At 62.6% G+C, this 57303-nt stretch carries 51 protein-coding genes (2 of these 51 running past the window's edge); 25 read left to right on the forward strand and 26 right to left on the reverse strand.

Annotation, left to right across the window (positions count from 1 at the left end):
- Positions 1 to 521, reverse strand: partial view of an acetolactate synthase large subunit gene (locus H0Z09_RS12565; protein WP_186690901.1) — the beginning only. The gene continues 1021 nt to the left of window position 1, outside the view; the window shows 521 of its 1542 coding nt (coding positions 1–521); its start codon is at positions 519 to 521; the stop codon falls past the left edge of the window.
- 305 nt (positions 522 to 826) lie between these two features.
- Here H0Z09_RS12565 and H0Z09_RS12570 point away from each other — a divergent pair, with 305 nt between their 5' ends.
- Positions 827 to 1585, forward strand: coding sequence for an IclR family transcriptional regulator C-terminal domain-containing protein (locus H0Z09_RS12570; RefSeq protein WP_186690902.1), 759 nt, complete (start codon positions 827 to 829; stop codon positions 1583 to 1585).
- A gap of 26 nt (positions 1586 to 1611) precedes the next feature.
- Here H0Z09_RS12570 and H0Z09_RS12575 read toward each other — a convergent pair whose 3' ends face one another.
- The 3 genes from H0Z09_RS12575 to H0Z09_RS12585 form a co-directional block, all read right to left on the reverse strand.
- A complete protein-coding gene (locus H0Z09_RS12575) occupies positions 1612 to 2934 on the reverse strand; it encodes a hypothetical protein (protein WP_186690903.1) in 1323 nt (440 codons plus the stop codon).
- Between the two features lie 88 nt (positions 2935 to 3022).
- The gene (locus H0Z09_RS12580) at positions 3023 to 4444 is read right to left on the reverse strand and encodes an aldehyde dehydrogenase family protein (protein WP_186690904.1); all 1422 of its coding nucleotides are present in this window, start codon (positions 4442 to 4444) and stop codon (positions 3023 to 3025) included.
- Between the two features lie 90 nt (positions 4445 to 4534).
- Complete coding sequence (locus tag H0Z09_RS12585) at positions 4535 to 5983, reverse strand: APC family permease (protein WP_186690905.1); 1449 nt, start codon at positions 5981 to 5983, stop codon at positions 4535 to 4537.
- A 411-nt stretch (positions 5984 to 6394) separates the two neighbouring features.
- Between H0Z09_RS12585 and H0Z09_RS12590 the strand changes: the two genes are divergently transcribed.
- Positions 6395 to 8533 (forward strand): methyl-accepting chemotaxis protein, encoded by a 2139-nt coding sequence (locus tag H0Z09_RS12590; RefSeq protein ID WP_186690906.1) that lies wholly within the window; start codon positions 6395 to 6397, stop codon positions 8531 to 8533.
- A 66-nt stretch (positions 8534 to 8599) separates the two neighbouring features.
- Here the strand turns inward: H0Z09_RS12590 and H0Z09_RS12595 are convergent, their stop codons facing one another.
- Complete coding sequence (locus tag H0Z09_RS12595) at positions 8600 to 9562, reverse strand: helix-turn-helix domain-containing protein (protein WP_186690907.1); 963 nt, start codon at positions 9560 to 9562, stop codon at positions 8600 to 8602.
- Positions 9563 to 9775: 213 nt separating this feature from the next.
- On the opposite strand from H0Z09_RS12595, the gene H0Z09_RS12600 reads away from it, so the two are divergent.
- The 3 genes from H0Z09_RS12600 to H0Z09_RS12610 all read left to right on the forward strand — a co-directional run bounded on the left by H0Z09_RS12600 (position 9776) and on the right by H0Z09_RS12610 (position 13306).
- The gene (locus H0Z09_RS12600; RefSeq protein WP_186690908.1) at positions 9776 to 11152 is read left to right on the forward strand and encodes an aspartate aminotransferase family protein; all 1377 of its coding nucleotides are present in this window, start codon (positions 9776 to 9778) and stop codon (positions 11150 to 11152) included.
- Positions 11153 to 11190: 38 nt separating this feature from the next.
- Positions 11191 to 12645: an aldehyde dehydrogenase family protein gene (locus H0Z09_RS12605; protein ID WP_186690909.1), complete on the forward strand. Its 1455-nt coding sequence runs from the start codon at positions 11191 to 11193 to the stop codon at positions 12643 to 12645.
- Positions 12646 to 12742: 97 nt separating this feature from the next.
- Positions 12743 to 13306 carry a cytochrome b gene (locus H0Z09_RS12610; RefSeq protein WP_186690978.1) on the forward strand — a complete coding sequence of 188 codons (564 nt, stop codon included), beginning with the start codon at positions 12743 to 12745 and terminating at the stop codon, positions 13304 to 13306.
- A gap of 109 nt (positions 13307 to 13415) precedes the next feature.
- On the opposite strand, the gene H0Z09_RS12615 is transcribed toward H0Z09_RS12610, so the two are convergent.
- The 6 genes from H0Z09_RS12615 to hpaA form a co-directional block, all read right to left on the reverse strand.
- A complete protein-coding gene (locus H0Z09_RS12615; protein ID WP_186690910.1) occupies positions 13416 to 14870 on the reverse strand; it encodes an amidase family protein in 1455 nt (484 codons plus the stop codon).
- 10 nt (positions 14871 to 14880) lie between these two features.
- The gene (locus H0Z09_RS12620; RefSeq protein WP_186690911.1) at positions 14881 to 16113 is read right to left on the reverse strand and encodes an MFS transporter; all 1233 of its coding nucleotides are present in this window, start codon (positions 16111 to 16113) and stop codon (positions 14881 to 14883) included.
- Positions 16114 to 16123: 10 nt separating this feature from the next.
- On the reverse strand, positions 16124 to 17056 hold the full coding sequence (locus H0Z09_RS12625) for a transporter (protein ID WP_076954021.1): 933 nt from the start codon (positions 17054 to 17056) through the stop codon (positions 16124 to 16126).
- 68 nt (positions 17057 to 17124) lie between these two features.
- Positions 17125 to 18117, reverse strand: coding sequence for a helix-turn-helix domain-containing protein (locus tag H0Z09_RS12630; RefSeq protein WP_186690912.1), 993 nt, complete (start codon positions 18115 to 18117; stop codon positions 17125 to 17127).
- Between the two features lie 163 nt (positions 18118 to 18280).
- Positions 18281 to 18703 (reverse strand): homoprotocatechuate degradation operon regulator HpaR, encoded by a 423-nt coding sequence (gene hpaR, locus H0Z09_RS12635; protein ID WP_057722527.1) that lies wholly within the window; start codon positions 18701 to 18703, stop codon positions 18281 to 18283.
- A gap of 163 nt (positions 18704 to 18866) precedes the next feature.
- A complete protein-coding gene (gene hpaA, locus H0Z09_RS12640; protein ID WP_186690913.1) occupies positions 18867 to 19772 on the reverse strand; it encodes a 4-hydroxyphenylacetate catabolism regulatory protein HpaA in 906 nt (301 codons plus the stop codon).
- Positions 19773 to 19945: 173 nt separating this feature from the next.
- On the opposite strand from hpaA, the gene H0Z09_RS12645 reads away from it, so the two are divergent.
- From H0Z09_RS12645 to hpaI, 8 genes are all read left to right on the forward strand, one after another.
- The gene (locus H0Z09_RS12645) at positions 19946 to 20620 is read left to right on the forward strand and encodes a fumarylacetoacetate hydrolase family protein (RefSeq protein WP_186690914.1); all 675 of its coding nucleotides are present in this window, start codon (positions 19946 to 19948) and stop codon (positions 20618 to 20620) included.
- Entirely contained in the window at positions 20617 to 21387 is a 771-nt protein-coding gene (locus H0Z09_RS12650) for a fumarylacetoacetate hydrolase family protein (protein WP_186690915.1), read from the forward strand. Before H0Z09_RS12645 ends, H0Z09_RS12650 begins: the two co-directional genes overlap by 4 nt.
- A 5-nt stretch (positions 21388 to 21392) precedes the next feature.
- On the forward strand, positions 21393 to 22853 hold the full coding sequence (gene hpaE / locus H0Z09_RS12655) for a 5-carboxymethyl-2-hydroxymuconate semialdehyde dehydrogenase (protein ID WP_186690916.1): 1461 nt from the start codon (positions 21393 to 21395) through the stop codon (positions 22851 to 22853).
- Positions 22854 to 22925: 72 nt separating this feature from the next.
- Positions 22926 to 23783, forward strand: a complete 858-nt coding sequence (gene hpaD, locus H0Z09_RS12660) for a 3,4-dihydroxyphenylacetate 2,3-dioxygenase (RefSeq protein ID WP_186690917.1) — start codon at positions 22926 to 22928, stop codon at positions 23781 to 23783.
- A gap of 45 nt (positions 23784 to 23828) precedes the next feature.
- Positions 23829 to 24221 carry a 5-carboxymethyl-2-hydroxymuconate Delta-isomerase gene (locus H0Z09_RS12665; protein WP_186690918.1) on the forward strand — a complete coding sequence of 131 codons (393 nt, stop codon included), beginning with the start codon at positions 23829 to 23831 and terminating at the stop codon, positions 24219 to 24221.
- A 51-nt stretch (positions 24222 to 24272) separates the two neighbouring features.
- Positions 24273 to 25577: an MFS transporter gene (locus H0Z09_RS12670; RefSeq protein WP_186690919.1), complete on the forward strand. Its 1305-nt coding sequence runs from the start codon at positions 24273 to 24275 to the stop codon at positions 25575 to 25577.
- 12 nt (positions 25578 to 25589) lie between these two features.
- The gene (hpaH, locus tag H0Z09_RS12675) at positions 25590 to 26393 is read left to right on the forward strand and encodes a 2-oxo-hept-4-ene-1,7-dioate hydratase (RefSeq protein ID WP_186690920.1); all 804 of its coding nucleotides are present in this window, start codon (positions 25590 to 25592) and stop codon (positions 26391 to 26393) included.
- 15 nt (positions 26394 to 26408) lie between these two features.
- Positions 26409 to 27212 carry a 4-hydroxy-2-oxoheptanedioate aldolase gene (gene hpaI, locus H0Z09_RS12680; RefSeq protein WP_186690921.1) on the forward strand — a complete coding sequence of 268 codons (804 nt, stop codon included), beginning with the start codon at positions 26409 to 26411 and terminating at the stop codon, positions 27210 to 27212.
- Positions 27213 to 27424: 212 nt separating this feature from the next.
- Here the strand turns inward: hpaI and hpaR (H0Z09_RS12685) are convergent, their stop codons facing one another.
- The gene (hpaR, locus tag H0Z09_RS12685; protein WP_186690922.1) at positions 27425 to 27847 is read right to left on the reverse strand and encodes a homoprotocatechuate degradation operon regulator HpaR; all 423 of its coding nucleotides are present in this window, start codon (positions 27845 to 27847) and stop codon (positions 27425 to 27427) included.
- Positions 27848 to 28085: 238 nt separating this feature from the next.
- Between hpaR (H0Z09_RS12685) and H0Z09_RS12690 the strand changes: the two genes are divergently transcribed.
- The 6 genes from H0Z09_RS12690 (at position 28086) to H0Z09_RS12715 (ending at position 32962) form a co-directional block, all read left to right on the forward strand.
- Positions 28086 to 29384 carry an FAD-binding oxidoreductase gene (locus H0Z09_RS12690; RefSeq protein WP_186690923.1) on the forward strand — a complete coding sequence of 433 codons (1299 nt, stop codon included), beginning with the start codon at positions 28086 to 28088 and terminating at the stop codon, positions 29382 to 29384.
- Positions 29385 to 29415: 31 nt separating this feature from the next.
- Positions 29416 to 29781 (forward strand): cupin domain-containing protein, encoded by a 366-nt coding sequence (locus H0Z09_RS12695; RefSeq protein WP_186690924.1) that lies wholly within the window; start codon positions 29416 to 29418, stop codon positions 29779 to 29781.
- 59 nt (positions 29782 to 29840) lie between these two features.
- Entirely contained in the window at positions 29841 to 30500 is a 660-nt protein-coding gene (locus tag H0Z09_RS12700) for a LuxR C-terminal-related transcriptional regulator (protein ID WP_186690925.1), read from the forward strand.
- Positions 30501 to 30584: 84 nt separating this feature from the next.
- Complete coding sequence (locus H0Z09_RS12705) at positions 30585 to 31406, forward strand: molybdenum cofactor biosynthesis F family protein (RefSeq protein WP_186690926.1); 822 nt, start codon at positions 30585 to 30587, stop codon at positions 31404 to 31406.
- On the forward strand, positions 31399 to 32199 hold the full coding sequence (locus tag H0Z09_RS12710) for an SDR family oxidoreductase (protein ID WP_186690927.1): 801 nt from the start codon (positions 31399 to 31401) through the stop codon (positions 32197 to 32199). Before H0Z09_RS12705 ends, H0Z09_RS12710 begins: the two co-directional genes overlap by 8 nt.
- The gene (locus tag H0Z09_RS12715) at positions 32192 to 32962 is read left to right on the forward strand and encodes an SDR family oxidoreductase (RefSeq protein ID WP_186690928.1); all 771 of its coding nucleotides are present in this window, start codon (positions 32192 to 32194) and stop codon (positions 32960 to 32962) included. Before H0Z09_RS12710 ends, H0Z09_RS12715 begins: the two co-directional genes overlap by 8 nt.
- Before the next feature lie 353 nt (positions 32963 to 33315).
- On the opposite strand, the gene H0Z09_RS12720 is transcribed toward H0Z09_RS12715, so the two are convergent.
- The 4 genes from H0Z09_RS12720 to H0Z09_RS12735 all read right to left on the reverse strand — a co-directional run bounded on the left by H0Z09_RS12720 (position 33316) and on the right by H0Z09_RS12735 (position 37072).
- Positions 33316 to 33915: a TetR/AcrR family transcriptional regulator gene (locus tag H0Z09_RS12720; RefSeq protein WP_186690929.1), complete on the reverse strand. Its 600-nt coding sequence runs from the start codon at positions 33913 to 33915 to the stop codon at positions 33316 to 33318.
- 15 nt (positions 33916 to 33930) lie between these two features.
- The gene (gene feaR / locus H0Z09_RS12725; protein ID WP_186690930.1) at positions 33931 to 34893 is read right to left on the reverse strand and encodes a transcriptional regulator FeaR; all 963 of its coding nucleotides are present in this window, start codon (positions 34891 to 34893) and stop codon (positions 33931 to 33933) included.
- 111 nt (positions 34894 to 35004) lie between these two features.
- A complete protein-coding gene (locus H0Z09_RS12730) occupies positions 35005 to 35628 on the reverse strand; it encodes a DUF3156 family protein (protein ID WP_186690931.1) in 624 nt (207 codons plus the stop codon).
- The gene (locus H0Z09_RS12735; RefSeq protein WP_186690932.1) at positions 35570 to 37072 is read right to left on the reverse strand and encodes an APC family permease; all 1503 of its coding nucleotides are present in this window, start codon (positions 37070 to 37072) and stop codon (positions 35570 to 35572) included. Before H0Z09_RS12735 ends, H0Z09_RS12730 begins: the two co-directional genes overlap by 59 nt.
- Before the next feature lie 290 nt (positions 37073 to 37362).
- Between H0Z09_RS12735 and H0Z09_RS12740 the strand changes: the two genes are divergently transcribed.
- Entirely contained in the window at positions 37363 to 38691 is a 1329-nt protein-coding gene (locus H0Z09_RS12740) for a hypothetical protein (RefSeq protein WP_186690933.1), read from the forward strand.
- Positions 38692 to 38730: 39 nt separating this feature from the next.
- On the opposite strand, the gene H0Z09_RS27495 is transcribed toward H0Z09_RS12740, so the two are convergent.
- The 3 genes from H0Z09_RS27495 to H0Z09_RS12755 all read right to left on the reverse strand — a co-directional run bounded on the left by H0Z09_RS27495 (position 38731) and on the right by H0Z09_RS12755 (position 42136).
- Positions 38731 to 39702, reverse strand: coding sequence for a methyl-accepting chemotaxis protein (locus H0Z09_RS27495; RefSeq protein WP_186690934.1), 972 nt, complete (start codon positions 39700 to 39702; stop codon positions 38731 to 38733).
- Between the two features lie 275 nt (positions 39703 to 39977).
- Positions 39978 to 40910: a p-hydroxyphenylacetate 3-hydroxylase reductase component gene (locus tag H0Z09_RS12750; RefSeq protein ID WP_186690935.1), complete on the reverse strand. Its 933-nt coding sequence runs from the start codon at positions 40908 to 40910 to the stop codon at positions 39978 to 39980.
- A 56-nt stretch (positions 40911 to 40966) separates the two neighbouring features.
- Positions 40967 to 42136, reverse strand: a complete 1170-nt coding sequence (locus H0Z09_RS12755; protein ID WP_076953998.1) for a p-hydroxyphenylacetate 3-hydroxylase oxygenase component — start codon at positions 42134 to 42136, stop codon at positions 40967 to 40969.
- Positions 42137 to 42372: 236 nt separating this feature from the next.
- Between H0Z09_RS12755 and H0Z09_RS12760 the strand changes: the two genes are divergently transcribed.
- The 3 genes from H0Z09_RS12760 (at position 42373) to H0Z09_RS12770 (ending at position 46190) form a co-directional block, all read left to right on the forward strand.
- Complete coding sequence (locus H0Z09_RS12760; RefSeq protein ID WP_186690936.1) at positions 42373 to 43860, forward strand: aldehyde dehydrogenase family protein; 1488 nt, start codon at positions 42373 to 42375, stop codon at positions 43858 to 43860.
- Positions 43861 to 44202: 342 nt separating this feature from the next.
- Entirely contained in the window at positions 44203 to 45243 is a 1041-nt protein-coding gene (locus tag H0Z09_RS12765) for an aromatic ring-hydroxylating dioxygenase subunit alpha (RefSeq protein WP_186690937.1), read from the forward strand.
- Complete coding sequence (locus H0Z09_RS12770; protein ID WP_186690938.1) at positions 45240 to 46190, forward strand: PDR/VanB family oxidoreductase; 951 nt, start codon at positions 45240 to 45242, stop codon at positions 46188 to 46190. Before H0Z09_RS12765 ends, H0Z09_RS12770 begins: the two co-directional genes overlap by 4 nt.
- A gap of 6 nt (positions 46191 to 46196) precedes the next feature.
- Here the strand turns inward: H0Z09_RS12770 and H0Z09_RS12775 are convergent, their stop codons facing one another.
- From H0Z09_RS12775 to H0Z09_RS12805, 7 genes are all read right to left on the reverse strand, one after another.
- Positions 46197 to 46910, reverse strand: a complete 714-nt coding sequence (locus H0Z09_RS12775) for a GntR family transcriptional regulator (RefSeq protein WP_057722556.1) — start codon at positions 46908 to 46910, stop codon at positions 46197 to 46199.
- Positions 46911 to 46965: 55 nt separating this feature from the next.
- Positions 46966 to 48708 (reverse strand): acyl-CoA dehydrogenase, encoded by a 1743-nt coding sequence (locus tag H0Z09_RS12780; RefSeq protein WP_186690939.1) that lies wholly within the window; start codon positions 48706 to 48708, stop codon positions 46966 to 46968.
- Positions 48709 to 48740: 32 nt separating this feature from the next.
- Positions 48741 to 49982, reverse strand: coding sequence for an acetyl-CoA C-acyltransferase (locus tag H0Z09_RS12785; RefSeq protein ID WP_186690940.1), 1242 nt, complete (start codon positions 49980 to 49982; stop codon positions 48741 to 48743).
- Positions 49979 to 51862, reverse strand: a complete 1884-nt coding sequence (locus H0Z09_RS12790; protein WP_186690941.1) for an AMP-binding protein — start codon at positions 51860 to 51862, stop codon at positions 49979 to 49981. Before H0Z09_RS12790 ends, H0Z09_RS12785 begins: the two co-directional genes overlap by 4 nt.
- 62 nt (positions 51863 to 51924) lie before the next feature.
- Entirely contained in the window at positions 51925 to 53373 is a 1449-nt protein-coding gene (locus H0Z09_RS12795; RefSeq protein ID WP_186690942.1) for an aldehyde dehydrogenase, read from the reverse strand.
- Between the two features lie 77 nt (positions 53374 to 53450).
- On the reverse strand, positions 53451 to 54281 hold the full coding sequence (locus H0Z09_RS12800) for a p-hydroxycinnamoyl CoA hydratase/lyase (protein WP_017528275.1): 831 nt from the start codon (positions 54279 to 54281) through the stop codon (positions 53451 to 53453).
- A gap of 87 nt (positions 54282 to 54368) precedes the next feature.
- Entirely contained in the window at positions 54369 to 55301 is a 933-nt protein-coding gene (locus H0Z09_RS12805; protein ID WP_186690943.1) for a LysR family transcriptional regulator, read from the reverse strand.
- A 124-nt stretch (positions 55302 to 55425) separates the two neighbouring features.
- Between H0Z09_RS12805 and ilvD the strand changes: the two genes are divergently transcribed.
- The gene (gene ilvD, locus H0Z09_RS12810; protein WP_186690944.1) at positions 55426 to 57138 is read left to right on the forward strand and encodes a dihydroxy-acid dehydratase; all 1713 of its coding nucleotides are present in this window, start codon (positions 55426 to 55428) and stop codon (positions 57136 to 57138) included.
- Positions 57135 to 57303: the 5' portion of an aconitase X catalytic domain-containing protein gene (locus tag H0Z09_RS12815; RefSeq protein ID WP_186690945.1), read on the forward strand. Its footprint extends 1115 nt past the window's final position; the window shows 169 of its 1284 coding nt (coding positions 1–169); the start codon lies at positions 57135 to 57137; the stop codon falls past the right edge of the window. The genes ilvD and H0Z09_RS12815 overlap by 4 nt, the downstream gene beginning before the upstream one ends.

Below are 57303 nucleotides of genomic sequence, written 5' to 3' on the forward strand. Positions count from 1 at the left end.
CTGAACTGGCCATTGTGGGTCACCGTATTGGATTGCAAGTCCATGGGCAGGATCAAGCTGGCGATCTGGCCTTTGGCTTGCCAGGCGGCGCGCATGGCTTCCTGCAAGTCCTCGCCCACACCCGACGCGGTGCGCGAGGTGCGTACCCAACCGGAAACAGTCCCGGCCAGAGCCTGGATGTCGCTGGCCAAAGGCGGGTCGTAATTGACGTGCCATGACGCGTGGTCGCCGATCACATTGACGATGGGCGTGTTGGCGCGCCGTGCGTTGTGCAGGTTGGCGATGCCGTTGGCAAAACCTGGGCCCAGGTGCGTCAAGGTCATTGCCGGTTTGCCGGCGATGCGGCCGTAACCGTCCGCCGCACCGGTACACACCCCTTCGAACAACGACAACACCGGCTTGAGGGCAGGTGCACTGGCCATGGCGGCCACCAGTGGAATCTCGGTGGTTCCCGGGTTGGCGAAGCAGTATTCGATACCGCTTGCCGCAGCCGCATTCACTATCAGTTGTGCGCCATTCATTGTCAGCCCTCTCGCTTGAGCGTTTTCTTTGGTGAGATTTATCACACACAAAAACTAACCAGACAAGCATTTTTTACTATAAATCTCTTATTTTGAGATTTATGAATAATTAATGCTGACTTCAGATAGAGTTATGACCTGTGGGAGCGGGCTTGCTCGCGAAAGCGGTATTCCAATGACGAATGCGCTGACTGACCCACCGCTTTCGCGAGCAAGCCCGCTCCCACAATGGATCTGCCACAATGGATCTGGGGCGTTTTCGCCTATAGTGCTTACCCGCACGCCTCCCCTTCTCTAGGAACGAAATGAGCAGTCTGAGCAAGTTGTTGAGTGTCCTGGACCTGTTCGGTCCACAGACGTTGAAGATCGACCCGGACACCATCGCCGAGCGCATGAGCCTGTCGCGCGCCACGGCGTATCGCTACGTCAAGGATCTGTGTGACGCCGGTCTGCTGACGCGCGTGGACGCCGGCAACTATGGCCTGGGGCCCCGGGTGATCGAGCTGGACTGGATGATGCGCCAGTACGATCCCATTCTCCTCGCCGGGCGCGAACTGATGCATGAACTGTCGTCTCAGACCGGCCTTGCGGTGTTCGCCAGCGTTTTCTATGACGGGCGCATCATCAACACCTACATCGCCGAACCCACCGACACCTACCACTTTTCCTTCGGGCGCGGGCATCCATTGCCCTTTTTTCGCGGCGCGCAGTCCAAGGTGTTGATCGCCTTCCAGAAAGGTCGGCGCTTGCAACGCCTGTTCGAAGAACATATGGCCGGCGACCCGGAAAGTGCCTATGACTGGGCAAGCTTTGCCAAGGCCACGAAGAAGATTCGCAAGGACGGCTATTGCCTGACCCACGATGAACTCAACCTGGGCCTGACCGGCATCGCGGCGCCGATCATCCAGCCGGATATGGACGAGGTGGTGGGCAGCTTGTCCGCCGTCGGCAGTACCCAGAGCTTCAAGCTGCTGCGTCAGGAAACCGTGATCGAGATGGTGATGGACACCACGCGACGGATTGCCGAGAACATGCGCAATCAGCCGGGCGCCGCCGCGTCCTGAAGTTGAGGCGCGACAGCCAGGGTGGATCAGAACGGGATGGCGACGGTCACTTGGCTGTACAGGTTGGTGCCATTGCCGACAGCCTGGTTCCCGCCCGTGGTGGAATCCTGTTTCGGTTTGTAGAGACCGATCAGGGGCGTGATGATCAGGTGCGGGTTGACGGCCCACTCGGCGTATACGTCCAGCTCCCGCGCACTGAGGTTGAGCGCATTGCTTTTGCGCAGCGTGTCGAAGTCGAAGTACAACGCGCCCAGGGTCAGGTTTTCCAGCGGCATGGCTTTGAGGCCCATATGCTGGACACGGGTGTTGCTGTTGAACGGCCCGGCATAGTTGCCGGCGACTTCGCCTTGCAGCCAGGTGCCGTAGCCCGAGCTCAGACCTGTAAACAGCGAATCCCATTTTTGTGAATAACGGGTATAACGGTAGGTGACCTTCGGTGCCCAGGCCACATCGGCAAAGGTATAACCGGCTTCGCCGTACCAGGCTTTCTCCGGCCCGCTGTCTTTGTCCTGCCAGGCGTATTCAAATGCCAGGCTGACGTTCGGCAGGCCCGCATCGCCTTCGCCGCGCACGCTGTAGATATTCATGCCCTTGCGCTGGCGCTGAACATCACTCGCCCAACGATCATTCACATCAATGCCATGCACCCAGGTCAACCCCAGGGTGCCGGGTTTGGTGGTGTAGTCGAGCGTCCCGGCGGCCACTTCGGTTTCAGCCTGAGCGCGGTTGTCGGACTTGAGCCACAACAGGCTGCCATGCAGGCCATCCTTGCCGCCCAGACGCAGGAACGCGGTCTGATCAAACGCATGCCGCGCCGCAAGGTAGTAAGCACCGCCCCGGTTCAGCTTGCCATCGGCCGGGCCCTTGCCCAGGTTCGGCCCGTCGTCGTTGATCAGGAAGCCACTGCCGAGCTTGACCACTTGGCGCCCACCGGAAATATCCACACCATCCTGGCCCAACGCCGGGAACAGGTCGCCGGAGCGCCACCCCAGGTAAGCATCTTCGATTTTGGTGGTGCGTTCGGTGCCCAGGGTGTTGCCGGCCGGGTCGCCGTCGCCCCAGGTGGCTGAGCTGACCAGCGCGAATGCACCATAGGCGGTGCCGTTGCCCGCCAGGGACTGGTCGCCGCTCAAGCCGTATTTGATAAATCCCTCGCGCCAGGTTGAGCCACCCGAGGTACCGTCATAGTTCTTGCGGCTGTTGAACATACCGAATACGGCGGTCATGTCTGCGTTGAGATGGCGGCTCTCGTCGCTGTACAGCTCATAGGCCTGGGCCTGGCTGATGGCGCAGAGCGTCAGGGTGCAGGCCAATGTACCGCTGAGAAATGAAGTGGATGGGTAGCGCATGATCGAAGCTCCTTGAAGCGCGCCTCTAAAGGCTGTCTCAGATAGTGGCAACAGGGGCGCAGCGACGCTGCGCCAGGTTGGCCGAGCGTTATTCGCCCGCGCGCTTATTGACGAACAGCAATTGCTGTCCGGTGAACTCCAACAGTCCTTCGAGGCCGAACTCGACACCGAATCCGGACATCTTGCTACCGCCGAACGGCGTGTTCGGTTGGATTCGGGCATGACAGTTGACCCAGGCCACGCCGCTTTCCAAACGACTGGCCAACGCCTGGGCCTGTTCGACATCCGGCCCCCATACCGAGCCGCCCAGGCCCATGTCACCGGCGTTGGCACGCCGCAGCACATCCTCGACGTCGCTGTAAGCGATCAGCGGCAACACCGGTCCGAATTGTTCCTCGTCCACCAGACGCTGCCCATCGGTCACATCCGCGACCAACGTAGGCGGGTAAAAGAACCCAGGACGGTCCAGACGTGCGCCGCCGCACAACACTCGTGCGCCCTGCGCCCGTGCATCGGCGACCAAGGCTTCAACCAGTTGCAATTGATCCAGATTCTGCACCGGCCCGAAGTTGACGCCCGGCTCCAGGCCATCCCCCACCACCTGGCGTTCGGCAATCAGCGTCAGCGCATCGGCAAAGGCCTGGTACTGGGATTCGTGGATATACAAACGCTTGAGGGCAGCGCAGGTCTGGCCCATGTTGAGGAAAGCGGCCTGGAAAATCTCCTCGGCCACCTCCTCCACCGACGTGCCGGGCAATACGATCGCGGCATCATTGCCCCCCAGTTCAAGGGTCAGGCGCTTGAGATTGGTGGCCGCGCCGCGCATCACGCTCTGGCCGGTGGCGGTGGAACCGGTGAAGACAATCTTCTGGATCCCCGGGTGCGAGGTGATCGCGCTGCCGAAACCCTGCTCGCCGGTCACGCAGTTGATCACACCGTTGGGCACATGCCGCGCGATGATTTCCACCAGGCGCAGGGTACTCAGCGGCGTCAGGCTCGATGGCTTGCTGAGCACGCAGTTGCCGGCCCGCAGCGCCGGCATCATGTGCCACACGGCAATCATGAACGGCCAGTTCCATGGCGTAATGGAAGCCACCACGCCCAAAGGTTTGCGGTGCAGCTCAATGCGCTGGGTCGGGGTTTCTTCCACCAGCTCCACGCCAATCTGCTGTTCGGCGGCATAGCGGGTCCAGGCGGCGGCGCCCATGACTTCGGAAAATGCCAGTTCCAGCGGCTTACCTTGTTCCTGCACGATCAATCGGGCCAATTCATCGGCGCCCTGCTCGATATCCTCGGCTATCGCCAACAGACGCTCGCAACGCTGAGCGTGCGAGACGTGACGCCATTCCTTGAACGCCGCCTGGGCGGCGGCCACCGCATCGTCCAATTGAGCCAGCGAGCCGGCCGGGCATTGGGCGAATGCGGCGCCGGTGGCCGGATTGATCACCTCGAACTGCCCGTTTTCACCGGCAACCTGAACCCCATTGATAAGCATCTTGTAGTGGTGCATGTGTCATCTTCCTTTAACGCTGGCAAGCCTTGCCGGACACCGGCAAGCGAACAGTCTGTTGAGTGCAGTGGGGCGGTATCGCTCGATGTGTTAGAGCTTGTGGCTGCCCAGCGCCAGAAAGCGCTGCGGCGAAACCTTGCGCAGTCGCGCGGCGAGAAAAACGCCGCCCAGCAGCGCCGCTGGAATGACGGCACACAAGCCGTAGGACAAGAGCTGGCTGGCACCGGTGAGCACATCGAAATGCACGACCGCCAGCAGCAGCACCATCAGCAAGGCCAGGCAGGAGAAAATCGGCAGAATGCGCCCCCGCCAGAGGCCGACATTGAGTTCGGGATGCCGGTGGAAATACACACACACGGAGATCGAAGTCATCGCCATGAGCAAAATGACGCACAGCGTGGCGAGGTTGGAGAACCAGGCGAACAGCTGCAGGATCGGATCCGCATCCATGGCGGCGAAGATCAGCACCACAACCGCGGCGATCAGACTTTGCAACGCCGAGCCCATATGCGGGCTTTGATGCACACGGTGGGTGGTGCCCAACAAACTGTGCAGCAGACCGTCTCGCCCGATTGCGTAGAAATAGCGCGCCGCGGCGTTATGAAACGCCAGCAGCCCTGCGTAGATGCTGACCATGAACAGCACCCGGATGATTTGCGTCAGGTACGGGCCGACAAAGTGGTCCGACATGCCGTAGATGAAGGTGGTCGGGTCCTGCAAGGCCTGCAGCATCGGCACGATTTTATCCGCGCCTACCCCCACCACCATCGACCACACTGACAGCGCGTAGAACCCGCCGATCAGCAGCACGGAGCTGTAGGTGGCAATCGGAATGGTGCGGTGCGGGTTTTTCGCTTCTTCGCCGTAAATCGTGGTGGCCTCGAAGCCGATAAAGGCCGCGAAGCAGAACAGCAGGCCGATCGACGGGGTACCGCTGAGCACATGCTGGCTGTTGAACGAGTCGAGATTGACACCGCTGTCGCCGCCGCTCTTGAGAATCGCAATATCCAGGGTCAGGATCGCCAGGTATTCGGCAATCACCACCACCGACAATACGCGGGCCGACAGATCGATCTTGCGGTAGCCGAGGATCGCGATGCTGACCATCGCCATCAGCGAGTAGGACCACCACGGCAACACCAAGCCGTACACGCTCTCCATGGTGCCACTGACCACGCCGCCGAACATGCCGTAGAGGCCAACTTGCAGGATGTTATAGGCAAACATCGCCAACACGCCCGCCGCGCCTCCGGCCAGGCCGCCCAAACCACGCGAGGTAAAGGCGTAGAAACCACCGGCGTTGGTAACGTGGCGAGCCATGGTGGTGTAGCCGACCGAGAACGCTATCAGCACCAACAACGCCAGCAACAGCAACGCCGGGGTGCCGGCACCGTTGCCCAGCATGATGCCGATCGGGAAGCCACCGGCGATGACACTGAGTGGGCTCGCCGCCGAAATCACGAAGAAGATGATAAAGCCGACACCCAAGGCGCCACGCTTGAGCTCCGTGGAGCTGTTGACCGGGATAGATAGACTCATGTTCTTGACCTTATTGTATGAGGCAGTCGCTGGTGGGGTGGTCCGATCAAGGCGCTATCGGTACCAGGTAGCGCTTTTGTTTTTGGGATTGCACGCTGTATTCGATGCTATGCCCGCCCACGAACAACCCGCTATCCCAAATCGGTAACATCGCCGGCATCGCACCAAACCGACAGGTTCCTACCCTCCTGGCCGATTTGGGATAACGAGGCGCTTGCGCAGTCAGGCATGCTAGGTTCAGCCCTGTTCCCGGCTGCCAGCCATGCCCTTTGGCGCTGCTGGTCATACTCGCGCAAGCTTTTGTCATGAATAGGTGACGTCAGCCGATGCAGTGACACCTCCAATAAAAAATCGGTGGCCGCAAACTAACCGATGATCGATCAACACGCTGTTCACCTGTGAGATAGCCAAATGCTCGACGCCCTTTCCATCCGTTTGAAATTCGTCCTTTTGTCCGGTTTGTGCCTGCTCGGCGTGATAGGCCTCATCGTCGGCATGAATCTCTACCAAGGCAATCAGAACAACCGGTTGATCAGCACCTCGAGCAGCAGGATGCTGACCGAAAGCGGCGAAACCCTGCTGCTGGCCAGGGCCGCGGAGCAGGCGACGAACCTGCAAAGCCTCTTCGGCAACAGCCTGCAGATCATCAGCGCTTTTTCCGACCAGGCGGCCAATTTACGCACCATGGCCGCCCAGCGGGGGTTGGCGGCCGCTGCATTGCGTGAAGAGCTGAACCTCGCACTCAAGACGACGTTCGAACGCAACCCGCAGGTTCTGGGGCTTTGGCTGGTTTACGAACCTGATGCGCTGGATGGAAAAGACCGTGAGTTCGCCAACGACGCCGCACGCGCCTCCAACGAAACCGGACGGTTTGCCAGCGCCTGGAATCGCGGCGCAGGCGAAGCGATGAATATTCTGATCTCTGAAGGCGACTTGCAGAAAACCGAACTGAGCATCAGCGGCACGCCTTACAACAGTTGGTACACCTGCCCGCGAGACACCCGACGCACCTGCCTGATGGCCCCCTACGCAGACACCCAGGCCGGCCAGGTTCAACTGATGACCACGCTGTCGATGCCTCTGATCGCCGATGGCAAGGTCGTCGGCACCCTCGGGGTCGACCTCGCGCTCGGCGCTCTGCAAGCTGCCGCGAGCGATGCTCAACGTACGCTGTTCAACGGTTCAGGGCGCATGCTGATTGTTTCCGACAGTGGTGTACTTGCCGCTTACAGCGCCGACGCGAGCCAGATCGGCAAAGACATCAGTGTTCCTCTGGCAGAGGAAGGCAAGGCGGTGCTGACGGCATTGAAGCAACAAAAGCCCGTAGTGCTGGCACGTGACGAACTGATTCGCGCTGTCTACCCCGTTGCTCCGATACCCGAAACGGCGGCGTGGGGAGTGGCTATCGACCTGCCAAGAGGCGTTCTGCTGGCGGACTCAATGAAGCTTCAGGCCTTGCTTGACCAGACGCAAACCCGCGACACACTCGAGTCGCTGCTCGTCGCCGTCGGCGCAGGGCTGTTGGGCCTGCTGCTCATCTGGCTCACCGCCTCCGGTGTGACACGCCCCATCAATAGTGTCGCTCGGATGCTCAAGGCGATTGCCAGCGGCGACGGCGACCTGACCCAACGATTGGATTACCGCAAGAAAGATGAGCTGGGCGAACTGGTGAACGGCTTCAACCGGTTTCTCGACAAACTGCAACCCACCATCGCGCAACTCAAGCAGAGCATCACCGCTGCGCGCGGCACCGCCGACCAGTCTTCGGAAATCGCGCGTCAGACCAGCGAAGGGATGCAGGTGCAATTTCGCGAGATCGATCAACTGGCAACCGCTTCCAACGAGATGAGCGCCACAGCCCACGAAGTCGCCAACAGCGCGTCAAACGCAGCCTTGGCGGCCCGGGGCGCAGAGCAGGCGTCCAGGGAAGGCATCACCATCATCGAGCGAAGCACCCGCGACATCAACGCGCTGGCCAGTGAAGTCAGCAAGGCCGTGACGGAAGTCGAAGCCCTGGCGGTGAACAGCGAACAGATCGGCTCGGTGCTGGAAGTGATCCGCAGCATCGCCGAACAGACCAACCTGCTCGCCCTCAATGCCGCGATCGAGGCCGCGCGGGCCGGGGAAAGCGGCCGAGGGTTCGCGGTGGTTGCCGACGAAGTTCGCAACCTTGCCAAGCGAACCCAGGACTCGGTAGAGGAAATCCGCCTGGTGATCGAGCGTATCCAGACCAGCACGCGTGGTGTAGTGGCAACCATGCACTCAAGCCAGACCCAGGCCCAGAGCAACGCCAGCCAGATCCATCAGGCCGTGGAGGCGCTCGGTAAAATCAGCGACGCGGTTACGGTGATCAATGACATGAACCTGCAGATTGCAAGCGCGGCGGAAGAGCAGAGCGCGGTGGCCGAGGAGGTCAATCGCAACGTCTCGACCATCCGCGGCGTGACCGAGACACTGACTGAACAGGCCGCCGAGTCGGCACAGATCAGCAATCAGCTCAACGAACGGGCCAACCAGCAAATGAAACTGATGGACCAGTTCCGCGCATAGACCGTGGAGCGCATCGACCGCACTGCCGGGCCAGGCGTACGCTCAGCTGCGCCGCCGCACGGGTGCTCAGGCGTGCGCACAAATAGGGATGGCAGCGCGAGGGGTGTGGGACGGTAACTCTGCAAACAGCGCCTGGTACTCTTCGGCAAAGTGGCTGAGGTGGTAGAAGCCCCATTGGGCGGCGACATCACCAATCGAGAGGTGGGACGCGAGGGTACCCATCAGGGTACGGCGCACACCGTTGAGCCGGACCGAGCGCAAGTAGTTCAGCGGCGTGGTCTCGGCCACCGAGCGGAAACTGTTTTGCACGGTGCGCCGACTCACCTGCAGGCGTTGGCACAATTCGTTAACGCTGGGCACGTTGATCATTTCGGCAGTCGTCAGCCGGTGGCATTTCTCGACAATGAAGCTGCGCGTGGAACTCGGACTGCGTTGCTGCTTGTCACAGGCCGGGTCGGTAAGCAATTGCAACAACTCACCGAGCAAGGCCCGTTCCAGCCCCTGCTCACGCGCGCTGTCGAGTTCGTCATCGACCTCAGCCAGGGAAAGCATCGCGAGCAATCGAAGCCGAGCCTGGGTGAAGCGCTGGGCGGACACGCGGATCACTGGCTGGCGCAGCAACCGACTGATCTCACTGGCCGCCGCCGTTTGCGCCAGTGCCTGCTCGAACCAATCGCGTTCGAAAGTGATGGACAGCAGCTCCATGCCCATCGGCATATGGAACATGAACTCCTCGCCCCCTTGCAGAAAGAACAGGCTGCTGTCATCCACTTCGCGCCCCTGCATGCGCGTCGAACCCGGCACGCTGATCGGCACGGCGAAGCACATCTTGCTGCGCGGCGCCACACCGCGCTGCACCACCCGCTGGTTGATCTGCTCGCGGAAAACGTGGCAACGCGCAGTGGTCAGCTGCATCAGCGTACTCTCGGCCAGGCCGGCGGTTAACTGGCTGTAATCCTGGTTCCACTCCTGGACGGTGGCCGCATGGACATGGATATCGCGAAAATGGCTTATGTGGTGGTTTCTCATAATGTGCGAAAAGCCTCTGCCAATTTTTGTTTTTAGTTCGCATTCCTTTGCGATATTCGCACAAAGATCAAACCCCGCGAAATTTCTTCTCAAAATCCTCTTTGTCGAAAACTGCGCACGGGCCGATTCATCTATTTGCCGATTCGGGCTAACGGTCAAGGACACTCCATGAGAATGATCCACACACTGAAACCGCTACCCAGAGAGTGCGTCATGATTGAGTCCAAACTAGAATCCCTGCACTTCGCAGATGCCCCGCGCATTATTTCCAGCACCCTGCCCGGCCCCCTGACCCGCGAGGCCCTGGCGTTGTCGGCGAGTACCGAATCGATGGCGCGTGGCGGCGGCCGCATGCCTATCGCCATGGACCGCGCGTTCGGCGCGACCTTCAAGGATCCCGACGGCAACACCTTCATCGACCTGTCCGCGGGCGTGGGCGTGAGCAGCGTCGGCCGCTGTCACCCGCAGGTGGTGCAAGCCATCCGTGAACAGTCCGAAGTGCTGATGCACGCCCTGGAAATCAACAGCACCCGCCGCACCGAACTGGCCGCCAAGATGTCCGAGATCGCGCCCGACGGCCTGCGCGGCGACTGCATCACGTTCTTCACGCAAAGCGGCAGCGATGCGCTGGAAGCTGCGATCAAGTTCGCCAAACGCATTACCGGGCGCCACCAGATCCTCGCCTTCCACGGCGCCTACCACGGCGTGTGGAACGCCTCCGGCGCCCTGACCACCGGCACAGCCTACCGCAAGGGCTACGGCCCGATGATGGGCGGCGTGATTCACGCCCCCTACCCATACGCCTACCGCTTTCCCTTCGACACCACGCAAAAAAGTGCCGAGCAAATTGCCGGCGACTACGTGGACTATCTGCTGAACAGTCCTTACACCGCCGCCGATGACGTGGCTGCCGTGATTGTGGAACCGGTGCAAGGCGAAGGCGGCTACGTGCCGCCCTCCCCCGAGTTCCTGCAACTGTTGCGCAAGGCCTGCGACCGTGCCGGCGCGTTGCTGATCGTTGACGAAGTACAGTCCGGTGCGGGCCGCACCGGCAAGATGTGGGCGGTCGAACACTCTGGTGTGAAACCCGACATGCTCACCTTCGGCAAGGGCATTGGCAGCGACCTGCCGATGGCCGGGCTGATCATGCGTTCGGACCTCGCCGCCCAGATTCCAGACGGCTCGATGCCCAATACCTTTGCCGCCAACTCGTTGTCCGCGGCCGTGGCGTTGACCAATATCAGTATCTTGCAGGACCCGGAACTCGGCCTGCTCGGTCGCGCCCACACCCTGGGCCTGGAAGCGCAGGAACGTATCCGTGGGTTCAACAGCCCGTTCGTCGGCGAAGTCCGCGGCCGCGGTTTGATGATCGGCATCGAACTGGTGGAAGACGCCGCCACCAAGACACCGCTCGAGGGCGCCAAGATCGGCCAACTCATGGGCTACCTGATGAACCACGGCGTACTGATGATCCCCTGCGGGCGCTACAGCAACGTGATGCGTGTGATGCCCTCGCTGACGATCACGCGCTCGCTGTTCTTCAAGGCGCTGGACATCTTCGGCGATGCCCTGGCTTCCCTCAAGGCATGAGGCCTGTCGCCTCCGACCCATCACGCATGGACATCCACATGACTCAGCACCTGAACCACTTTATCCAGGGCGCGCCCTTCGAAGCCAGCGACGGCGCGCGCATCCCCCTTATCAACCCCGTGACCGAACAGGTGTACGGCAGTTGCGCAAGCGGCACCGCCGAGGATGTAGACCGGGCCGTGACAGCGGCGCGCGCCCAGCTGGAAGGTGGCGCCTGGAGCCGGCTTGACGGCGCCCAGCGCGGCCGGCTGTTATCCAAACTCGCTGACCTGGTGGAGCGCGACAGCGAATCACTGGCCGACATGGACGCCGACGCCATCGGCCGTTCTCCGCTCGAACCGCGCCGGATGGACCTGCCCAACGCCATCGCCAACCTGCGTGCCGCCGCCGGCTGGGCCAACCAGCTTGAAGGACGCACCATTCCCACCGGCGGCTACTTCGGTCGCAAGACCCTCTCGTACACCGTACGCGAGCCAGTGGGCGTCGTGGGCGCCATCGTGCCGTGGAATTCACCGCTGATGATCACCGTGTGGAAGCTCGCCGCATTGCTGTCGGCGGGCTGCACCGTGGTGATCAAACCTTCGGAAGAAACCCCGCAATCGGCCCTGCATCTGGCGGCGCTGGCGCAGGAAGCGGGATTTCCAGACGGCGTGATCAATGTGGTCACCGGTTACGGTGCGCAGGTGGGCCGCGCCTTATGCGAACACCCGCATGTGGCCAAGATCAGTTTCACCGGCAGTCCCGAGGCTGGGCGTGAGATCCAGCGCACCGCGGGTGTGCTGTTCAAGCGCGTGGCGCTGGAACTGGGCGGCAAGAGCCCGCAGATCGTGTTCGACGACGCGTCTTTCGATGAGGCGCTGTTCGGCTGCACCCTGGGCCTGTTCGCCAACCAGGGGCAGATCTGTGCCGCCGGCTCGCGCATCCTGGTCCAGCGCAGCCTCGCCGAGAGATTCGCTGGTGCACTGGCCGACGCCGCGCGCGCGGTCAAGGTCGGCGACCCTCGCCAGCCTGACGTGCAGATGGGGCCGGTGGCCAAGAAAGCGCAATTCGATCGCGTCAACCGTTACATCCAGCTCGGTATCGACCAAGGCGCCTCGCTGCTGGCCGGCGGCGTGTCCACCCCTGACCGGGGCTGGTTCGTACGCCCGACGATTTTTGCCGACGCCCGCAATGACATGGCGATCGCCCAGGACGAGATCTTCGGCCCCGTCGGTACGGTGATCACGTTCGACAGTGAAGAAGAGGCCGTGACGCTGGCCAACGACTCTGCCTACGGCCTGGCAGCCACGGTGTGGACCACCGACCTGGCGCGCGCGCACCGCGTGGCCGCAGCCGTAAAGGCCGGCGCCATCGGCGTCAACTGCTGGAGCCCGCTGGACGCCAACCTGCCGTGGGGGGGCGTCAAGGCCAGCGGCATCGGCCGCGAAGGCGGGCTTGGCGGCGCGCTGGCCTACACCGAGGAGAAAGTGATCACCGTGCTGCTGCCCGCCTAGAACAGTCACTGCACCTGCCACCCTCTCGACCATGGTCGCAGAGGGTGGAATTCAGCCGTGCGTTTTCGATGCCTTGATGATCAATGAAGAGACTGCGATGAACACCCAAAAACAAGCGACAATTGATCGGTATCCCGTGTCCCTGCGCATCCTGCATTGGGTGCGCGCCGTGGTTATCGCCGGCCTGCTCTGGGCCGGCTGGCACATGACCGGGCTTGATGATGAAGTGGTGGGTAAATACACACTCTATTATCCGTGGCACAAATCGTTCGGGGTGCTGGCGTTTCTGCTGGTGCTGGCGCAGATCGCCCTGCGTGTTCGCACCCCCACCCTTCCGCAGCCACCGCAAACACTGGCGGCGCATGAGCGTTTCCTCTCACGTTTTGTACAACGCTCCATGTACGTGCTGATCGTGGCCGTCCCGTTGATGGGATACTCGATGTCAAGCACCTACACCATGAGCGACGGTGTGTTCTTTTTCGGTGTGAACCTGCCGGAGCTGCTGGCGAAGAATGACGATTGGTTCGTCGTGTTCCAAGGGCTGCACAAAGTGCTGGCCTATACCTTATTGGTGTTGATCGTGCTGCATATCGCGGGCGCGCTCAAGCACCGGTTCTTCGACCGCGACCCTCGCAACAATGTATTGCGCCGCATGTTGTAAATGGATAGGCCGCTGATCCCCGTTCGTGATCACGCGGCCATCCGGTGCGAGCGGGCGGGCACAAACGCCTTGACGCCCCATACGGCGCTACCGCTTACACCAACCAGACTCACACCCCGCAGGCATTCACCGGCGGCACACGCCCGCGCCAGGGTTGGGCGCGCTCCAGCTGGGCGGCGAGTGCTAACAAGGTGCTTTCTTCGCCAAAGCGACCGGCGAAGTGTGCCCCCATCGGCAAGCCGGCAGCGCTCCAGAACAACGGCACCGACATCGCCGGTTGCCCGCTGGCATTGAACAGTGCCGTAAACGGTGAGTAGCTGTGGAACCGTTCAATCAGCTCTTCCAGGCTCACGCTATCGTCTTGCAGGTCCAGCTCACCGATGGGCACCGGCTCGCGTGCCAGGGTTGGCGTGAGGATAAGGTCGTAATCCTGCATGAACACCGCCAACTGCCGACCCAAGGCATGAATCCACTCCACCGCACCGGCGTACTGAGCACCCGTTACATCGCCCTTGCTGCGCAAGATAATCCGGGTTCGGGCTTCCAGTTCCTCAGGCTGCACCGCGAAACCGCGCATCTGGCCCAGCACGTCGACATAGTGGCGGGTACTTGCACCGATGATCGTGAAAACCTGGTCGAGAAATTCCGGCAGCGCAACGGGCAAGCTGACCGGCTCAACGTGGTGGCCCAGGGATTGGCATAACATGGCGGCCTGGCGAACAGCGTCGACGCTCGCGCGGGAGGTCGGCCAAGGCCCGAGTTGTTCAACCAACGCGATACGCAGGGGCCGAGGGTCACGCTGCAGCGCCGCGACATAGGGCTGCATCTGCGTGGGCGCGGCATACGGTGCGCCCAGGTCGATCCCCGCGGTGGCATCCAGCAGCGCGGCGCTATCGCGTACCGACAAGGTAATGGCATGGGGCGTGCCCATCCCGGCCCAGCCCTCGCCGATCATCGGTCCGGAAGGCAGCAGCCCACGGCTGGGTTTTAAACCGAACACGCCACAGCAGGACGCCGGCACGCGTAAGGAACCGCCGCCATCGTTGCCATGGGCGAAAGGCACGACACGCGCCGCCACCAGGGCCGCCGCGCCGCCGCTGGAACCGCCGGCGCTGTGCTTGGTGTTCCATGGGTTGCGCGTGGCGCCAAAGCGACTTGATTCGGTGGAGTACGAAGTGCCAAATTCCGGCGAGGTACTGGTGCCGACAATCACACAACCGGCACGGCGCAAACGCGTCACCAGTTCCGCGTCGAAGTCGGCGCGAACGCTTCCCTGCGCCAGGGAACCATTGGTCATGGCCGCGCCGTTGACCGGCGAAAACAGGTCCTTGATCAAGGTCGGCACCCCGGCAAACACCCCTTCACCGGGTCGTGCCGTGCGTGCGGTTTCACGTGCCGAATCGTACAGGCGCTCGGCTACCGCGTTGAGCTGCGGTTCGACCCGCTCGATTCGATCGATCACCGCCTCCAGCAGTTCGCCGGGCTGTATGGCGCCGCGCCGGAGCCACTCGGCCAATCCCGTGGCGTCCTCGGTGTCCAGCAGGTTATGGATGTCCATGTGCATGTCCTCTTGATTACGAATGAGTTGAGCCCAACGTGCGGTTAACCGCCTTGCGCCGCGCTTGCAGGCCGGCCAGCACCCAGGCCAGGGCCGAAACCACACTGGCGAACGCCAGCCACTGGATGGAAACGCGCAGGTCGCCCGAGTAGACAGTGAACAGCGCCACCACCAGTGGGCTGACAAATTGCCCGACATACAGGCAAGCGGTGAAGCCGCCCAGGCCGCGCCCACGGGTGCTGGCGCTCAGGGCATTCATGACCGGCGCCATCGCGTTGGGCACCAGCAGCCCGGCGCCCAAGCCGTGAATCAATATGGCCAGCAGTAGCGCGTTGTAGCTTTGCCCGCGCATCAGCAGCCACAGCCCCAGGCCCATCAACGTCAGCAACACTGCATTGCAACCGGGGATACCGATGCGACGGCGCAGCAGCGGCCAGGCCAACGAACCGCCCAGGGTCGACAGCAGGCTCAGGCCCGCCGACAGCCCGATCATGGTGCTGGACGTCACGCCCAGGCCGACCAGCAGAACCGGCGCCTGGATCGGCACGACAAACGTCAGGACCATACCGCTGAGAATCAGCAGGTAACCAAGCACCAGGGGCAGGACCGCCACCCGCCCCTCGTCCGGCACGTCGATTGGCTGCCGGCTGGCTGCAGGTTCCCACAGCACTTTCATCATCACCGGCACCAGCAGCAATGGCAGCAGGTACAGCAGAAACGGCTGGCGCCAGGAATGCTCACCCAGCGCCCCGCCCACCACGAAGAACAGCGCGCCCACCAGGCCGATGGTCACCACTTGCCGATTGATGTAGCGCATGCGTTCCTCGCCGTGCCAATAGTCGGCGATCAGCGCGGCGCAGCAGGTCATGACCGCGGCTTCGGCGCAGCCGAACAACAGGCGTACGCCGACGATGGTCGACAAGTTATCCAGCACTGCCGGCAGCGCGCCGAGTACGGCATACAGCAGGGTCGCGATGATCAGCAAGGCCTTGCGCCCGACCCGGTCGGCCAACCACCCGGCCAACGGCGCGCACACCGCAATCGCCAGTGCCGGCCCGGTGACCACCAGCGGCACCAGCAAGTCGGCGTGCGCGTCCAGCGGGCCGAACTCGGCGCCAAGCTTGGGCAGGACCGGTGCAACCATGACCGCCCCCATGATGGTCAGGCTGCTGCCCAGCATCAGCACCAGCCCTTCACGGCGCCCGGTGGCTTGGCGAGGGTGTACGGAATCAGAACGTAATGGGTTCATGGTCAGCCCCTTAGAAACTATGAGAAATGCGCAGCGCCACGGTGTAACCCTCGGCGCGGTTGCGGGCGTCGGTTTCCTTGTAGGCATGCAGCCAGATGGGTGGCAGGCCGGGCTTGAAGTAACTCACCGCCGGCCCGACGGCCAAAACCCGTGCGCGATTGCCGGACTGCAACCCCGGCGCGTCGTCGTCGCTGAACTGGCGGTAGTAATAACCGCCCAGGCCCAGGGTCCATGGCCCCACATGCTGGCCCACGGCGAATTCATGGCGGTACTCGACGCCGCTTTTGTAGTCGGTCGCGGGGTTGCGGGTATTGACGTCGACTTCAAAGCTTGAAGACACCTCCAAGCCACTGTCGGTGATGTAGGTGGCGTTGACGATCGGCGAGAACGTCCAGTGATTGAGCCCCGGCGAAATCAGGCGATTCTTGTCATAGTCACCGGTGGGCATCTGGATCTGCAATTGCGTATTGATGAACAGATTCGGCGACAGGTTCCACTGCAGGATCACCGGCAGCAACTGCACGTCGGCCATTCGGAATGGATCGGCCTCCAGGCTCAGCGGCCCGACCGGCGTCGGCACCTTGACGGAAGCGTCCATCTTGAAAAACGGCACCACCGCGCCGAAACCATACTGGGCGCCCAGCACGGTGTGATCCGTCATGCGCATATAGGCGACGCCGATAGACAACACATCCAGCGAGAAGTGGTTGTCGACGGTGCGCCCGTGGCGGTCCTTCTGCACGTTGGCCGAATAAAATGCCGTTCGCAGCCCCAGTGTGCCGAACGGTGTGGCCGGCGGCATCATCCCCGCGCCGAAATCGTAGACCCCGACGGCGGTGGTCGGCGCACCGTTCTCGGTGGCCTGGGCGCCGGCGCAGCAGCCGAGCAGCCCCAGGGTGAACAGCGTCATGCGTGCGGCGTTTGCATTATTGTTATGAATCATCGAATGCCCCTCCCATCAAGTGGTGTGGGCCATCCTATGGAGCAGCCTCGTGAGCGGGTTATCCGTTTTCAGCAGAGTTGAGTACGCCGCAGGGTCTGCGAAGGGCTTTCGCCAAACATGGTGCGGTAATCGCCCGAGAACCGGCTCAAATGCCAGAACCCCCAGCGTGCCGCCACTTCCTGTACGCCCTGGGACTGCGTGCTCGTACGCAGTTCACGACGCACCGCATTGAGGCGCAATGCACGCAGGTAGGCCACCGGATTGATCCCCAGGGTTTCCTGGAAACAGTACTGGAGTTTGCGCCGACTGGCGCCGATGTGGTTGCACAGGTCGAGGATCGACAAAGGCTCGTCAAGGTGGCCCAGCGCATATTCGCGGGCGCGGTCGACCATCCTTTTACGCGCGGTGGGGTTGAGCGGTGGCGCTTGATCCGGCGCGATCAATTCCAGGATGTGCAGCATCACCGTATCGCGTATGCCGCGGCGGATCGAGTCGTGCCCGAGCAACGCATCCCGTCCCTGGTCGCAGCGCGACAGTTCATCGAATAATGCCGCGAGTTCATGTTGCACGGACGAGTCGCCCAAGCGGTAACACTTGGGAAGATCGGTAATTCGAAAAGCGCTGCCCTGACGTTCCAGCACATGCTCCAGCACACGCTCGTCAATCGCCACGCTGAGCAGGTCAAGGTGCTGGGGCGTGTGCAGCTCAGGCAGGTTGTGCCCGTGGGCGACCAACAGGCTGGGCTCGTGAATCGGATGCCCCGCGCAGTACACCGGGCCTTGCGCACTCAACGGCAAGCTGAAGGTAATTGCGCCGTCCCAGGCCGCTCCGCTCTTGATCATGGCTTGATTAGAGCGGTCGCGGGCCAGTTGCATCCAGTCCGAACGGAACTCGATCAACTCGCCTTCAAAGACGCCCGGCGATAACTGATCGTAGCGGACCTGCCAGCCGCGCATGTTGCGCGCGTGCTCATCGATATCACTCGTCAGGAAACGCTGGAGGGGCGACGTCGACTGCACGCGCTTGGAGACCGCAGGTATCAGCTGATTATTGTTGTTCATGACCCGACCTTTTTCAGTTGCAAGGCTTACAGGTCAGCTACAACGCAAGTTTCATTCCGAATTCAGGGTGGGTCGTGAATGTGTGCCGAAAATGGATAGTGGAGCGGGCGATCACACACCGTCTACAGATGAACACGTTCACCTATTAACTAATTTTTTCGCATCAAGGCTTTATATTCTTCAGCTCGTTGAGCAGGCCCAGCAGTTGCTCCATTTTTTGCGCGCCAAACTGTTCCTCGATCTTGCGGTAGTTGCTTTCCATGCCTTCACTCATCGACACGAAGCACTGCTGGCCGCGCTCGGTGAGGCCGACGAACACCCGTCGCTGATCCTGGCTGGACTTCTGCCGGCGCACCAGTCCATCGCGCTCCAGGCGGTTCAATACACCCGTCATGCTCGGCTTCAGAATGCACGCCTGCTGGGCAAGTTGATGGCTTTCCAGCTCTCCCTGCTGGCGCAGTATGCGAATCACCCGCCACTGCTGTTCGGTCAGTTCATGCTGGTTCAGCGCAGGACGGAAAAACGCCATGGCCGCTTCACGGGCTTGCAGCAAGGTCAGGGTCAACGAAGGTCGGGGGTTAGCCATATCGGCACCACGTGGATGAGCGAGTCGGCAGCTTAGTGTCGCCGGCCAGCGCGCGCAAGCCTGTGAAAAGTGCAATCGGTTCCGCGTAAAAGCCATTCTGCCGGCCTGCCGGGCCGGTCATGCTGGCCCTTACAAGATCAAGGCGAAATCCCCCATGCCTGGCTCAACGCAAACCCAATTGCCGTTGGCGATACTCCCCTGGAGTGAGCTGTGCGTAGCGCTGGAAAAAACGGCTGAAATAGGCCGGGTCCTTGAACCCGAGCTGGTAGCAGATTTCGTTGGCGGAGCCACCCGTGAACAACAACAGGCGCTTGGCCTCCTGCATCAGGCGCTCCAGGATCAGGCGCTTGGACGGCAGGTCGGCGATGCGTCGGCACACATCGTTGAGTCGCGCCTGCGTCACGCCGATGCCTTGCGCATACCGCGACAACGGCCAGTGCTGCAGGTAGTGCGCTTCGATCAGTTCGTTGAAACGGTGGAAAATCTTCAAGTCTTCGTGCCGCGCCGGCGTAGCCTTCAACGAGTGGGAGCACAGCCGCAACAGGCTCACCATGATCAAGCGCGTCAAGCTGTCCAGGGCGGCGCCATGCCCTGGGCGCTTGGCGTCCACCTCTTCGCTCAATTCGTCGAACAGAAAATCCAGCCGGCGTATTTCATCCGCGTTGTGCGGCCCCAAATGCGCCAGCGCGACACACGCCGCCGGCAGCTGCGCGCCGGCCGGTGCCAGGCTGGGGTCGGTCTCGATCAATTGCCAGACCAGTTGCTGACGCACCGTCAACACGTGTCCGTCACTGTCGGCCTCGGTCACGAAGGCATGCGGCACGGTGGGCGGCGTAAGGAAGAACATCGGCCCCGACTCGACGTACTGCTGGTCGTCCAGGTACACCCGCACTGCGCCGCTTTTGACGTAATGCACCTGGAAGAACCGGTCATGCCGGTGCACCGGCATGTTGCGTCCGAAGAAACCCGCCAGGTTGGCCAGCCGGTCGTAATGCACCTGCGCGTCGCTGTAGCGCTGGTCATAGACCTGGCCGATGTTGATGTTCGGGATGGGTTGACGGTCGGTCATCGCACGCTGCTCGTTTTTTTTGTGATTGCGGTGGTGCTCATCCTGCACCGAATCGCGCGGCGCAACCATCGCGAGATGAGTGTGCCACCCTTGACGATAGTTAACATCTTAATTATAACTGTTAACACATTAACAATATTCGGAGCCGCCCCATGGCTCTGCCAGGAGAAAGCATGAGCCGTGCCTTGCATGACGTCGCGACCGGCACTCTGTTCGGTGTCGCACTGAACTACCAGGGGCTGCTCAAGCAGCGCCTCGCCGAATTCGAACAGCCGCCGTATCAAAAGCCGCCGGTCAAACCGGTGCTGTTTATCAAGACGCCCAATACCCGCAATCAGCACGGTGCCGAGGTTGTGCACCCAGGCCCGGGCGAACGCTTGCAACCCGGCCCGGCCCTGGGCGTGGTGATGGGCAAGAGCGCCAGCCGTGTGAGCGCGGCCGAAGCCCTCGATTACGTGGCCGGCTACACCATCGTCAATGAATTCAGCCTGCCGGAAGACAGCTACTACCGCCCTGCCGTCAAAGCCAAATGCCGTGACGGTTTCTGTGCCGTCGGGCCTGAGCTGATCCCTACTGCACAGATCAAGGACCCGCACAGCCTGGCGATCACGCTGTACGTCAACGGCGAGGTTCGCCAGCAAAACGGCACCGCTAACTTCGTGCGCAACATTGCGTTGTTGATCGCCGAAATCAGCGAGTTCATGACCCTGCACGCAGGCGATGTACTGATCACCGGCACCCCTGAAGGTCGCGTGGATGTGCTGCCGGGTGACAGCGTCGCCGTTGAAATCAGCGGGCTGGGGCGTCTCGTCAATCACATCGTGGCCCAGCCGCAGGAGCACTCATGAAACACGCCCGTATCCGCTTTGAAGGCGAAATTCACCGCGTTCAAGTCGAAGACAACAACGCCGTGCGCCTGGCTGACGGCCGCCTGCTGGCCGAAGAACAGGTGCAATGGCTGCCACCGGCCACCGGCAGCATGTTCGCCCTGGGCCTGAACTACGCCGACCACGCCGCCGAACTGGCGTTCAAACCGCCCACCGAGCCGCTGGCGTTCATCAAATCCCCAGGTACCTACACCGGCCACAACCAGGTGACCTGGCGTCCGGATAACGTCGCCTACATGCACTACGAGTGCGAACTGGTGGCCGTCATCGGCAAAGCGGCGCGCAACGTCAAGCGCGAAGACGCCCTGGATTATGTGGCGGGTTACACGGTGTGCAACGACTATGCGATTCGTGACTACTTGGAAAACTACTATCGGCCCAATCTGCGCGTGAAAAACCGCGACGCCACCACGCCGGTCGGCCCATGGATCGTTGATGTGGCCGATGTGCCGGACCCGAGCAACCTGAAGCTGCGCACCTGGATCAACGGTGAACTGCGCCAGGAAGGCAGCACCCGCGACATGATTTTCGACATTCCCTACCTGATCGAATACCTGTCCGGCTTCATGACCCTGCAGCCCGGCGACATGATCGCCACCGGCACGCCCGAGGGCCTGGCCGATGTGGTGCCCGGCGATGAAGTGGTGGTGGAAGTCGAAGGTGTCGGTCGCCTGGTCAATCGGATTGTCAGCGAAACGGCGTTCTTCAACGCCCGTAAAGAGGCTTGAGCAGCATGATCAAACATTGGATCAACGGCCGTGAGGTCGAAAGCAAAGACGTGTTCGTCAACTACAACCCGGCCACCGGCGAAGCTATCGGCGAAGTCGCCAGCGGCGGTGCCGACGAAGTGGCGCAGGCCGTGGCGGCGGCCAGGGAAGCCTTTCCGAAGTGGGCCGGCACACCCGCCAAGGAACGTGCGCGCCTGATGCGCAAGCTCGGTGAACTGATCGAACAGAACGTGCCGCGCCTGGCCGAACTGGAAACCCTCGACACCGGCCTGCCGATTCACCAGACCAAAAACGTATTGATCCCGCGCGCATCGCACAACTTCGATTTCTTCGCCGAAGTCTGCACGCGCATGGACGGGCACAGTTACCCGGTCGATGACCAGATGCTCAACTACACCTTGTACCAGCCGGTGGGGGTGTGCGCGCTGGTCTCGCCATGGAACGTGCCGTTCATGACGGCCACCTGGAAGACCGCGCCGTGCCTGGCGCTGGGCAACACCGCCGTGCTGAAGATGTCCGAGCTGTCGCCGCTGACCGCCAACGAACTGGGGCGCCTGGCCGTCGAAGCCGGCCTCCCCAACGGCGTGTTGAACGTGATCCAGGGTTACGGCGCCACGGCGGGCGATGCGTTGGTGCGCCACCCCGACGTGCGGGCAATTTCCTTCACCGGCGGCACGGCCACCGGCAAAAAGATCATGCAGACCGCCGGCCTGAAAAAGTACTCCATGGAACTGGGCGGCAAGTCGCCGGTGCTGATCTTCGAAGACGCCGACCTGGAACGTGCGCTGGACGCGGCACTGTTCACGATTTTCTCGCTCAACGGCGAACGTTGCACCGCCGGCAGCCGGATCTTTATCCAGGAAAGCGTTTACCCGCAATTCGTGGCGGAGTTTGCCGCGCGCGCCAAACGCCTGATCGTCGGCGACCCGCAAGACCCGAAGACCCAGGTCGGCTCGATGATCACCCAGGCGCACTACGACAAGGTCACCGGCTACATCAGGATCGGCCTCGAAGAAGGCGCCACGCTTCTGGCCGGCGGCCTGGAGCGCCCGGCCAACCTGGCGGCGCACTTGAGCAAAGGGCAGTTCATTCAGCCGACGGTATTCGCCGATGTGAACAACAACATGCGCATCGCCCAGGAAGAAATCTTTGGCCCGGTGGTGTGCCTGATTCCGTTCAAGGACGAAGCGCAAGCCCTGCAACTGGCCAACGACACCGAGTACGGCCTGGCGTCCTACATCTGGACCCAGGACATCGGCAAGGCGCATCGTCTGGCCTATGGCATCGAAGCCGGCATGGTGTTCATCAACAGTCAGAACGTGCGCGACCTGCGCCAGCCGTTCGGCGGGGTGAAAGGTTCCGGCACCGGCCGTGAAGGCGGCCAATACAGCTTCGAGGTGTTCGCCGAGATCAAGAACGTGTGTATTTCGATGGGCAGTCATCACATTCCACGCTGGGGCGTCTGACCTGTGTGAGGGAGCTTGCTGCCTCATCACCCGAAGCCGCTCAAACAAGAATAATCAATCAGGAGAATCATCATGGGCGAAGTCGTCCTGGCCGCGAAAATCTGCCACGTTCCCTCGATGTATTTGTCGGAGCTGCCCGGCAAACACCACGGCTGCCGTGAGGCGGCGATTGCCGGCCACAAGGAAATCGGCCGGCGCGCGCGCGAACTGGGCGCCGACACCGCGGTGGTGTTCGACGTGCACTGGCTGGTCAACAGCGCCTACCACGTCAACAGCGGCGAGCACTTCAAGGGTATCTATACCAGCAACGAGCTGCCGCATTTCATCAAGAACATGGCGTACGAGTACCCCGGCTGCCCTGAGCTGGGCGAGCTGATTGCGGCCGAGGCCAACGCCGCCGGTGTGCGCACCCTGGCCCATAACATCCCTAGCCTGGAGCTGGAATACGGCACCCTGGTGCCGATGCGCTACATGCACATGGGCGTGCCGGAGGATCAAACATTCAACGTGGTGTCGATTGCCGCCTGGTGCGCCTGGCATCGCCTGCAAGACAGCTTCACCTTCGGCGCCGCCGTCCGCCGGGCCATCGAAAAAAGCGACCGCAAAGTCGTGGTGCTGGCCTCGGGGTCGTTGTCGCACCGTTTCTCGGACGATCGCAATGCCGAAGCCAATATCCATAACTGGACGCGCGAGTTCGACAAACAGGTCGACCTGCACGTGGTGGAACTGTGGCGCCAGGGCCGCTGGAAAGAGTTCTGCGCCATGCTCCCCGACTACGCCGAGCACTGCTTCGGCGAAGGCAAGATGCACGACACCGCCATGCTTCTGGGTTTGCTCGGCGGGCCGGATTACGCCAAACCTGCGCAGATCATCACAGAACCCTTCGGCAGCTCGGGCACCGGGCAGATCAACGCTATTTTCCCTGTTTGACCGCATGGCCGCCCGGTATCCCCGAGCGGCCTGAAGGAGCCGTTCATGCCCCACTTTATCGCTGAGTACACCGACAACATCGAACAGCAGGCGGACCTGCCCGGCCTGTTTGAAAAAGTCCACGCCACCCTGGGCGACAGCGGCGTGTTCCCGCTGGGCGGTATCCGCAGCCGCGGTGTGCGCCTGGACACCTGGCGCATGGCCGACGGCAAGCATGACTACGCCTTTATGCACATGACCCTCAAAGTCGGCCATGGCCGCGACCTGGCGACACGGCAGGCAATCGCCGAAAAACTCTTCGAGGTGATCACCGCGCACTTTGCCGAGCTGCAAGCCCAACGCCTGCTGGCCTTGTCGTTTGAAATGATCGAACTGCACGAACACCTCAATTTCAAGCAGAACAATGTGCATGCCTTCCTCAAGGCACAGGTGAATTAACCCGCCCTGCCCGTTCGTTCCATCGGCCTCTCAAACAAAAAGTATAAAACCATGAGCACAGCCAATACCGCCGACACTTCCACTGCCGTCGCCCGCGACCGCACCCACAGCGCCATCACTTGGCGGCTGATGCCGCTGTTGCTGATCTGTTACCTGTTCGCCCATCTCGATCGCATCAACATAGGCTTCGCCAAGATGCAGATGAGCGCCGACCTCAACTTCAGCGACACCGTCTATGGCTTCGGTGCCGGCCTGTTCTTCGTCGCCTACGCACTGTTCGGCGTGCCCAGCAACATGGCCCTCGACCGCGTCGGCCCCAGGCGCTGGATCGCCACGCTGATGGTGGTGTGGGGCGCCTTGTCGACCTGCATGTTCCTGGTCGACAGCGCGACGGGCTTCTATGTGTTGCGCTTTTTGCTCGGGGTCGCCGAAGCGGGTTTTTTCCCAGGCATCCTGGTGTTCCTGAACCGTTGGTACCCGGCTGGTCGGCGTGCGCAAATCACCGCCTTGTTTGCGATTGCGGTGCCTATGGCCGGGGTGATCGGCGGGCCGCTCTCCGGCGGCATCCTGGAGCACTTTCATGCGCTGGGCGGCCTGCGCGGCTGGCAGTGGATGTTCGTGATCGAGGGCGCGCCGGTCATCCTGCTCGGGCTGGTGGTGCTCAAGTGCCTGCCGGACAGCTTCGAGAGTGTCAGCTGGCTGACGGCTGAGCAAAAACAACAGCTGCGCGAGCAACTGCACAGCGAAGAACAGCGCAAATCCATCACCTCGTTCTCCGCCATTCTTCGCAACCGACAGGTGTGGCTGCTGGTGGCGGTGTATTTCGCGGTGATGCTGGCGGTCAATACCCTGGCGTTCTGGATGCCGACGCTGATTCATGGCGCCGGGGTCGGCAGCGACGGCAAGGTCGGCCTGCTCAGTGCGGTGCCGTACCTGGCCGGATGCTTTTTCATGATCGGCTGCGGGCGTTCGTCCGATCGGCACCGCGAACGCCGCTGGCACCTGTGCGTGCCGTTGCTGATGGCCGCCGGCGGCATCGCCATCGCCGGGCTCGCCCCTGCCAACCCGGCCCTGGTGCTGGGCGGCCTGATCATCGCCGGCATGGGCGCCAGCGCCGCGTTGCCGATGTTCTGGCAGTTGCCCCCGGCGTTCCTGTCCAACCACACCCAGGCCGCCGGCATTGCCTTGATCAGTTCCTTCGGCAGCATTGCGTCGTTCTTCGCGCCCTACCTCATAGGCTGGATGCGCGACACCACCCACAGCGCCAGCCTGGCCCTCTACGCCCTGGCAGTGCTGATTGCACTCGGCGGCTTGCTGGTGCTGCGCACCCAGGCAACTGTCGTCAACCCTCACTAAGAGACCCTTGCCATGCTTGATCAACAGCTTATCCAACAAGCCGCCGCACGCCTCGACCAGGCGGAACGCTCACGGGAGCAGGTACGCCAGTTTTCCCTGGAGCACCCGGCGATCACCCTCGATGACGCCTACGCCATCCAGCGCGCGTGGGTAGCCCGCAAAATCAAGGATGGGCGCAAGCTGGTCGGCCACAAGATCGGCCTGACCTCCCGCGCCATGCAGGTGTCCTCCAATATCACCGAGCCGGATTACGGCGCGCTGCTGGACGATATGTTTTTCGAGGAAGGCACCGACATCCCGTTCGAGCGCTTTATCGTGCCGCGCGTCGAGGTCGAGTTGGCGTTCATCCTGGGCAAACCCTTGAAAGGCCCTAACGTGACCGTGTTCGATGTGCTGGACGCCACCGAATGGGTGATCCCGGCGTTGGAGATCATCGACGCGCGCATCCAACAGGTCGACCCGCACACCAAGGCGACCCGCAAGGTGTTCGATACCATCTCCGACAACGCGGCCAACGCCGGCGTGGTGATGGGCGGGCGCGCCGTGCGCCCTACCGAGATCGACCTGCGCAACGTGCCGGCGGTGCTGTACCGCAACGGTGTGATCGAAGAATCCGGCGTGTCGGCCGCCGTGCTCAACCACCCGGCCAAGGGCGTGGCCTGGCTCGCGAATAAGCTGGCCGCCTATGACGTCACCCTGCAACCGGGGCAGATTATCCTGGGCGGCTCCTTTACCCGCCCGGTGGCGGCCAACCCTGGCGATACCTTCCATGTCGACTACGATATGCTCGGGTCGATTGCCTGTCGTTTTGTTTAAGCGGAGTACGGCTCGATGGATATGCCTGTCAACACCTTCAAACAGCGCCTGCACAGCGGTGAAGCCCAGATCGGCCTGTGGCTGGGGCTGGCCGATGCCTACTGCGCGGAACTGGCCGCCAATGCCGGCTTCGATTGGTTGCTGATCGACGGCGAACATGCGCCCAACGATCTGCGCGGCATGCTCGGCCAGCTCCAGGCCGTGGCGCCCTACCCCAGCCACCCGGTGATTCGCCCGGTCATCGGCGACACCGCGCTGATCAAGCAAGTGCTCGATATCGGCGCGCAGACGCTGTTGGTGCCCATGGTCGAAAGCGCAGTGCAGGCGCAGGAACTGGTGAAAGCCATCCACTACCCACCCAACGGCGTGCGCGGCGTCGGCAGTGCGTTGGCCCGCGCTTCACGCTGGAACAGTATCCCCGGCTACCTCGACCGCGCCGATGAGCAAATGTGCTTGCTGGTGCAGATCGAAAACCGCGAAGGCCTGGCCAACCTGGACGCCATTGCGGCCGTGGACGGCATTGACGGTGTGTTCATCGGGCCGGCGGACCTGAGCGCCTCGATGGGCTTTCGCGGCAACCCGGGGCACCCTGAGGTGCAGGCGGCGATCGAAGACGCCATCGCCCGCATCCGCAAAGCGGGCAAGGCCGCCGGCATTCTCAGCGCCGACCCGGTATTGGCGCGGCGTTACATCGAGCTGGGCGCCGCGTTTGTCGCGGTGGGCGTAGACACCACGGTGCTGATGCGTGGGCTGCAAAGCCTGGCGGCGGCGTTCAAGGGTTCACTGGCGCCTGCAAGCGCGGCCGGTGCTATCTATTAGGTAGTGCGAACGAAAAGTGACCTGTAGAGAGGGAGGCCCCCGGTGGCGAGCGGGCTTGCCCCGCGTTGGGACGCGTAGCGGCCCCAGTAAAGCCACCGCGGTGTGTCAGGTAGTTGAGGGTGTCAGGTCTTGGGTCTGCTGCGCAGCCCAACGCGGGGCAAGCCCGCTCGCCACAGGCCTATCTGACCGGCATTGCAGTCGGTTCACCCGCCTCAGCGCTTGAGGGTTTTAAGCTCGTTGAGCAAGGTCAGCAACGTCTGCAACTTCTCCTCGCCAAACCCCGCCTGCAAGCGCTGGTAATTGGCTTCCATGCTCTGACTCATCGAATCGAAGCAGGCTTGCCCCTTCCCGGCCAGCCGCACCAGCACGCGCCGTTGATCCTGTTGCGCCTTACGCCGCTCAACCATGCCCGCCGCCTCCATACGCACCAGCACGCCGGTCATGCTCGGCTTGAGGATGCACGCCAGCTCCGCCAGGCGGTTGATCTCCAACTCTTCGTGCTGGCTCAGGATCCGAATGACTCGCCATTGCTGCTCGGTCAGCCCATGTTGATTGAGCGAAGGACGAAAAAAAGCCATGGCGGCTTCACGTGCCTGGAGCAACGTGAGGGTCAAGGATTGGCGCGGCTTGGACATGGGCAGTGGCGTCGTAATTAGTTAACAGATTAACAACATTCTAGCATTGGCCACTGATCGCCGTATGCCGCTTTACATCCGGGCAGGCTTGATGGCTGACAGTGGCAGCCACGGTCAAAAGCGTCGGCACACAGAATCAAGACACCTACCGCTCGGAAGGCACTTAATAGCGCCCAACAGGCACAGAGCCTCAACCCGACTCTGCAGTGAGTTCTCCTTCACTTTTCCAGGCTGCGCCATGATCACTATCGAAACGCCTACCTACTATTCGGCAACCAAGAAATACAACCTCAGTTTCCCGACGCTCGAACAGGACGTGGAAGCCGACGTGGTGGTGATTGGCGGCGGTTTCTCCGGTATCAATACCGCGCTGGAACTCGCTGAAAAAGGCACCACCAACATCGTGGTACTCGAGGCGCGTTACCTGGGCTTTGGCGGTACCGGCCGCAACGGCGGGCAGATCATGGCGGGTATCGGCCATGATCTGGAAAAGATCAAAAAACAAGTCGGCGACGAAGGCCTGCGCCAGATCTTTGAAATCAGCGAGCTGGGCGCCGGTATCATCAAGGACCGCATCGCCAAATACTCGATCGACGCCGACTTCTGCCACGGCTACGGCTACATGGGCTTCAACGCCCGCCAGGAAAAAACCTTGCGCGCCTGGGAGAAAGACTTCAAGTCGATCAATACCAAGGACGAGATCCGCTTCATGGCGGGGTCTGAGGTCAAGCAGATCATTGGCTCCGACGCCTACACCAGCGCGTTGCTGCACATGGGCGGCGGGCATGTGCACTCGTTGAACCTGCTGCTGGGCGAAGCCAAGGCGCTGGCCGGCCACGGTGTGCATATCTATGAACACAGCCCGGCGCTGGAGGTGAGCTATGGCGAGCGCATCACTGTGCGCACCGGTCGAGGCTCGGTCAAGGCAAGCAAATTGCTGTGGGCCTGTGACAGTTTCCTCAACAAGCTTGAACCCGAGTTGCACAAGACCACCGTCAATACCTACGCCTTCCAGTTGATGACCGAACCGCTGTCGGACGAAACGATCAACCGCATCAGCCCGATACGCGGCGCCTACAGCGATATCCGCCCGGTGATCGACTACTACCGCGTCACCAACGAAAACCGCTTGCTGTTCGGTGCCGCCACGCCGTTTGTCGAGCACATCCCGCTCGACCTCAAGGCCTGGAACCGCCAGCTGATGCTGAAGATTTTCCCGTATCTCAAGGACGTCAAGATCGACCTGGCCTGGGGCGGGCCGATGGCGACCGGCGCCAACCTGTTTCCGCAGATCGGCACGCTGAGTGGGCGCCCCAACGCCTTTTATGTGCAGGGCTACGCCGGTTTTGGGGTGACGCCCAGCCACATCATCTGCAAGGTCCTGGCCGAGGGCATGAGCGAAGGTTCTTCGCGCTACGACCTGATCAGCGCGGTCAAGCATGCGCAGATCCTCGGCAAGGACCATATCCGCCCACTGCTGCTCACCGCCGGCAAAAGCCTCCACCAACTGTCAGGCTACTTCAACGGTCGCCGTTGATTCCCATTCTTTCCATCACAGGAGCACCGCCATGCCCGTTACAACGCTCAACAAAGATATCCAACTGTCGGACCTCGACGCCTGGGGCACCGTTGCCGACCTCGGCTCCGAGATCCTCGAAGGCGAGGTCAAGGCCTTCGGCAAGATGACCTATGGCGCCCCCACCGACGCGGTCAGCAGCGCCTATTTCGGCACCACCCAAGGCAAATTCCGCATGGTCTACCCGTTCGCCGAACAGGCCACCGTGGTCACCGGCGAAGTGATCCTGACCGACGAAAGCACCGGCCAGAGCACCCGCTACAAGGCGGGCGACAGCTGGTTCGTGACCAAAGGCACACCGGTGCTGTGGGAGGTGGTCAGCGACAGCTTCGTGAAGCACTATTTTGCGGTAGTCTGATCGCTACTGGCTGCCGGTTTGGGCCGGCAGCGTTTTTTCCCCGGCGCAGGTAACCGACCATGCACGCCATCCCCGCTCAGGAAGTCGCCGGCCATTGCCTGCAGGCTTTCACCCGTCTCGTACCCGCCAGCCTGGCGGCGTTCTATTGTGTTGACCGCCAGCTGCAAGCCCGTGATTTCAGGCTGCAGGGCATGAGCGGCGAGATGCACCGCGACTACCTGGATAACTACCGCCAATTCGATCCCTTGCAGCCGCGCAATTGCCTGTCCACTGGGCTGGCCGTAGTGCCGTTGGGGTTGGCCATGGCCAGGCAGCCGCTGCGTGACAGCCGCCGCTATCGCGACTTTCTGGCTCGCTACGGGGTGGTCGATGTGGTGGAGATCGTCGCCCATCGCGCCGACCAGCCCCAGGCCGCCATCTCGTTACTGCGCACCGCTGAACAAGGGGTGTTCACCCCCGACCAATTGGCGCAACTGAATGCCTTGCAGGCGTTGCTGCAAATGGCCGTGGCCAATATGCAGCCCGCTGACGACGCGTTGGCCGGGTTTACCCCCAGGGAGCGCCAGATCGCCTGGTTGCTGCGCCAAGGCGCGAGCAACAAACAACTGGCCCTGGAGCTGGACGTCGGCCTGCCTACGGTCAAAACCCACCTGATTCACCTGTTCCGCAAGGCAGGCGTCAGCAGCCGTACCGAGCTGGTGGCCGCGCTGTTTCTTTAAGCGGGCTCAACCATTCGGTTGATAGGCGCGCGCCCTTCCCCGCCGCATGCTCCGGGTTGTCAACTCAACCCTTGGAGCCCTGCAATGACCACCCCATCCGACTGGATCACCGTTGGCGCCCTCGCCGACGGTTTCGCGCCAGAAGCGTTCATCCTGCCCAACCTGGCCGACCTCAACGGCAAGACCTTCACGCTGTACTTCGCCAACGGCTGGCAGATCGAGCACCGTTTCGACGCCGCCACGCTGCACTGGAACGCGGCCGACGGTCACTCGAGTGGTTCGGCCGCGTACCGCGCCACGTCGGTGCGTCCGGGCCTGTACCTGATCGACTTCATCAAGCACGAAGCCGGGCAAGCCTGGTCGATCAGCCTGGTGCTGGATACCGCCACGTCGTCGTTCACCGCCGTGATCGGCAGCATGCCGAGCCGCGAACATACCGAACAAGGCCTTTATAGCCGCGCCCTGGCCGGCAAGGCGCTGACCTCGGTTGAAGTGCAGTTCCTGCAGGGCAGCCTGAATCAACCCTGGCAGGCCGGCCATTGCCCCCACGCGCCGACCCAGGAGCTGACCGGGTTGCGCAACCTGTATCGCTACAGCCCCAGCGAAGTCTACGAGCACATCTACCTGAACGATCAGTTCTATTCCTGGCAGTGCCTCAAGGGTGTCGAACAGGGCCTGTGCGACACCGATCGCTGCCACTACTACAAGATTGCCGACCAGCTGTACCTGTTCGTCTGGCGCGAAAAAATCATCCCGACCCTCGGCCTCGTGCTGATCGACCTGCAACAGCACCGCAGCGACGGCAAGATCTTCGGTTATGCCGGTGCGTCCTTCGATGCGCTGTCGAACTTTCCGGTCAGCTCCTACTGCCAGGTCCTCAACCGCACGGAGTATCCCGATGCCTGATCCACGTACCGTGGTCATCACCGGTGCCGGCACCGGCATCGGTGCCGCCTGCGCGCGGCTGTACGCCGCCGAGGGCGCCAACCTGGTGCTGATCGGCCGGCGTCGCGAGCCGCTGGAACAGGTCGGCGCAGAGACCGGTGGCCTGGTGCTGGTCGGCGACGCAGCCAGCCCGGACATCTGGGAAGGCTTCATTGCGCAGATTCGCGCGCGCTACGGCCGACTCGATGTGCTGTTGGCCTGTGCCGGCGGGCATGGCGTGGGCAGCGCCAGCCAAACCAGCCCGGCCACCTGGGAGGCGGCGTTGCGCAGCAACCTGGACAGCGCGTTCTACAGCGCCCGCGCCTGCCTGCCGCTGCTGATCGAGAGCGCCGGCTGCATCGTGCTGCTGGGCTCCATCGCGTCGCTCGCCGCCGGGCCCGAAGTGTGCGGCTACACCACCGCCAAGCATGCGCTGCTCGGGCTCAATCGTTCACTGGCGCGCGACTATGGGCCACGTGGCGTGCGAGTGAACACGGTGTGCCCGGGTTGGGTCACTACGCCGATGGCCGACGAGGAAATGCAGCCCTTGATGCGTTTCCACGGCGATACGCTGCGCCAAGCCTATGCCCGCGTGTGCGCCGACGTACCGTTGCGACGCCCCGCCAGCGCCGAAGAAATCGCCAAGGTATGCCGTTTCCTCGCCAGCCCCGACGCCTCGATCATCACCGGTGCCAGCCTGATCGCCGACGGCGGTTCGAGCATCGTCGATGTGCCGACCCTGGCCTATGCCCATATGGAGCAGCCCCATGTCTGAAGACCTCGATTTCAGCGGCAAAAGCGTGCTGGTCACCGGCGGCGCGCAAGGCATCGGCCGAGCCATCGTCGAAGCGTTTGCGCTGCGTGGCGCGCGTGTGATGATCGTTGACCTGCGCCGGCCGCAGGCCCAGGCGTTGGCCGACGAATTGGCAGGACGTGGGTGCCAGGTCGAAGCCATCGAGCTTGATCTGGCCGATGCGGCGGCGGTCTTCGACGGGATCAAGGGCATCGAACGAGACTGGGGGCGCCTGGATATCCTGGTGCACAACGCCGGTTATTTCCCGCTGACTGCATTCGAGCAGATCACCCCCGCCGTGCTGGAGCGCACGCTGGCAGTCAACCTCTGCGCGCTGTTCTGGCTGACCCAGGCCGCGTTGCCGATGTTTCAGCGTCAAGGTGGCGGCTGTGTGTTGGTCACCTCCTCGGTCACCGGGCCACGGGTCGCTTATCCTGGGCTCAGCCATTACGCGGCGTCAAAGGCGGGGGTCAACGGGTTCATCCGCAGTGCAGCGCTGGAACTGGCCGGCGACCGGGTAAGGGTCAACGGTGTAGAGCCGGGAATGATTGCCACGCCGGCCATGGGCAACCTGGGCGATGCCCAGATCAATGCCGACATTGCCAACCGCGTGCCATTGGGCCGGCTCGGCGCGCCGGAGGATATTGCCGGGGCCATGCTGTTCCTGGCGTCGGACCTGGCGACTTACATCACCGGGCAGACCATCATTGTGGATGGCGGCTCGACGTTGCCAGAGGTGAAGTGAGGTCTTTGGGGGTGTAAACCGAATCGATGTGGGAGACCCCGCCAAATCTTCGACTTGGCGCTGTAGCGCATCAAACTGAGGTCTCTGTGGCGAGCGGGCTTGCCCCGCGTTGGGCTGCGCAGCAGCCCCAAAAACCCGGCGCAGAGGAGTATCTGACACACCGCACTCGTCTTCATGGGGGCTGCTGCGCAGCCCAACGCGGGGCAAGCCCGCTCACCACAGGGATGTAGCCATCTGAAATTGCTTGTGTGAAGCTCAAATTTCAAAGCGAAACGTTAACCCTTTAAAATCAGGAGGTTATTTTAAGTTTGATGAGAACCGGCCTGCCATCTCCCACCTTTGACCGCAGTGCATCAGTTGAACCGGTCGGCCCTTTCGAGCATCGCCAGTGAATCACTGAACACCCGCATCAAGGCTGCAAGCCGTTTGACGTAACCCTGCGACGTCGAATAGATAAGTTCCACATGCAGGCTGTCGACAATGCCCAGGTACGCGTCGCAATACACCTCCAGGGCTTGTACAGCCGTATACCGAGCTTGCGCGGCCCCCTGGAAGTCTTGGCGAATGCGCGCCAGGTAACCCTCAAAGCCGGTGGTAATGACGCTGCGGATATCCGCCGGTGGAAAGTACGCCGTGCGCAGCAGAAAGCGCAGGTGCGCCGATGCTTCATAGCGTTCGCTCAACCGCTCAAGGTGCAACTGCCCCGGTACACCGGCATGCCCGGCCTCGTCCCCGAAGCAACATTCGATGTAGCGGTGCTCGTGCGCCAGGGCGATCTCGAACACCGTCAGAAACAAGGCGTCCTTGCTGACAAAATGCGCATACAACGACGCCTTGCGCATGCCCGCCCCGACCGCGATCTCGTTGAGCGATGAGGCGTCGTAGCCGTGATCGGCGAAGTGTTCGACCGCGACGGCGCAAATGTTACTGGCCGACAGGCTGAGCGGTTTCATGGAACGATGGATCACTTACGCCGCACCCGCCGCCTGTTGCAGATGGGTAGAACGAAATTCCTTGGGCGACAGCTCGAATTGTTTCTTGAACGAGCGGCTGAAGTGGGCCGAGTCGGTGAAACCCCACTTGTAGGCAATCGAGGTGATCGACTCGCTCTTGAGAAACGGGTTGGTCAAATCATCCGCGCTGCGCTTGAGCCGCGCACGCTGGATGTAGCGGCAAACGCTGTCGTCCTGCTCCTCGAACAAACGGTACAGGTGGCGCACCGAAATGTTCAAACGGCTGGCCAGGCCCACGGGGCTCAGGCCGGGCTGGGTCAGGGACTGGTCGATGACTTTCTGCACATAGCTGCGCAGGCTGCTGCCCTGCAGGGAGGCGATGCCCTCACCGGGCGCGTCATGCACTTCAAAGGCAGAACCGAGCAAGGATACAAATGCCGCTTGCAGGGCCTGCGCCTGCTCATTCGAATCCTGGTCGCCCAGCCCCTCCCTGCACAGTTGGTCCATCAGCACATGGAGCATGCGGCCACAGGCCTTGCTCGAAGAGATCTTGCCGAAGGTTTTCGAAACGCCGCCCAGTTGCTTGCACACTTCGTTGCGCGAGAGCGACAGGGATGCATGCTCGATCAGGCCAAACGGGCTGATCTCGATCGAACCGGTGGAGTCCATCAGCAACATGTCGCCGGGGGCCAGTTGCACAACCTGGCTGTTCTGGGTGATCTGGCAATAACCGCTGCGTTGGCTGACGAGGAAACAATGCTGGTCCATATCGTGATCGGCGTTGGGGCGTTCGCGCTTGATCAGCCCGGCGTTGGTGCGCAGGCTGGCCAATGACAGGCCGCCCCGCTCGAGCTTGGACACCTCACCGATGAACAGTGAGCGGTTGAACGCCAGTTCCGTGTCGAAATGGCCGCAGGCGGCTCGCAAATCCCGAGTCCAGGTGTCCAATCCAGGGTGCGCAGATTGATAGGTGCTCATGGCAACTCCACAGTGGCTTCTTGTTTTTGTTGGCCAATAGTTAACATGTTATCTATATAGGCGCAACAAGCACGTCATACCCACTGTAGAAGCAGTAATGATGCCAACCGATCACAACCCGCCCAACACCCGCTGCAAGCCCGCCAGTACCGTGAACAAGGCTGCTCGCTGGGCGGGGCTCAGGGCAATGTAGCGACGAAACGCCGGCATGCGGTTGACCACTTCACTGCCGCCCATGTGCTCAAGCCGCACCTGCCAGTGCTGCCCGTCCAGGTCTATGCGCAAGCGCTTGAAGTCCAGCACCATCAGCGCATGGTGCAAGGCCCGATCACCCTCCAGAGCGTCCATGAGCCTGGCGCGCAGGCCCGCTTCGCCAGTGCGCTGGCGACACCCCAGGCCCGTGCGTCGAATCGACCCGCTGTGGTGCAGGTCCAGGCGCGCACCGCCCTGCTCCAGGGCAGGCACCAGGATCATGAACTCGGTCATGACCAGGTGCATCAGCAACTGCGATTCGGTGCGCTCGACAACGCTCACGTGCAGGTCGGCATCGTCCAGGTAAAACCCGGCACTGGCCGCGCCCGTGGCGCTGAAACTCGCCAGGCCCAGGTTGCGCCGCAGGTACTCGAGCGTCACACCGGGCCGATAGCCGGCCGGGGCACGGCTGGCATTGAACAGCTCAGACAACTTTTGCAGCGTGCTCGAAAGGTGTGCTGTGAGGGTGGTTGCCAAGCTCATGGGAGAACTCCTTGGCCAGCACGTCTTCTACCCGCGCCGGCTTGAATGGATTGACCTTCTGTACCACCAGCGTCCAGAACAGCGCGTAGGTCGCCGTGAGCGCGAGCATGATCCCGAACGGCACGTAGATGTCGGCAGGGTTCATCCCGGGTGGAGTAATGAACCACATGCCCAGCAAGATGCCGATGCTGGAGAGTATTTGTGGCAACGGGAAAAACGGCGAGCGATAGGCACGTGGCAGATCCGGGCGGCGAATGCGCAGGATCACTACGGACAGCGTCACCAGCAAATAGGAAAAACTCCACGCACAGACCGCAGCGAGCACCAGGTGCAGGATGTTATCGGCGTTGCCGCCCAACCACAGGGCATGCAGGCACGGAATCAGCATCGCCACCAGGATGCACAGCAACGGTGTCTTGAAACGCGGGTGCAGGTAGGTGAAGACCTTGGGCAACGCGCCGTCCACGGCCATGCCGTAGAGAATCCTCGGAACACCTGCCATCAGTGTGTTGATGGTGGCCGCCCCGGCGAACAGAAAACCGATACCCAGCCACATCGGGCCGACATCTCCCATGACTTGGTAGGCAAACTTGGGGATTGCCATGGGGGTGTCGAGCAGATGTACGCCGGTGGCGGCATCCAGCAGCACGTTTTCGACCTGACGCTTCATCGCGGCGCCATAGATGAACATGCACGTGGCCACGCCCAGCAAGCCCAGGATCATGGCCTTGGGCATGGTCTTGGCCGAGTTGCGCAGATCCGGCGCCAGCGGCGTGACGAACTCGCAGCCGACAAACATGAACATCGCCATGCCGACCAGCGACAGAATTGTGATCAGGTCGGTGCCCACCAGCGACGCCCCGAACCAGCCATCCAACTGCACCGCCGGTGCCGCGATCAGGCCCATCACGCCAAAGACCATCAGCGTGGTCCACATGCCGAAGGTCAGCACGATCTCCGCCCGGCCAAAGGCGCTGACGCCAAAGGCATTGAGAATACCGAACACCACGATGAACCCGCCCCCCAGCAACCAGGAGCCTCCGGCGGATTCGGCCAGCGTGTTGAGGTGCTCGAAATTCACCAACGCCATCACCCCGGCAAGGATGGTTTCGGCGGTACCGGCAAACACGTGCACGATCAGGTACGCCGACAACGTCCCGGTGATCGCAAAAAACCGGCCCATGCCGCAATTGATGTAGTCGTAGACCGAGCCGGTGGTCGGCAGGATCGAGGCGGCCTCGGCGAAGGTGGTCGCTTGCGCCAGCATCATCACCACCGCAATCAGCATGGCCACCGCGAAAGCGCTGCCGCCGATGCCGAAGCCCATGGTCGCGGTGAGAATCACCGGGCTGGCCATGATCAGGCCGATGGTGCTGGCCAGCGCGGTCGGAAAGCCGACGCTGCCTCGTTTCAGATGCTGCGTGAGCCGGTCATTGATCGACATGGTGCGGATCCTCGAAAGCGGATTTCTTAGTGGATGCATCGAGCCGTACAAGGTGCTGGCGTTGAAGCCGTCCCCTGCCAGTCCCTGATCGAAACGGCCTCGAGCGAAAATCACTGTGCGCCTCCAACGCACCGAGCGTCTTGCCCATGTCTGCCGTCACTTTTGTTGCTGTCTGCCAAGGCAAGGGGCCTGGCGGGCAGGATCAATTACCTGGCACGCAGGTAAAAGACTTCCCCTGCGCCCAGCCATCCTAATGCGCGCTCGACCTAACCATGCTGGGGACTATAACAATGGAGCACACACCGAACACCCGCACGCTGTCCAAGGCTGTCGGCCTGGGCATCGCGCTCTTGATCACCCACTCATCGGCCCAGGCCTATGCGCTGTACGCCGACGAAGACACCCACCTCAACGCCGACTTCCTGGCGGTCTACGGGATGTTCAACAGCCGCCACAACTACGATGGCACGCCAGGCGGTTCGACCTGGCGCGAAGGGCTCATCAAGTACGGGGTCAGCGGCGATCAGGGCCTGGCCGGGTACGGTACCGGCTATGGCGCACTCAATTGGGTCAGTTCCGGCACCTGGGGCGACGGCGATGCGGGAGGCAACACCGTGGGGTCGGAACGCACCACAAAGATCGAGGACGCGTACCTCGGGTGGCGCTCGGCCGAGCTATTCCCTGCACTGGGCAAGGACGGGGTGGATTTCTCCATCGGCCGCCAAGTGGTCAAGGTTGGCCGCGGGTTTCTGATCAACGACGACGGCCCCAACCTGGGCAAGGGCCCGGCTGACGGTACGTTGAACCGCGGAGGCGGCTTCTACCTCGGGGCACGGCATGCCTTCGATCGTACGGCCGTCCTGCGCCTGGGCGGGCAGGACGGCCTGCACGGTTCGGTGCTGTGGCTCAAATCCGACAACCGCGCCCAGGCCGAAACCGAGCTGGCGGCGGGCACCCTCGACTACACGGCCGCCGCCGGTACGCTGGGCTTGACCTGGGTGCACGGCATGGGCGTTACCGACCAATGGGCCAATGACTTCCAGAAACAGCGCGACGGCATGAACACCTACAGCCTGCGCGGCGAAGGCAACGCGGGCATCGAAAATGCCAGTTTCGCCTTCGAGTACGCCTGGCAGGACAAGGACGCCGGCCCCGAAAAAGCCTGGTACGGCGAAGCCGGCTACACCTTCGCCGACGTCAGCTGGGCGCCGAAGCTGACCTATCGCTACACCCGATACTCGCAAAAATGGGACCCACTGTTTACCGGGCTCAGCACCGGCTATGGCACATGGATCCAGGGTGAAGTCGCCGGCAACTACGCCGGTCCGTTCAACAGCAACACCGCGATCCAGCATGTAGGGCTCAAAGCGACGCCGCTGGAAAACCTGACAATTGGCGCGCTGTACTTCGACTTCAACACCCTGCGCAAACACAATGCGCTGAACCTGGACGCCCGCGAACTGGACCTGTACGCCGAATGGGCGGTCAACAGCCACCTGATCATCAGCCCACTGGTGGGCCTGTACCAACCGAAAAAAGACGCGAACAGCGGCGGAAACCAGGTGGGTGGCAACGGCACTAACCTCTACAGCCAGCTAACGGTGGCCGTGCCCTTCTGACCCCTTTCGGGCGCTGCCCGGCGCAGCGCCTGAAGCACGTTATTGCTTGTGCTGGTGCAACATCGTCTGAATCCGATGAGTCGCCTGGCGGGTGTTTTCCGCCAGTTTGCGCACCTCATCGGCCACCACCGAAAACCCACGGCCGACCTCGCCGGCCCGCGCGGCTTCAATGGCCGCGTTCAAGGCCAGCAGGTTGGTCTGGTCGGCAATGCCCTTGATCACACTGACCACCGTGGCGATCTGGCCATAGGTGGCCTGGTTGTGTTCAAGCAGTTGTTGGTGGGTGGTCCGCGCCGACTGCTCATCGCTGATGTCCCGGACCGCGCCAAGCACTCGAGTCAAGCGTCCCTGGGCGTCCCGCACTGCCCGGCCGCGTTCGCGGCACCAGATGTAGTCACCGGTCTTGTGGCGCATCCGATATTCAAATACGTACTCACCGCTGCCATGAGCCGCGAGGATCTCACGGTCGAAAATCGCCATGATCTTGGGCAAGTCGTCGGGATGGGTAATGCCGACCTGCGCGTCCCAGCCGTCGGGCAGTTCATTGGGGGCATACCCCAGCAGCAGGCGGAACTGATTGAAAATGCGCATCTGGCTGCGCGGGTCCTGAACGTCACCGTTGACCACGGTGATGTCCCAGCAACCCTCGGTCATGGTGCACAGCAGCAGCTCCCAGATCTGCTTCTCCTGTTGCTGCTGGTCGCAAAGCAGCCGGTGCCCGCGCAGCTCGACGTCCAGTGCCGCCTCACGCTGCCAGGCCTGTTCCAGTTGTTGACGCAGCGCTTCAAGGGCCTGCTGGTCGGCTGCCCGCTGGGCGGCCTGCTCCCTGGCCGATGCCTCGGCCTGCTGCAGTTGGCGGTCGGTGTATGCCCGCTGTTGCGCGAGCTGTTCCAGGCAGGCCTGCACCGACGGGTACGTGTGCAGCGCCCGGGTATCAGGCGCCTCCCCCGCCAGCAGCTGCTTGAGGTGGACAGCAAGGTCCTGCATCGGCTGGTTTTTCTTGAAGAACATCGGTCTGCCCTCTGCGCATCGTGTCGAAACGCTGGATCTGATCGCAAACCACCCATGATTGCTTGTACGAGCCTGCACGCCCGTTTGCGCCTGGCTGCCAGGGGCCATCCTGCATCTGCAGGATCAGATCGTTCCCACGCTCTGCGTGGGAATGCCGCCCTGGACGCTCTGCGTCCGCTCCTGGAAAACGTGACGCAGAGCGTCACAAGATGCATTTCCCACGCTGAGCGTGGGAACGATCAACCGAGGCCTTTACCGGCCTCGGTTTTTTACGATCAGCAATGGCGGATCAATTGCTTCAACACCGTCTTGAATGTTTCGATCTGCGCCTCGGTGAACGCGGCGAACACCTTGTCCTGCTGTTCACGCGCAATCGCCCAGAGGTCTTCAGTCTGCTCCACACCGGCCGCGGTCAGGTGTACGCCCTGGTCATCGTCACTCACCAGCCCCTTGCGCTTGAGGTTGGCCACGGCTTCGTCGATTTCGCGCACCGGCATGGCCACTTCGCGCAACAGGTCATGTGTGCTCAGCCGGGCGTCGTTCTCCAGCACCATCAGCATGCGTGCCTCGTTGGTGCGCAGGCCGGTGGACAATTGCCGGGGTTGGTAGCTGGATTGGTAGGCACGCACCGCCTGGGTCATCAGGTAGTACAGGTTGTGGCTCAGGCGCCCCTGGAAATGGCTGCTCGGCGGCTGGCTGTCGTCACGCTTGGTCATGCGCGTGTGGGGCAGGACCATCGAGTAGGCGCCCTGATGATAGAGCAGCGGCGCACGACCGAAATCATCGAAAGCCACCACCTTGCCGATCATGATCCAGTGATCGCCACCGTCCACCTGCTGGAAGTTCTCACAGTGAAACCGCGCCGAACAATCGGCGAACACCGGCGCTCCGCCCTCGCCTGGCTGGTACTCGATCTCGGCGAAGCGATCATCCTTGGGCCGGGCGAAATTGTTCGACAGGTCTATCTGGTCAGCCGCCAGCACGTTCACCGCGAAATGGCTGGCCTGCTCGAACACCTCATGGCTGGTGGAACGTTTGTCGAGGCTCCACAGCACCAAGGGCGGGTCGAGGGACACCGAGTTGAAGCTGTTGGCAGTGACGCCCACCTTGCGCCCGGAAGCGTCGGCGGCGGTGACCACGGTCACGCCGGTGGCAAAATTGCCCAGGGCGCGGCGAAAGGCGCGTGGGTCGAAGGTCGATTCAGACATGCAAGACTCCCGGGCTGCGTCAGGCGCAGCCCTGATTGTTGTTATCAAATACGGGTTCAGATCATGCTCGGGTCGGGTTCCAGGCCCATCAGTTCGCGGCCGAGGATCTGCGCGCACACGTCGTAGTCGGTGTAGGCATGGGCGCCGGTCATGTGCGAGTCGCGGAACAGGCGCTGCATCTCGTTGTGTTCGAACCAGGCATTGCCGCCCGCGGCTTCGAACAGGCGATCCACCGCCTGGATGCACATCTTGGTCGCGTACGCCTGGTTGGTGCGCCAGAACGCCAGGGTTTCGCGGCTGGGGTAGCGCTGCTGCTCACTGTGCTCGGCATGCTCGGCCCAGGTCTTTTCAAGAAACGCGCGAGCGGCGCCGACCTGATGCGTCGACTCGGCCAAGCGCATCAACGCCGGCGTGGCCGCACCGACCGCCGCGCCGGTGTAAGCCCGCACGCGGGTCCTGGTCTTTTCACGGAACACCTCAAGCATGCGTTCGGCGACACCCAGGCTCACGGTAGAAAAACCGCTGGCAAAATACGGACGGTACGGCGAATAGAACACCTTGCTGTCGGGGTACAAGCCGAAGCCTGCGGATTTGCCCTCCATCATGTCCTTGGCCTTTTGGATGCGATGCTCCGGCACCCAGGCCTTGTCGATGATCAGGGTCTTGGTGCCGCTGCCTTTCATGCCGGCGGCAAACCAGTCGTCGCGGATCTGATAGTCACTGCGCGGCAGCACCGCGAAGCAATAATCCTGAGTGCCCTCGGCATTCGGCCGGCGGAAACCGACAATGGCCCATTCGGCATGGTCACAGCCGCTGCTCCAGCCCATCTCACCGCTGAACAGCACGCCGCCCTCAGCCTCTTCGGTACGCCCGAAGGGGGCGATGCTGCTGCTGGCCGTGGCGTTCGGGTCTGTGCCCCAGACCTCCTGCTGCAGGGTGGCCGAGAACAGCGCCAGTTGATGGCTGTGGGTGCACAACAGGCTCATGGCCCAGGCCGTGCTGGCGCAGGCCCCGGCGAGCGCGGCGATACAGTCGGCAAACTGTGGCAGCGACAATTCCATGCCACCGAACGCCTTGGGCTGGAACGCACGGTGCAGGCCGATGCCTTTGAGTAGCGCAATATTCTCGGCGGGCACCTGGCGACCCTGCTCGGCCTGGAAGGCATTGGCCGCAATGGCCGGCAGGAGGGACTTGAGGTCTTCGAGGAGCGGGTTTGGCTTTTTCATGGATGGCCCTGCTTATTATTGGATGCCCGGACAACCGCAGGAATCGAAGCGGAGCGCCGGATGCAGGGCCAGTATGGCGTGCGCCCGGCGGGCATAAAATGCACGTTCCAGAGTCAAGATTGCACTTTTCACAGGCATGGCAGCCACAGACATAGCGCACGGCAGGCACAGTCAAGCCGGGCATGCACCGGTGGTTTAACCTCGGGGTTTTCTTTGTTGACGACCAGGAAAACCCCATGAGCGATATTCCACTGCTGCCTCACGTCGAAGCCTTTCTGCGTCGACAACACGCGTTGTTTATCGACGATGGCTACGTCCAGAGTCACTCCGGCCAGACGCTGGAGGTGACCAACCCGGCCACCGGCCAGGTCATCGCCGAGGTCGCCGACGCCGACCCGGCCGATATCGACGCGGCCGTGGCCTCCGCGCGCCGTGGTTTCAAACAATGGTCCCAGGTCGCCCCGGCCACACGCGGCACTGTTCTGTTCAAACTGGCCGACCTGATGGAGCAGCACCGCGAAGAGCTGGCGCAGATCGAGACCTGCCAGTCGGGCAAGATCATCCAGATTTCCCGGGCCTTCGAAGTCGACCAGGCCGCGCATTTCTTGCGTTACTACGCCGGTTGGGCCAGCAAGATCACCGGGCAGACCATCACGCCGTCACTGCCCTCCTTCGCCGGTGAACGCTACACCGCCTTCACCCTGCGCGAGCCGGTCGGGGTGGTGGTGGGGATCGTGCCGTGGAATTTCTCGACCATGATCGCTATCTGGAAACTCGCCTCGGCACTGGTGACCGGCTGCAGCATCATCATCAAGCCCAGTGAGTTCACGCCGCTGACCATCCTGCGCATCGCCGAACTGGCGATGGAAGCCGGCCTGCCGCCAGGTGCGCTCAACGTACTGACCGGAACCGGCCTGGTGGGCAAAGGGCTGGTCGAACACCCCGGCACCAACAAAGTATCGTTTACCGGCTCGGTGCCGACCGGCATCGCCGTGGGCCAGAGCGCCATGGGCGCCGGGTTGACTCGCGCGACCCTTGAACTGGGCGGGAAGAACTCGGCGGGTTTCCTGCCCGACGTGGACCTGGACAAGGCGGTCAGCGGCATCATCGAAGCGGGCTTTTTGCACTCGGGGCAGATCTGCGCGGCTGCCGAGCGCTTCTTTGTGCATCGCTCGCAGATCGAGGCGGTCATGGACAAACTGGCGCAACGCTTGAGCGCGCTGAACATCGGCTCGCCGCTGGATGAGCGTACCGAGTTCGGCCCGGTCGCCAACCGCCAGCACCAACTCAAACTGGGCGCGTTCTTTGACAGGGCACGCGCGCAAAACAACCGCATCGTGCACGGCGGCAGGCTAATTGACCGGCCGGGTTGCTACGTTGAACCGACGATCATCCTGGCAAACGGGGTCGACGATACGTTGCTCAACGAAGAGACCTTCGGCCCGATTGCTACGTTCTTGCCGTATGACACTGAAGAGGAGCTGCTGGCGTTGATGAACAACACGCCTTATGGCTTGAGCGCCAGCCTTTGGACCAACGATCTGGGCAAGGCGCTGCGCATGGTGCCGGCCATTGAAGCGGGCACGGTGTGGGTGAATATGCATACCTTGCTTGACCCGGCGGTGCCGTTTGGAGGGAGCAAGTCCTCGGGCGTGGGTCGGGAGTTTGGCGGGGCGTTTATTGAGGATTACACCGAGTTGAAATCGGTGATGATTCGTTACTGAAGACCCTCTGGCGATGCCCCATGAACCGACTGTGGGAGCCAGTCATCGCGGATCGTTCCCGCGCTCTGCGTGGGAATGCCGCCTCGGACGCTCCGCGTCCCGATCGCGATGCCTGTCTCAAGTCCTACACAAGGTGACGCGGAGCGTCACGGGATGCATTCTCACGCAGAGCGCGGGAACGATCATAGCCACGTCCCCACGCCAGACACTCTTAATGGATCCACTAATAAGTAAGTGTCCGGTAATCGCCCGTTAAAACCTGTTTAATACCTTGACCTCTTCACGCCCCTCCAATTTAATGGATCCAACAAATAAAAATAATCCATTGCCTGGAGAGTCACCATGTACCCCAAGAACACCTGGTATGTCGCCTGCACCCCCGACGAAATCGCGCACAAGCCGCTGGGTCGGCAGATCTGTGGTGAAAAAATGGTGTTCTACCGCGGCCTCGAAGGTGCGGTGGTCGCGGTCGAGGACTTCTGCCCTCATCGCGGCGCGCCGTTGTCGCTGGGCTATGTCGAGAACGGCAACCTGGTGTGCGGCTACCACGGCCTGGTCATGGGCTGCGATGGCAAGACGGTCGAGATGCCTGGTCAGCGGGTACGCGGTTTTCCCTGCAACAAGACCTTCGCAGCGGTTGAGCGCTACGGCTTCATCTGGGTATGGCCGGGTGATCAGGCCCAGGCCGACCCAGCGCTGATCCATCACCTGGAATGGGCGGTGAGCGATGAGTGGGCCTATGGCGGCGGCCTGTTCGATATCCAGTGCGATTACCGCCTGATGATCGACAACCTGATGGACCTGACCCACGAAACCTACGTGCATGCCTCCAGCATCGGCCAGAAGGAGATTGACGAGGCGCCGCCCGTCACTACGGTGGAAGGCGACGAGGTGGTAACCGCGCGGCACATGGAAAACATCATGGCGCCGCCGTTCTGGCGCATGGCGCTGCGCGGCAATAACCTGGCCGACGATGTGCCGGTGGACCGCTGGCAAATCTGCCGCTTTACCCCGCCCAGCCATGTGTTGATCGAAGTCGGCGTGGCCCATGCCGGCAAGGGCGGCTACAACGCCGCCCCCGAGCACAAGGCTGCAAGCATCGTGGTGGATTTCATCACCCCCCAAACCGACACTTCTATTTGGTACTTCTGGGGCATGGCGCGCAACTTCAACCCGCAGGACGCGGAGCTGACGGCCAGTATCCGCGAAGGCCAGGGCAAGATTTTCAGCGAAGACCTGGAGATGCTCGAACGCCAGCAGCAGAACCTGCTCGCCCACCCGACACGCAACCTGCTCAAGCTGAATATCGATGCCGGCGGCGTACAGTCGCGCAAGGTCCTGGAGCGACTGATCGCCCGGGAACGCGCCGGAGAGCCGACATGATTGAGGTGGTGGTGGCATCGCGGCGCGTCGAGGCGCTGGACATTTGCAGCTATGAGCTGGCCCGTATCGATGGCGCGCCGCTGCCGCCGTTCAGTGCCGGGGCGCACATTGATGTGCACCTGCCGGACGGGCTGATCCGGCAATATTCGCTGTGCAACCACCCCGAGGAGCGCCATCGTTACCTGATCGGCGTGCTCAACGACCCGGCCTCGCGAGGCGGTTCACGTAGCCTGCACGAACAGGTGCACGAAGGCGCCCGCCTGTCCATCAGCGAACCTCGCAATCTGTTCCCCCTGGCCCACGAAGCCCGGCGCAGCCTGTTGTTTGCCGGTGGCATCGGCATCACCCCGATCCTGTGCATGGCCGAGCGCCTGGCCTATCTGGGTGCCGACTTCGAATTGCATTACTGCGCCCGCGCCCATGAACGCGCTGCGTTTGTGCAGCGCCTGAAAACGTCGCCGTTTGCCGAGCGGGTATTCCTGCATTTCGACGAGCAGCCCGACACGGCGCTGAATGCCGCCCAGGTGCTGGCGACACCGGCCGCAGACGTGCACCTGTACGTCTGCGGCCCCGGCGGCTTCATGCAGCATGTGCTCGACAGCGCACGGGCCCAGGGCTGGCGGGAAGACTGCCTGCACCGCGAGTACTTCTCGGCGGCGCCGGTGGACAGCAGCCTGGACGGGCGGTTTTCGGTGAAGGTGGCCAGCAGTGGTCAGGTCTTCGAGATACCGGCCGACCAGACTGTGGTGCAGGTCCTGCAAAGCCACGGCATCGAGATTGCCGTGTCGTGCGAACAAGGGATTTGCGGCACCTGCCTGACCCGCGTGCTGGAGGGCACGCCGGAGCACCGCGACCTGTTCCTCACCGAGCAGGAGCAAGCCTTGAACGACCAGTTCACGCCCTGCTGCTCGCGCGCGAAAACCCCGCTGCTGGTGCTCGATATCTGAACCCTGTCACGACGCGGGCAAGATCACCTTCATGCGCGCGTCGGCGGTGGCCGAGCTGAAGATCTCGGCATAGCGCAAGGTCGCGTTGGCGTGTTCGCGCATGATGGCTTCGGCCCGCGCGCCCTGGCGATTGACCAGGGCGTCGAACACCGAATGGTGCTGCATGTGGGCATAGTTGAAGCGGCGGTATTCGCGGGCCATGTCCTCGCGGTCCACCGCCAGCGCCGTCACCGAGGCAAACGGCAGGTGGTCATTGCGCGCCAGGGCGTCGGCAATCGCCGGGTTGTGGCTGCCTTCGACGATCACTTGGTGAAAACGCATGTTCAGGTCGTGATAGACCTCGAGGTCGTCCTCGGTCACGTAACCCTTGTCGAACAGTTGATCGCCCTCGACCAGGCAGCGCTCCAGTGCTCTGCGCGCCTCGTCGGACAAGCCGCGCTCGGCGGTCTGGCGCGCCGCCAGGCCTTCGAGCACACCACGCACTTCGACCGCGCCCGCGATGTCGCTGGGGCTGACCGAACGCACCTGATACCCGCGCCCGCCGAACGGCACCAGCAACCCTTCCTGCTCCAGGGTACGAAATGCCATGCGTACCGGCATGCGCGACACGCCGAACAACTGCGCCGTGGGAATTTCCATCAGGCGCTCGCCCGCCGCCAACTCGCCGCTGGCGATCATCTTGCGCAGTGCAACCAGCACCAATTGACCGGGTTTACTCATCCAGGCAACTTCCAGAAAACATGGGCTGCCATAGTAACGCAAGCGCCTGCCGCCGTCAGACGAACGCCAATGCCGCGCGCGCACCGTCTATCGCGCCCAGATGCTGCGCCAACCGGGACGGCAGGTAATCGAAAAAGAACCCGGCGCTTTGCAGCTTGGCGGCACGCAATGGGTCCTCCTGCGGCAACGCCCTGGACACCCGCGCCGCCCGCGCCCAGGCAAACGCCAGCAGCGCCACGCCACACAGCTGAAGGAAGTCCGGCGCCGCCCGGTAGGGGTACTCGCTGTCCTCGTGCGACCGTTCCCGTATGTCGTTCACCACACCGGCCAAGGTGTCGCACAGGCGGCCTAACACATGGGCGAACCCCGCACATTCGATGGACTCTGCGCCCTGCCCGACCTCCGCGCGCAACTCGGCCAGCAACAGGTCAAACGCTCGGCCCTCATCCCCCAACACCTTGCGCAGCAACAGGTCATTGGCCTGGATCTCGTTGCTGCCCTCATAGATCATCGCAATGCGGCTGTCGCGCAGGGTTTGCTCGATGGCGAACTCGGCGACGTAGCCGTAACCGCCGAAAACCTGCAACGCATTGCTGGCCTGACGAAACCCCTGCTCGGTAAAAAAACCCTTGATGATGGGTGTCAGCAACGACGCCAACTGGGCGGCGGCCGGGTTCTGGTGATGCTCGGCCTGATCGAGCAGGTGCGCCGCCCAATAACCGATGGCGCGCATGCCTTCGCTGATGGTGCGCAGCTCCAGCAATACGCGGCGCATGGCCGGGTGATAACGGATCGGGTCGGCCGCCTGGGCCGCCACTTCTTCGGGCCGTGACGGTGCGCGCATCTGCAAGCGCTCCGCTGCGTACTGCCGAGCGTTCTGCCACGCTGCCTCGGTATGCCCCAGGCCTTGCAGGCCGACATGCAGGCGCGCCGAATTCATCATCACGAACATTGCCGCCAGGCCGCGATTGGCGTCGCCGATCAGCCAGCCTTGGGCCGCGTCGAACACCAGCGAGCAGGTGGCGCTGCCCTTGATGCCCATCTTGTGTTCAATGCCATCACAGCGCACGCCATTGGGCCGGTCATCGTCCAACCGCTTGGGCACCAGGAACAGTGAAATACCCCGACTGCCCGGCGGCGCATCGGGCAAGCGCGCCAGCACCAGATGCAGGATATTGGCCGTGAGATCGTGCTCGCCACCGGAAATAAACAGTTTGCTGCCGCTCAGGCGATAACTGCCATCCGCCTGGGGGTCGGCGCGACAGCGCAGTAAACCGACATCGCTGCCGGCCTGAGGCTCGGTCAGGCACATGGTGGGCAACGCCTGGCCGCTGATGATCTCGGGCAAATAACGCGCCTGCAGCCAGGGAGCAGCGTGAGCCTTGAGGCACAGGTAGGCGCCGTGGGCGATGCCGGTGTACATGGCCCAGGCGTGGTTGCTGGCGTAGAGCATTTCTTGCAACGCCGCGTCGAGCAATTGCGGCAAGCCCTGCCCGCCCAGCACTTCGGCGCAGGCCAGTGCCGGCCAGCCGCCCTCGACATAGGCACGGTACGCCTCGACAAAGCCGTCTGGCGTTGCGACCTGGCCCGCCTGCCAGCGGCAGCCCTGGCGATCACCGCGACTGTTCAACGGTGCCAGCACGCCCTGGCTGAAGCGTGCCGCCTCCTCCAACACCTGCACCGCCAGCGGCAGGTCCAGAGCCTCGAACGCCGGGTTGCGGCACCAGGCAGCGGGCGCCTGCAACCAATGTTCAAGCACAAAGTGCATATCACGCAGGGGCGCCTGATAGCTCCACATGGGACACCTCTTCAAGTAAAGAAATCGTGCGCTCAGGCGCGATAGTCCGGGTTCTCGATCAGCAGCGCCATGCCCTGCCCGCCGCCCACACAGGCGGCGGCGATGCCGTAACGCAGGTTGTGCCGACGCAGTTGCCGGGCCAGGCTCATGACCAGGCGCAGGCCGGTGGCGGCCAACGGATGCCCCAGGGCAAGGGCGCCGCCCTCGACGTTGAGACGGGTGCTGTCCAGCTCCAGCTCCTGGGCCACCGCCAGCACTTGGGCGGCCTGGGCTTCGTTGATCTCGAAGCGGCCGATGTCGCTCAGGTTCAGCCCGCTGCGCTGCAACAGCAAGCGGATCGCCGGCGCCGGGCCGATGCCCATGTACTCCGGGGCCACCCCCACCACCGCGCTGGCCACCAGCCTCGCCAGCGCCGGGCGCGAGCAGTCGGCGACGCGCCCGACCAGTGCGGCTGCCGCACCGTCGACCACGGCACAACTATTGCCGGCGGTTTGCACGCCGTCGGCATGAATGGCACGCAAGCGCGCCAGGGCTTGCAGGTCGGTGGGCCGTGGATGGCTGTCCGCGCTGACGGCTGCGGCCCGGTGCGCCAGGGTAATCCCCCTTGGTTGATACCCTTCGAGCGCGAAGACTTGGCTATCCACCGCCACGATCTCCTCCACCCAGGCGCCCTCGCGTTGCGCCTGCAGGGCACGCTGATGGCTGTCGCAGGCATACCGGTCCACCGCCTCGCGGCTCAACCCATAACGGCGCGCCAGGTTATCGGCGGTGGCGATCATGTCCACGCCGGGAGCCGGGTCGTACAGCGCCTCCCAGAGAAAATCCTTGAATTGCACCTCGCCCCCTAGACGGAACCCGCCCCGGTGGGTGTAGGCGGCAATCGGGTTGCGTGACATCGACTCGGCGGCCACGCACAACGCCAGTTGCACCTCGTCGCGCAGTTGTTCCGCGGCCTGGCGCAACAGTTCGAAACCGGTGGCGCAGATGCGCTGCACCCCCAGCGCCGGGACCGATTGCGCCACCCCGCTGTACAAGCCGATATGCCGTGGCAGCAAGTAGGCATCGAAACTGGCCTGGGCCATGGAGCCGGCCAGTACGCTGTCCACCGCCTGCGCTTCGACACCGGCCCGGGCCAGTACTTCACGGCCGACCTTGATCCCCAGGTCGATGGGCGACACCTGGGACAGCGCCCCGCCGAGATCGACCCAGGGCGTGCGCACCGCGTCGAAAATTGCCGCATCGGCAAACGCCGTGTACTGCCCGGCGCCTTTCACAGCTTGGGCCCGGCGCGCAGGATGGTCGGGTCTTCACCGCGATACAGCGCCTCGACCTTGGCCGCGCGCCATTGCAACACAGCACGCTGGTTGATCGAGCCTTTGTCGGTGATTTCGCCACGGTCGATGGACGCCGGTTCGTCGAGCACGGCGATCCACTCCAGGCGACTGGCATTGCCGGTCGCCTCGCGATTGAGCCGCTGCAACCAGTCGCCGAACCACTGGCGCACCGGCGTGCTGGCGAGTACCTCGGCGTCGCTGGCCTCGGTACCCAAGCCCGCCAACCGCCGGCATTCGTAGGGTCTGGGGAAGACCAGCGCGCCCAGGCATTCACGGTCCGGCGCGGCAATCACCAAATCCTGCACGTAGGGCGAGCCTTCGAGCACCGCCCGATTGCGCAACGGGCCGACGCTGACAAACACCCCGGAAGACAGCTTGAAGTCCTCGGCAATGCGCCCGTCGAACATCAGCCCCAGTTGCGGCTGCTGAGGATCGGCGAGCTTGATCGCATCACCGGAACAGTAGAAACCCTGCTCATCGAACACTTCGGCGGTTTGCTCGGGCGCCCGCCAGTAGCCCGGCATGATGTGCGGCCCGCGAAAACGCCCTTCGAACTTGCCGTCCAGCGGCACCAGGCGCACCTCGCAGCCCGGTGCGGGCAAGCCGATGTAGCCGGCCATCGACAACGGCCCGGTGGTGAAGGTGCAGGACGGCGCGGCTTCGGTCATGCCCAGCCCGGCCATCATGCGGATGCGCTCGCCGCAGTGCAGCTCGGCCACGCGGTCGAGGCGATCCCAGACACTTTGCGAGAGGCCGGCGGCGGCGAAAAAGAACAGCTTCATCCGCGCGAAAAAACGCTCGCGCAGCTCGGCGTCCTGTTCCAGGGCGTTGACCAATTCTTCCCAGCCCTTGGGCACGGTCAGGTAGGCGGTGGGCGAAATCTCCTTGAGATTGCGCAGGGTTTCGGCGATGCCCTGGACGGTGGGCTTGCCATCGTCGAGGTAAAAGGTGCCGCCGTTGTAGAGCACGATGCCGACGTTGTGGCTGCCGCCGAAGGTGTGGTTCCACGGTAGCCAGTCCACGAGCACCGGCGGTTCTTCGCCGAACACCGGAAACGTCTGCAACAGCATCTGCTGGTTGGCGCAGAGCATGCGCTGGGTGGTGATCACCGCCTTGGGCAACTTGGTCGAGCCCGAGGTGAAGAGAAACTTGGCGATGCTGTCGGGGCCGGTGGCGTTGAACGCCGCTTCGGCCTCGGCGCCAGCCGGTGTTTGCAGCAGGCTCGCAAAGCTGACCTGGGTGCGCCCGGCCACTTGGCCGCGCACGCTGATCAGTGGCGTGTCGGCCGGCAACACGGCGTCGATGGCGCGCTGGTACACCGCCGCATCGCTGACGAACACCAGCCCCGGTTGCAGCAGGTCGCACACATGCCGCAGCTTGGCGAAATCCTGGGACAACAACGAGTACGCCGGCGACACCGGGCAATAAGGAATGCCGGCGTACATCGCGCCGAGGGCTACCTGCAAATGCTCGATATCGTTGCCCGACAACAGCGCCAGCGGCTTGTGCGCCGACAGCCCGTAACCGAGCAAGCCCTGGGCAATCGCGCGCACGCTGTCGAGCATCGCCCGGTAGCTGATATGGCGCCACTCGCCGTCAGCCTGGCGTGCAGCGATAAACGTCTGCTCGGGCCGTACCCGGGCCCAATGCACCAGGCGGTCCAGCAGGCGCGCCGGCAATTCGTCCAAGGGCTCCAGGGAACGCATATGCAGCACGCCCTGTTCTTCAGTGACTTCGACCGGCGCGTGGCCGATAGACACCGCGCGGTATCGCGGCGGGGGCTGCTCTGGCCGGGCTTGCGGTCTGAATTCGGAACTCACAGGGATGTCCTCCACAAAGGCGGATCAATGCCGCCTTGTTATTGTTATGTCGCAGCGCCTGCTCAGATCGGGTAGTGCCGTGGCCCGTTCTGCAAGGTCACCCAGCGCAATTGCGTGAAATGCTCGATCGCAGCCTTGCCGCCAAAACTGCCGTAGCCGCTGGACTTGACCCCACCAAACGGCATCTGCGCCTCGTCATGCACGGTCGGGCCGTTGATATGGCAAATGCCCGATTCCACCCGTTGCGCCAGCGCCAGGGCACGTCCGGTGTCGCGGCTGAAGATCGCCGCCGACAGGCCGAATTCCGAATCATTGGCCAAGCGCAGCAGCGCCTCATCACCCTCACCGCGCAGCAACACTGCCACCGGGCCGAAGGACTCTTCGCGGTACAGGCGCATGTGTTCGGTGACGCCATCGATCAGGGTCGGTTGCAGAATGCTGCCGTCCAGTTGCCCACCCGTCACCAGCCGTGCGCCTTTACTCAGCGCGTCGTCGATCAGAGTCTTGATGCGCGTTCCGGCGCTGGCATCCACCAGGGAACCCAGCACCGAATCCGGCGCTGCGGGATCGCCCGCGTGCAGGGTCGCGACCTTCGCCGCCAGCTTGGCGACAAACGCATCGGCGACCTTGGCGTCGACAATCAGGCGTTCGGTAGACATGCAGATCTGCCCCTGGTTGAAGTAGGCACCAAAGGCTGCCGCCGCTACGGCCGCATCCAGGTCGGCGTCGTCGAGTACCAGCAACGGCGCCTTGCCGCCCAGCTCCAGCAAGGCCGGCTTGAGGTGACGCGCCGAGAGCTCACCGACAATGCGCCCCACATGGGTCGAACCGGTGAAATTGACCCGGCGCACCGCCGGGTTGGCGATCAGCCGTTCGACGATGGCGGCGGCATCCGCCGGGGCGTTGCTGATCACATTGACCACGCCATCGCCCAGGCCGGCGTCCTGCAACACCTGGCCGATCAGACGGTGCACCGCCGGGCTCAACTCCGAAGCCTTGAGCACTACCGTGTTGCCACACGCGAGCGGCATGGCGATGGCACGGGTGGCGAGGATGACCGGGGCATTCCACGGCGCGATGCCCAGCACCACGCCGCACGGCTGACGCAAGGCCATGGCGAAACTGCCGGGCACGTCGGAGGGGATCACGTCGCCGGTGATCTGGGTGGTCATCGACGCCGCTTCGCGCAGGATATTGGCCGCCAGGCGCACGTTAAAGCCATACCAGTTGGCCATGGCGCCGGTCTCGCCGGCGGCGGCGATAAACTCGGCGCTGCGCGCCTGCAATTGCTCGGCCGCCACGAGCAAGCGGCTGCGGCGCTCGTTGGGCGCCACCGCGGCCCAGGCGGGGAACGCCGCCTGGGCCGCGGCCACGGCGGCATCGGCATCTTCCAACGTGGCGGCGGCCACCCGCGAGACCACTTCACCGGTCACCGGGTTGCGACGCTCAAAGGTTCGACCGTCGCGGGCGGGGCACGACTGGCCGCCAATCAACAGGGGCACGTCCAGCATGGTGATTCCTCTTTATTGTCTTTATCGGGAATACGTTCAGCTTCGTTTACAGCAGCGCGGCCGAGAGACCGCGTATTTCAGCGTTTATACGCCTGCAGGCCGGGCTTGATGCTCTTGTCGTCGAGGAACTGCTTCATACCCTGCTCGCGACCGCCTTCGGTGTCGAGCAGGCGCGACTGGTCGAGCTTGGCGTAGAGGTAATCCTCGTTCTGCTCCCAGGTCAGTTCGCGGCAACGCTTGAAGCCATGCTTGGCCGCACGCAGCACCACCGGGTTTTTCTCCAGCAGGTTACGCGCCAGTTCGATGGTCACTTCGCGCAGTTGGGCCAAGGGCACGCTCTCGTTGACCAGCCCCATTTCGGCGGCTTTGCGCCCGTCAAAGGTCTTGCCGGTCATGATGTAGTACAGCGACTGACGATGGCCCACGGTGTCGGCCATGGCCTTGCTCACCAGGTTGCCCGGCGGGATGCCCCAGTTGATTTCGGAAAGACCGAAGGTCGCTTCATCGGCACAGATCGCCAGGTCGCACGCCACCAGCGGGCTGAAGCCGCCACCGAAGCACCAGCCATTGACCATGGCGATGGTCGGCTTGGCGTACATGCGCAGCAGTTTCCATTGCCATTGCGAGGCTTCGCGGCGGATTTTTTCCTGGAGGATTTCCGGGCCGGCGTCCACTTCGCGAAAGTATTCCTTGAGGTCCATGCCGGCGGTCCAGGCTTCACCGGCGCCGGTCAGCACCAGCACGCCGGCGGCCGGGTCCTGCTCGAGGGTTTCCAGCACATCAATCATTTCCCGGTTGAGGGTCGGGCTCATGGCGTTGCGTTTTTCCGGACGATTGAGAATGACCCAGGCGATGCCTTCCTCGATCTCGACTTTGACGGTGGTCCAACGGCCTTCGTAATTGCTCATGGCGATTGCTCTCTTGTTGTCTGTTCGAAGATGAGCAAAACCTAACCGGCAAAAATGGTTATGTCAATTAACCATTAATCAATCTAATTAAATTACTGCCGACTCGGCAGGCGAAAAGTCACCGAGCAATTCAACGAAGGATTGGCGCAACCATCGGTTAGCCGGGTCGTGATGGAATCGTGTATGCCAGTAAAGGTGAATGTCGTAGCCGCAGATTTCCCAAGGCAACGGGACCAGGCGAACATCGGCGATTTCGGCGAACCGCCGCCCTACGGCCAAGGGGACGGTAGCGATCATGTCGGACTCGGCCACCAGAAACGGCACGCCCATGAACCGTGGCAAACTGAAACGCACGTGACGGACGATGCCGTGGGCCGCCAATTCACGATCCAACACGCTCATGCCGCGCCCTTCGGCCTGTACTGCGACATGCACGGCAGCCTGGTACTGTTCGGCGCTGATGCGCTCGCCGATGCTGGAGTGATTACTACGCACGATGCAAACGAACGAATGGCTGTACAAGGCTTGGTGCCGGATCGATGTATTGAGCAAGCGTGGAAAATAGCCGATGGCCGCGTCTACTTCGCCGGCATCCAAGCCTTCTTCCAGTTGCTCCGAGGACAACGCCTGGGTACGAATTCTCAGCCGTGGCGCTTGCCTGTCGAGCATGCGCATGAGCCTGGGCAGAAACACCATTTCGCCGATATCCGACATGCACAGCACCAGTTGGCGCTCGGAATGCTCGGGGGCAAAGCCAGTGGATGGCAGCACTTCACTGCTGATCATCTCCAGGATCCGCTGCACCGGCTCGGCGATCTGCAAGGCTCTCGCGGTGGGTTGCATGCCACGGGAGGTGCGGATGAACAAGGGGTCATCAAATAGTGCGCGCAATTTGGCCAGGGCGAAGCTCATGGCCGGCTGGCTGAGCCCCATGAGATCACCGGCCAGGGTCACGCTTTGCTTTTTGCGCAACGCATCAAACACTTTAAGCAAGTTGAGATCGACACTCTTGATATCCATATTTTGGATTTTATCTATAAGTTAAATAAGGTTTTCGGATTCTAGTCCTGGCTCTAGACTCGGCACAAGATCGTTAATGCGATTAACCGGATTGCCCCTCCAATAACAATAAACGGAGCACATCATGCCCAAGAAGCTGCGCAGCAATTTCCCTTATGGGTCTTATCTATGGGCCGTGCGCGCGGCCCAGTGGCAGGCCCTGGGGATCGATGAGAGCGAGCTGGAGAAACCTAAGATCGCTATCGTGAACTCGTCATCCAACCTGGCGATCTGCTTCAGCCACCTGGACGGCATCGCCGCTGCCCTCAAGCAATCGATACGCGACGCCGGCGCCCTGCCCTTCGAAATTCGTACTGCCGCGCCCAGCGACTTCATCACCGGCGCCGGCGCCGGGGGGGCCTATATGCTAGCCGCACGCGACCTCATCACCAACGATATCGAGGTCGCGGTTGAAGGTGCTCAACTCGACGGCATGATCTGCCTGGCCTCCTGCGACAAAACCGTACCCGGCCAACTGATGGCCGCCGCCCGTCTGAATATCCCGACACTGGTCGTAGTCTGCGGATACCAGCCGAGCGGCGAATACAACGGCAAGCACGTCGATATCGAAGACGTGTTTATCAGTTCCATGCACGTCGTCACGGGCAAGCTGCCGGTCGAAGAGTTAGTCGGCATGGCGCGCAACGCCATCAAGGGCCCCGGGGTCTGCTCGGGAATGGGCACCGCCAACTCGATGCATCTGGTGTGTGAAGCCCTGGGTATGGCGTTGCCCGGCAGTTCGCCTATCGCGGCCAACAGCCCCCGGATGTTCGACTTCGTGCACCAGGCCGGCCGACGCATTGTGGAAATGGTCGAAGAAGACCTCAAACCCCGCGATATCCTCACCCCCCAGGCCTTCACCAACGCCGTGGCGACCATTCTTGCGGCGGGCGGTTCGGTCAATACCATCAAGCATATGCAAGCAGTCGCCGCCGAGGGCGGGGTTGACGTCGATGTCTACCAGCTTTTCAGGGACCTGGGCAAACAAGTGCCCGTGCTCGTCGGTGTTCGGCCGGTGGGTGAACACAGCATTGAGCAAATGGAAGCCGCAGGCGGTGGCCGTGGATTGCTCAAGCGTCTGGAGCCCATGCTGCACGGCGATGTACTGACAGTTACCGGCAAAACCCTGCGGCACAACCTGCACGGTGTGACAGTCAGCGATGACGCGGTGATCCGCCCGCTGGACAACCCCTTCGCCACCCAGCCGGCGATCGTAATGCTGAGCGGCAACATTGCGCCCCAGGCGGGCATCGTCAAATATGGCATCGACCCGACCAAGATGCGCCGCTTCAAAGGCCCCGCGATCTGTTTCGAGCGCTCCGCCGAGGCTATCGAAGCCTTGCAGGACGGGCGCATACAGCCCGGCCATGTGGTGGTCATGCGCGGTGCCGGTGTGCGCGGCGGCCCGGCCATGGGTGGCGGCGCCTCGAAAGTGGTATTCGCCATTGACGGCGCCGGGCTCGGCGACCATGTGGCCATGCTGACTGACGGCCACCTTTCAGGCCTGGTGTGCAAAGGCCTGGTCGTGGCAGAAGTCGCCCCTGAAGCGGCCGTCGGCGGTCCACTGGCGCTCGTCGAGGACTGCGACATCATCACCATCGACCTGGATCTCAACACCCTCGATGCTGATATCAGTGAAGCCGACATGCAGGCGCGGCGCGCCCGCTGGCAGCCCCCGGCGCCCCAGTTCGGCGGTGGCTGGCTGGATATCTATCGCAACAACGTGTCCGCCATGGAACACGGTGCAGTACTGATCAAACCGCTCGACATCACCCACGCAGGAGGACAGTCGCAATGAGGTTGCGCGACGACGAGAAAGCCATGCTCGCTGGCGATCAAGGCCCGGCGGTGCAAAAAGCCATGGATTTGCTGGTGCGTTACGGCGAAGCCCTGGATGCACAGGGCCTGGTGGATACGCAAAATGTAGCCGGCACCATCGGCGCCACCACACCCTTCCTGCGCC

Origin of the sequence: Pseudomonas sp. SWRI18, from assembly GCF_014268345.1 — a bacterium.
Classification (GTDB): domain Bacteria; phylum Pseudomonadota; class Gammaproteobacteria; order Pseudomonadales; family Pseudomonadaceae; genus Aquipseudomonas; species Aquipseudomonas cedrina.

Coding starts and splice junctions, on each gene's coding strand:
- H0Z09_RS12570 (WP_186690902.1), top strand. CDS start 827: ATGAGCAGTCTGAGCAAGTTGTTGAGTGTCCTGGACCTGTTCGGTCCA.
- H0Z09_RS12575 (WP_186690903.1), bottom strand. CDS start 2,934: ATGCGCTACCCATCCACTTCATTTCTCAGCGGTACATTGGCCTGCACC.
- H0Z09_RS12580 (WP_186690904.1), bottom strand. CDS start 4,444: ATGCACCACTACAAGATGCTTATCAATGGGGTTCAGGTTGCCGGTGAA.
- H0Z09_RS12585 (WP_186690905.1), bottom strand. CDS start 5,983: ATGAGTCTATCTATCCCGGTCAACAGCTCCACGGAGCTCAAGCGTGGC.
- H0Z09_RS12590 (WP_186690906.1), top strand. CDS start 6,395: ATGCTCGACGCCCTTTCCATCCGTTTGAAATTCGTCCTTTTGTCCGGT.
- H0Z09_RS12595 (WP_186690907.1), bottom strand. CDS start 9,562: ATGAGAAACCACCACATAAGCCATTTTCGCGATATCCATGTCCATGCG.
- H0Z09_RS12600 (WP_186690908.1), top strand. CDS start 9,776: ATGATTGAGTCCAAACTAGAATCCCTGCACTTCGCAGATGCCCCGCGC.
- H0Z09_RS12605 (WP_186690909.1), top strand. CDS start 11,191: ATGACTCAGCACCTGAACCACTTTATCCAGGGCGCGCCCTTCGAAGCC.
- H0Z09_RS12610 (WP_186690978.1), top strand. CDS start 12,743: ATGAACACCCAAAAACAAGCGACAATTGATCGGTATCCCGTGTCCCTG.
- H0Z09_RS12615 (WP_186690910.1), bottom strand. CDS start 14,870: ATGCACATGGACATCCATAACCTGCTGGACACCGAGGACGCCACGGGA.
- H0Z09_RS12620 (WP_186690911.1), bottom strand. CDS start 16,113: ATGAACCCATTACGTTCTGATTCCGTACACCCTCGCCAAGCCACCGGG.
- H0Z09_RS12625 (WP_076954021.1), bottom strand. CDS start 17,056: ATGATTCATAACAATAATGCAAACGCCGCACGCATGACGCTGTTCACC.
- H0Z09_RS12630 (WP_186690912.1), bottom strand. CDS start 18,117: ATGAACAACAATAATCAGCTGATACCTGCGGTCTCCAAGCGCGTGCAG.
- hpaR (WP_057722527.1), bottom strand. CDS start 18,703: ATGGCTAACCCCCGACCTTCGTTGACCCTGACCTTGCTGCAAGCCCGT.
- hpaA (WP_186690913.1), bottom strand. CDS start 19,772: ATGACCGACCGTCAACCCATCCCGAACATCAACATCGGCCAGGTCTAT.
- H0Z09_RS12645 (WP_186690914.1), top strand. CDS start 19,946: ATGAGCCGTGCCTTGCATGACGTCGCGACCGGCACTCTGTTCGGTGTC.
- H0Z09_RS12650 (WP_186690915.1), top strand. CDS start 20,617: ATGAAACACGCCCGTATCCGCTTTGAAGGCGAAATTCACCGCGTTCAA.
- hpaE (WP_186690916.1), top strand. CDS start 21,393: ATGATCAAACATTGGATCAACGGCCGTGAGGTCGAAAGCAAAGACGTG.
- hpaD (WP_186690917.1), top strand. CDS start 22,926: ATGGGCGAAGTCGTCCTGGCCGCGAAAATCTGCCACGTTCCCTCGATG.
- H0Z09_RS12665 (WP_186690918.1), top strand. CDS start 23,829: ATGCCCCACTTTATCGCTGAGTACACCGACAACATCGAACAGCAGGCG.
- H0Z09_RS12670 (WP_186690919.1), top strand. CDS start 24,273: ATGAGCACAGCCAATACCGCCGACACTTCCACTGCCGTCGCCCGCGAC.
- hpaH (WP_186690920.1), top strand. CDS start 25,590: ATGCTTGATCAACAGCTTATCCAACAAGCCGCCGCACGCCTCGACCAG.
- hpaI (WP_186690921.1), top strand. CDS start 26,409: ATGGATATGCCTGTCAACACCTTCAAACAGCGCCTGCACAGCGGTGAA.
- hpaR (WP_186690922.1), bottom strand. CDS start 27,847: ATGTCCAAGCCGCGCCAATCCTTGACCCTCACGTTGCTCCAGGCACGT.
- H0Z09_RS12690 (WP_186690923.1), top strand. CDS start 28,086: ATGATCACTATCGAAACGCCTACCTACTATTCGGCAACCAAGAAATAC.
- H0Z09_RS12695 (WP_186690924.1), top strand. CDS start 29,416: ATGCCCGTTACAACGCTCAACAAAGATATCCAACTGTCGGACCTCGAC.
- H0Z09_RS12700 (WP_186690925.1), top strand. CDS start 29,841: ATGCACGCCATCCCCGCTCAGGAAGTCGCCGGCCATTGCCTGCAGGCT.
- H0Z09_RS12705 (WP_186690926.1), top strand. CDS start 30,585: ATGACCACCCCATCCGACTGGATCACCGTTGGCGCCCTCGCCGACGGT.
- H0Z09_RS12710 (WP_186690927.1), top strand. CDS start 31,399: ATGCCTGATCCACGTACCGTGGTCATCACCGGTGCCGGCACCGGCATC.
- H0Z09_RS12715 (WP_186690928.1), top strand. CDS start 32,192: ATGTCTGAAGACCTCGATTTCAGCGGCAAAAGCGTGCTGGTCACCGGC.
- H0Z09_RS12720 (WP_186690929.1), bottom strand. CDS start 33,915: ATGAAACCGCTCAGCCTGTCGGCCAGTAACATTTGCGCCGTCGCGGTC.
- feaR (WP_186690930.1), bottom strand. CDS start 34,893: ATGAGCACCTATCAATCTGCGCACCCTGGATTGGACACCTGGACTCGG.
- H0Z09_RS12730 (WP_186690931.1), bottom strand. CDS start 35,628: ATGAGCTTGGCAACCACCCTCACAGCACACCTTTCGAGCACGCTGCAA.
- H0Z09_RS12735 (WP_186690932.1), bottom strand. CDS start 37,072: ATGTCGATCAATGACCGGCTCACGCAGCATCTGAAACGAGGCAGCGTC.
- H0Z09_RS12740 (WP_186690933.1), top strand. CDS start 37,363: ATGGAGCACACACCGAACACCCGCACGCTGTCCAAGGCTGTCGGCCTG.
- H0Z09_RS27495 (WP_186690934.1), bottom strand. CDS start 39,702: ATGTTCTTCAAGAAAAACCAGCCGATGCAGGACCTTGCTGTCCACCTC.
- H0Z09_RS12750 (WP_186690935.1), bottom strand. CDS start 40,910: ATGTCTGAATCGACCTTCGACCCACGCGCCTTTCGCCGCGCCCTGGGC.
- H0Z09_RS12755 (WP_076953998.1), bottom strand. CDS start 42,136: ATGAAAAAGCCAAACCCGCTCCTCGAAGACCTCAAGTCCCTCCTGCCG.
- H0Z09_RS12760 (WP_186690936.1), top strand. CDS start 42,373: ATGAGCGATATTCCACTGCTGCCTCACGTCGAAGCCTTTCTGCGTCGA.
- H0Z09_RS12765 (WP_186690937.1), top strand. CDS start 44,203: ATGTACCCCAAGAACACCTGGTATGTCGCCTGCACCCCCGACGAAATC.
- H0Z09_RS12770 (WP_186690938.1), top strand. CDS start 45,240: ATGATTGAGGTGGTGGTGGCATCGCGGCGCGTCGAGGCGCTGGACATT.
- H0Z09_RS12775 (WP_057722556.1), bottom strand. CDS start 46,910: ATGAGTAAACCCGGTCAATTGGTGCTGGTTGCACTGCGCAAGATGATC.
- H0Z09_RS12780 (WP_186690939.1), bottom strand. CDS start 48,708: ATGTGGAGCTATCAGGCGCCCCTGCGTGATATGCACTTTGTGCTTGAA.
- H0Z09_RS12795 (WP_186690942.1), bottom strand. CDS start 53,373: ATGCTGGACGTGCCCCTGTTGATTGGCGGCCAGTCGTGCCCCGCCCGC.
- H0Z09_RS12800 (WP_017528275.1), bottom strand. CDS start 54,281: ATGAGCAATTACGAAGGCCGTTGGACCACCGTCAAAGTCGAGATCGAG.
- H0Z09_RS12805 (WP_186690943.1), bottom strand. CDS start 55,301: ATGGATATCAAGAGTGTCGATCTCAACTTGCTTAAAGTGTTTGATGCG.
- ilvD (WP_186690944.1), top strand. CDS start 55,426: ATGCCCAAGAAGCTGCGCAGCAATTTCCCTTATGGGTCTTATCTATGG.